51 protein-coding genes, 1 tRNA gene and 1 pseudogene (2 of these 53 cut by a window edge) are annotated in these 57671 nt (G+C 74.8%); 18 read left to right on the top strand and 35 right to left on the bottom strand.

Annotated elements, in window-relative coordinates:
• From ACYQBY_RS00505 to ACYQBY_RS00475, 7 genes are all read right to left on the bottom strand, one after another.
• A protein-coding gene (locus ACYQBY_RS00505) for a flagellar basal body rod protein FlgC (RefSeq protein ID WP_459641854.1) crosses the window boundary here: on the bottom strand, positions 1-129 show its 5' end (the start). Its footprint begins 267 nt before the window's first position; the window shows 129 of its 396 coding nt (coding positions 1-129); the start codon lies at positions 127-129; its stop codon lies off the left edge, out of view.
• 62 nt (positions 130-191) lie between these two features.
• A complete protein-coding gene (gene flgB, locus ACYQBY_RS00500; RefSeq protein ID WP_459641853.1) occupies positions 192-536 on the bottom strand; it encodes a flagellar basal body rod protein FlgB in 345 nt (114 codons plus the stop codon).
• A gap of 593 nt (positions 537-1129) precedes the next feature.
• A complete protein-coding gene (locus ACYQBY_RS00495; protein WP_459641852.1) occupies positions 1130-1384 on the bottom strand; it encodes a hypothetical protein in 255 nt (84 codons plus the stop codon).
• Between the two features lie 138 nt (positions 1385-1522).
• Positions 1523-2056: a hypothetical protein gene (locus ACYQBY_RS00490; RefSeq protein ID WP_459641851.1), complete on the bottom strand. Its 534-nt coding sequence runs from the start codon at positions 2054-2056 to the stop codon at positions 1523-1525.
• 68 nt (positions 2057-2124) lie between these two features.
• Positions 2125-3186 carry a hypothetical protein gene (locus tag ACYQBY_RS00485; protein ID WP_459641850.1) on the bottom strand — a complete coding sequence of 354 codons (1062 nt, stop codon included), beginning with the start codon at positions 3184-3186 and terminating at the stop codon, positions 2125-2127.
• Positions 3149-3436, bottom strand: coding sequence for a hypothetical protein (locus ACYQBY_RS00480; protein ID WP_459641849.1), 288 nt, complete (start codon positions 3434-3436; stop codon positions 3149-3151). Before ACYQBY_RS00480 ends, ACYQBY_RS00485 begins: the two co-directional genes overlap by 38 nt.
• Positions 3437-3737: 301 nt before the next feature.
• The gene (locus tag ACYQBY_RS00475) at positions 3738-4130 is read right to left on the bottom strand and encodes a hypothetical protein (protein ID WP_459641848.1); all 393 of its coding nucleotides are present in this window, start codon (positions 4128-4130) and stop codon (positions 3738-3740) included.
• Positions 4131-4409: 279 nt separating this feature from the next.
• Here ACYQBY_RS00475 and ACYQBY_RS00470 point away from each other — a divergent pair, with 279 nt between their 5' ends.
• Both ACYQBY_RS00470 and ACYQBY_RS00465 read left to right on the top strand, forming a co-directional pair.
• Positions 4410-4643, top strand: coding sequence for a hypothetical protein (locus ACYQBY_RS00470; RefSeq protein WP_459641847.1), 234 nt, complete (start codon positions 4410-4412; stop codon positions 4641-4643).
• A gap of 339 nt (positions 4644-4982) precedes the next feature.
• Positions 4983-6158 carry a CatB-related O-acetyltransferase gene (locus ACYQBY_RS00465; protein WP_459641846.1) on the top strand — a complete coding sequence of 392 codons (1176 nt, stop codon included), beginning with the start codon at positions 4983-4985 and terminating at the stop codon, positions 6156-6158.
• Between the two features lie 66 nt (positions 6159-6224).
• Here the strand turns inward: ACYQBY_RS00465 and ACYQBY_RS00460 are convergent, their stop codons facing one another.
• The 8 genes from ACYQBY_RS00460 to ACYQBY_RS00425 form a co-directional block, all read right to left on the bottom strand.
• A complete protein-coding gene (locus tag ACYQBY_RS00460) occupies positions 6225-6563 on the bottom strand; it encodes a hypothetical protein (RefSeq protein ID WP_459641845.1) in 339 nt (112 codons plus the stop codon).
• A gap of 41 nt (positions 6564-6604) precedes the next feature.
• Positions 6605-7033, bottom strand: coding sequence for a flagellar export chaperone FliS (gene fliS, locus ACYQBY_RS00455; protein WP_459641844.1), 429 nt, complete (start codon positions 7031-7033; stop codon positions 6605-6607).
• 89 nt (positions 7034-7122) lie between these two features.
• On the bottom strand, positions 7123-8556 hold the full coding sequence (ispD, locus tag ACYQBY_RS00450) for a 2-C-methyl-D-erythritol 4-phosphate cytidylyltransferase (protein WP_459641843.1): 1434 nt from the start codon (positions 8554-8556) through the stop codon (positions 7123-7125).
• On the bottom strand, positions 8553-10085 hold the full coding sequence (locus ACYQBY_RS00445; protein WP_459641842.1) for a hypothetical protein: 1533 nt from the start codon (positions 10083-10085) through the stop codon (positions 8553-8555). Before ACYQBY_RS00445 ends, ispD begins: the two co-directional genes overlap by 4 nt.
• Before the next feature lie 100 nt (positions 10086-10185).
• Entirely contained in the window at positions 10186-12024 is a 1839-nt protein-coding gene (locus ACYQBY_RS00440) for a tetratricopeptide repeat-containing glycosyltransferase family 2 protein (RefSeq protein ID WP_459642423.1), read from the bottom strand.
• Between the two features lie 252 nt (positions 12025-12276).
• Entirely contained in the window at positions 12277-13680 is a 1404-nt protein-coding gene (fliD, locus tag ACYQBY_RS00435) for a flagellar filament capping protein FliD (protein WP_459641841.1), read from the bottom strand.
• 91 nt (positions 13681-13771) lie between these two features.
• Complete coding sequence (locus ACYQBY_RS00430; protein WP_459641840.1) at positions 13772-14653, bottom strand: flagellin N-terminal helical domain-containing protein; 882 nt, start codon at positions 14651-14653, stop codon at positions 13772-13774.
• 303 nt (positions 14654-14956) lie between these two features.
• Positions 14957-15841, bottom strand: coding sequence for a sigma-70 family RNA polymerase sigma factor (locus tag ACYQBY_RS00425; RefSeq protein WP_459641839.1), 885 nt, complete (start codon positions 15839-15841; stop codon positions 14957-14959).
• 303 nt (positions 15842-16144) lie between these two features.
• Here ACYQBY_RS00425 and flgN point away from each other — a divergent pair, with 303 nt between their 5' ends.
• The 6 genes from flgN to ACYQBY_RS00395 all read left to right on the top strand — a co-directional run bounded on the left by flgN (position 16145) and on the right by ACYQBY_RS00395 (position 20691).
• Positions 16145-16636 carry a flagellar export chaperone FlgN gene (gene flgN / locus ACYQBY_RS00420; protein ID WP_459641838.1) on the top strand — a complete coding sequence of 164 codons (492 nt, stop codon included), beginning with the start codon at positions 16145-16147 and terminating at the stop codon, positions 16634-16636.
• A gap of 28 nt (positions 16637-16664) precedes the next feature.
• Entirely contained in the window at positions 16665-18062 is a 1398-nt protein-coding gene (gene flgK / locus ACYQBY_RS00415; RefSeq protein ID WP_459641837.1) for a flagellar hook-associated protein FlgK, read from the top strand.
• A 37-nt stretch (positions 18063-18099) separates the two neighbouring features.
• Entirely contained in the window at positions 18100-19008 is a 909-nt protein-coding gene (gene flgL, locus ACYQBY_RS00410; protein WP_459641836.1) for a flagellar hook-associated protein FlgL, read from the top strand.
• Between the two features lie 23 nt (positions 19009-19031).
• Positions 19032-19439, top strand: coding sequence for a flagellar assembly protein FliW (locus tag ACYQBY_RS00405; RefSeq protein ID WP_459641835.1), 408 nt, complete (start codon positions 19032-19034; stop codon positions 19437-19439).
• A 158-nt stretch (positions 19440-19597) separates the two neighbouring features.
• Positions 19598-20128, top strand: a complete 531-nt coding sequence (locus ACYQBY_RS00400; protein ID WP_459641834.1) for a YbhB/YbcL family Raf kinase inhibitor-like protein — start codon at positions 19598-19600, stop codon at positions 20126-20128.
• Entirely contained in the window at positions 20125-20691 is a 567-nt protein-coding gene (locus ACYQBY_RS00395; protein ID WP_459641833.1) for a YbaK/EbsC family protein, read from the top strand. Before ACYQBY_RS00400 ends, ACYQBY_RS00395 begins: the two co-directional genes overlap by 4 nt.
• Positions 20692-20705: 14 nt before the next feature.
• Here the strand turns inward: ACYQBY_RS00395 and ACYQBY_RS00390 are convergent, their stop codons facing one another.
• Positions 20706-21500 (bottom strand): TrmH family RNA methyltransferase, encoded by a 795-nt coding sequence (locus ACYQBY_RS00390; RefSeq protein ID WP_459642422.1) that lies wholly within the window; start codon positions 21498-21500, stop codon positions 20706-20708.
• Positions 21501-21593: 93 nt separating this feature from the next.
• Between ACYQBY_RS00390 and ACYQBY_RS00385 the strand changes: the two genes are divergently transcribed.
• Positions 21594-22817, top strand: a complete 1224-nt coding sequence (locus ACYQBY_RS00385; RefSeq protein WP_459641832.1) for an MFS transporter — start codon at positions 21594-21596, stop codon at positions 22815-22817.
• 177 nt (positions 22818-22994) lie between these two features.
• Here ACYQBY_RS00385 and ACYQBY_RS00380 read toward each other — a convergent pair whose 3' ends face one another.
• Positions 22995-23927: an AraC family transcriptional regulator gene (locus ACYQBY_RS00380; RefSeq protein ID WP_459641831.1), complete on the bottom strand. Its 933-nt coding sequence runs from the start codon at positions 23925-23927 to the stop codon at positions 22995-22997.
• 80 nt (positions 23928-24007) lie between these two features.
• Here ACYQBY_RS00380 and ACYQBY_RS00375 point away from each other — a divergent pair, with 80 nt between their 5' ends.
• Positions 24008-24907: a Rossmann-fold NAD(P)-binding domain-containing protein gene (locus ACYQBY_RS00375; RefSeq protein ID WP_459641830.1), complete on the top strand. Its 900-nt coding sequence runs from the start codon at positions 24008-24010 to the stop codon at positions 24905-24907.
• A gap of 264 nt (positions 24908-25171) precedes the next feature.
• Here ACYQBY_RS00375 and ACYQBY_RS00370 read toward each other — a convergent pair whose 3' ends face one another.
• The 4 genes from ACYQBY_RS00370 to ACYQBY_RS00355 all read right to left on the bottom strand — a co-directional run bounded on the left by ACYQBY_RS00370 (position 25172) and on the right by ACYQBY_RS00355 (position 30452).
• Complete coding sequence (locus ACYQBY_RS00370; RefSeq protein WP_459641829.1) at positions 25172-26836, bottom strand: putative bifunctional diguanylate cyclase/phosphodiesterase; 1665 nt, start codon at positions 26834-26836, stop codon at positions 25172-25174.
• A gap of 26 nt (positions 26837-26862) precedes the next feature.
• Positions 26863-28779 (bottom strand): selenocysteine-specific translation elongation factor, encoded by a 1917-nt coding sequence (selB, locus tag ACYQBY_RS00365; RefSeq protein ID WP_459641828.1) that lies wholly within the window; start codon positions 28777-28779, stop codon positions 26863-26865.
• Between the two features lie 3 nt (positions 28780-28782).
• The gene (gene selA, locus ACYQBY_RS00360) at positions 28783-30231 is read right to left on the bottom strand and encodes an L-seryl-tRNA(Sec) selenium transferase (protein ID WP_459641827.1); all 1449 of its coding nucleotides are present in this window, start codon (positions 30229-30231) and stop codon (positions 28783-28785) included.
• A gap of 128 nt (positions 30232-30359) precedes the next feature.
• Positions 30360-30452: transfer RNA gene (locus ACYQBY_RS00355), tRNA-Sec, on the bottom strand.
• A gap of 149 nt (positions 30453-30601) precedes the next feature.
• Here ACYQBY_RS00355 and selD point away from each other — a divergent pair.
• The 3 genes from selD (at position 30602) to ACYQBY_RS00340 (ending at position 34694) form a co-directional block, all read left to right on the top strand.
• On the top strand, positions 30602-31624 hold the full coding sequence (gene selD, locus ACYQBY_RS00350; protein WP_459641826.1) for a selenide, water dikinase SelD: 1023 nt from the start codon (positions 30602-30604) through the stop codon (positions 31622-31624).
• 104 nt (positions 31625-31728) lie between these two features.
• On the top strand, positions 31729-34005 hold the full coding sequence (locus ACYQBY_RS00345; protein ID WP_459641825.1) for an ATP-binding SpoIIE family protein phosphatase: 2277 nt from the start codon (positions 31729-31731) through the stop codon (positions 34003-34005).
• 20 nt (positions 34006-34025) lie between these two features.
• Positions 34026-34694: a histidine phosphatase family protein gene (locus tag ACYQBY_RS00340; RefSeq protein ID WP_459641824.1), complete on the top strand. Its 669-nt coding sequence runs from the start codon at positions 34026-34028 to the stop codon at positions 34692-34694.
• On the opposite strand, the gene ACYQBY_RS00335 is transcribed toward ACYQBY_RS00340, so the two are convergent.
• The gene (locus ACYQBY_RS00335) at positions 34606-35853 is read right to left on the bottom strand and encodes an ATP-grasp domain-containing protein (RefSeq protein WP_459641823.1); all 1248 of its coding nucleotides are present in this window, start codon (positions 35851-35853) and stop codon (positions 34606-34608) included. The two genes, ACYQBY_RS00340 and ACYQBY_RS00335, sit on opposite strands and share 89 nt — an antisense overlap.
• Positions 35854-36084: 231 nt before the next feature.
• Between ACYQBY_RS00335 and ACYQBY_RS00330 the strand changes: the two genes are divergently transcribed.
• Entirely contained in the window at positions 36085-36930 is an 846-nt protein-coding gene (locus ACYQBY_RS00330) for a hypothetical protein (RefSeq protein ID WP_459641822.1), read from the top strand.
• 235 nt (positions 36931-37165) lie between these two features.
• Here the strand turns inward: ACYQBY_RS00330 and ACYQBY_RS00325 are convergent, their stop codons facing one another.
• From ACYQBY_RS00325 to fdh, 4 genes and pseudogenes are all read right to left on the bottom strand, one after another.
• Complete coding sequence (locus ACYQBY_RS00325) at positions 37166-38071, bottom strand: formate/nitrite transporter family protein (RefSeq protein WP_459641821.1); 906 nt, start codon at positions 38069-38071, stop codon at positions 37166-37168.
• A 52-nt stretch (positions 38072-38123) separates the two neighbouring features.
• On the bottom strand, positions 38124-39284 hold the full coding sequence (gene nrfD / locus ACYQBY_RS00320; RefSeq protein ID WP_459641820.1) for an NrfD/PsrC family molybdoenzyme membrane anchor subunit: 1161 nt from the start codon (positions 39282-39284) through the stop codon (positions 38124-38126).
• The gene (locus ACYQBY_RS00315) at positions 39281-40489 is read right to left on the bottom strand and encodes a 4Fe-4S dicluster domain-containing protein (RefSeq protein ID WP_459641819.1); all 1209 of its coding nucleotides are present in this window, start codon (positions 40487-40489) and stop codon (positions 39281-39283) included. The genes nrfD and ACYQBY_RS00315 overlap by 4 nt, the downstream gene beginning before the upstream one ends.
• Before the next feature lie 171 nt (positions 40490-40660).
• Positions 40661-43894: pseudogene (gene fdh, locus ACYQBY_RS00310) on the bottom strand (formate dehydrogenase); the annotation flags it as partial.
• 157 nt (positions 43895-44051) lie between these two features.
• On the opposite strand from fdh, the gene ACYQBY_RS00305 reads away from it, so the two are divergent.
• Both ACYQBY_RS00305 and ACYQBY_RS00300 read left to right on the top strand, forming a co-directional pair.
• Complete coding sequence (locus ACYQBY_RS00305) at positions 44052-45158, top strand: permease (protein WP_459641818.1); 1107 nt, start codon at positions 44052-44054, stop codon at positions 45156-45158.
• Between the two features lie 40 nt (positions 45159-45198).
• Positions 45199-46305 carry a DNA glycosylase AlkZ-like family protein gene (locus ACYQBY_RS00300; protein ID WP_459641817.1) on the top strand — a complete coding sequence of 369 codons (1107 nt, stop codon included), beginning with the start codon at positions 45199-45201 and terminating at the stop codon, positions 46303-46305.
• 6 nt (positions 46306-46311) lie between these two features.
• On the opposite strand, the gene ACYQBY_RS00295 is transcribed toward ACYQBY_RS00300, so the two are convergent.
• From ACYQBY_RS00295 to gcvP, 6 genes are all read right to left on the bottom strand, one after another.
• Positions 46312-47790, bottom strand: a complete 1479-nt coding sequence (locus ACYQBY_RS00295; protein ID WP_459642421.1) for a cryptochrome/photolyase family protein — start codon at positions 47788-47790, stop codon at positions 46312-46314.
• A gap of 71 nt (positions 47791-47861) precedes the next feature.
• Positions 47862-48098 carry a DUF6458 family protein gene (locus tag ACYQBY_RS00290; protein ID WP_459641816.1) on the bottom strand — a complete coding sequence of 79 codons (237 nt, stop codon included), beginning with the start codon at positions 48096-48098 and terminating at the stop codon, positions 47862-47864.
• Between the two features lie 102 nt (positions 48099-48200).
• Positions 48201-48614 carry a hypothetical protein gene (locus ACYQBY_RS00285; RefSeq protein ID WP_459641815.1) on the bottom strand — a complete coding sequence of 138 codons (414 nt, stop codon included), beginning with the start codon at positions 48612-48614 and terminating at the stop codon, positions 48201-48203.
• A gap of 292 nt (positions 48615-48906) precedes the next feature.
• Positions 48907-50019 (bottom strand): SPFH domain-containing protein, encoded by a 1113-nt coding sequence (locus ACYQBY_RS00280; RefSeq protein WP_459641814.1) that lies wholly within the window; start codon positions 50017-50019, stop codon positions 48907-48909.
• Positions 50019-50537: an NfeD family protein gene (locus tag ACYQBY_RS00275; protein WP_459641813.1), complete on the bottom strand. Its 519-nt coding sequence runs from the start codon at positions 50535-50537 to the stop codon at positions 50019-50021. Before ACYQBY_RS00275 ends, ACYQBY_RS00280 begins: the two co-directional genes overlap by 1 nt.
• A 93-nt stretch (positions 50538-50630) precedes the next feature.
• Complete coding sequence (gene gcvP, locus ACYQBY_RS00270; RefSeq protein ID WP_459641812.1) at positions 50631-53633, bottom strand: aminomethyl-transferring glycine dehydrogenase; 3003 nt, start codon at positions 53631-53633, stop codon at positions 50631-50633.
• Between the two features lie 312 nt (positions 53634-53945).
• On the opposite strand from gcvP, the gene ACYQBY_RS00265 reads away from it, so the two are divergent.
• Both ACYQBY_RS00265 and ACYQBY_RS00260 read left to right on the top strand, forming a co-directional pair.
• A complete protein-coding gene (locus ACYQBY_RS00265) occupies positions 53946-54710 on the top strand; it encodes a ParA family protein (RefSeq protein WP_459641811.1) in 765 nt (254 codons plus the stop codon).
• A gap of 129 nt (positions 54711-54839) precedes the next feature.
• Positions 54840-55502 carry a hypothetical protein gene (locus tag ACYQBY_RS00260; protein WP_459641810.1) on the top strand — a complete coding sequence of 221 codons (663 nt, stop codon included), beginning with the start codon at positions 54840-54842 and terminating at the stop codon, positions 55500-55502.
• A 55-nt stretch (positions 55503-55557) separates the two neighbouring features.
• Here the strand turns inward: ACYQBY_RS00260 and ACYQBY_RS00255 are convergent, their stop codons facing one another.
• The 3 genes from ACYQBY_RS00255 to ftsR form a co-directional block, all read right to left on the bottom strand.
• Complete coding sequence (locus ACYQBY_RS00255; RefSeq protein ID WP_459641809.1) at positions 55558-56181, bottom strand: MerR family transcriptional regulator; 624 nt, start codon at positions 56179-56181, stop codon at positions 55558-55560.
• Positions 56182-56475: 294 nt separating this feature from the next.
• Complete coding sequence (locus tag ACYQBY_RS00250) at positions 56476-56979, bottom strand: bifunctional nuclease family protein (protein WP_459641808.1); 504 nt, start codon at positions 56977-56979, stop codon at positions 56476-56478.
• Positions 56980-57035: 56 nt separating this feature from the next.
• On the bottom strand, positions 57036-57671 hold the 3' portion of the coding sequence (ftsR, locus tag ACYQBY_RS00245) for a transcriptional regulator FtsR (protein WP_459642420.1). Its footprint extends 66 nt past the window's final position; the window shows 636 of its 702 coding nt (coding positions 67-702); the start codon falls outside the window, past its right edge; it ends in the stop codon at positions 57036-57038.

Raw genomic sequence — 57671 nt, 5'->3', positions numbered from 1 at the left:
GCGGAAGCCGGCCTGGTCGGTGCGGGAGGCGGTGTTCATGTTGGCGAGGTTGTCGCTCACCACGTCCATCCACTTGCGGTTCACCGTCACTCCCGTGCCGGCGATGCCGATGGCGTCGAAGATGCTCACGATTCAGGCTCCGTGTTGCTGGGTCACGCTGCGGACAGGGGAGGGTCTCGGGTCGGTGCGCGTCACTGCATGGACGTGCGCAGGACCGAGTACTTCGAGTTCAGCGCCGCCAGGACCGTCTGGTAGCTCAGACCGGTGGAGATGTTCGACAACGTCTCCTGCTCGAGGTTGACGTTGTTGCCGTCCTCACGGGTCGGCTCGAGCGACTTGCGCGTCGCGATGCCGGAGGTGGCGGCGGCGGCCGCGCTCCCGGTCTTCACGGCCTGGGCCAGGGAGTCCTCGAAGGAGACCTTGTTCGCCAGGTACCCGGGGGTGTTGATGTTGGCGATGTTGTCCGCGATGGCCCGCTGCCGTGCCTGCAGACCATTGAGCGCTGTGTGGAGCGCGACGCTGGTGATGTCGGACACGGGGTGCCACCTTCCGGACGGTCGGCGCGGAGCGCCTGCTGCTGACTGCTGTCGTTCGGCCTGTCCGTGGCCTGTGGAGCGTGGCGCTTCATGCGCACACCACCTCATTCGGCGCAACGCGCGGATTCCTTGAGCGACTGGAGCCCTGAGCGGGGGTCGAACCCGCTCGCGCGCCCCGGTTCACCCGGATGGAGCAGTCGGGCGGCCGATCGGCTCGCGCCAGCGGGCGGTCGCGCCCTCGCTCCGGCCCGGGGTGGGCACGGGCCGGAGGGGATGCGCCGGGCCGGTCAGCACGGGCGGCGCAGGGGCGGGGGGTGCGGGTGCTGGGACGCGGGAGACGCCGGGAGGGGGTGTGGTCAGCGACCCAGGAGGTCGGGAGGCCCGGCACAGGCGGGGCCTGCGAGCCCTCCGCAGCACCTGTGTGCTGCGTGCTCCGACGTGTCAGCCCCTGCACGCCCTGCATGCAACGAGAGTAAGGGCTTACTCACGGTCAGTGACTATCCAGCGGCTGCCGGTCACCCACCCGGGGGATCGGGAGGGCGCCCCACCTGGACCGGCGGCAGGGACCGGGGCAGGAGCGGACCCGCGCCGCCTCAGCGGGCGGTGGCGGGGCGCAGGCGCTGGCGGGCCGGGGCGGCCGGAGCGGGCTGCAGGTGGCGGGGGCGGCGCGCGGGCAGCAGGCTCGCCAGCGCGGACAGGGCGGCGATCGCCACGGGCAGCACGGCGCCCTCGACGGCGCTCGCGACGACCCAGGCGAGACCGCCGAGGAGGGCGAGCAGCCAGAGCACGGCCGCGCCGCTCTCGCAGGCGGCCTGCAGTCGGGTGCGCTGCCTCACGTGTCGTCCCACGGCGTGAGCATGGCAGCGTGACGGGCGGTGCCGGAAGCATCACGCCCCGGCGTGTCGCGGGCGGATCGGCCCCGCCCGCGGCGCGGCCGGGCGACGTGCCGTGCGGGAGCGCTCACCCCGCAGGGTGTGCGGAGCTGCTCAGACGCGGTCGAAGACCCCGCGCTGACGCGGCACGCACGCCGTCGTCGCCGGCGGCTGGCAGATGCGCAGGACGCTGCTGGGCACCTCGGGCAGCCCCGCCGCACCGACCGGGCCGGAGGCGTCGCGGTGCAGCAGCCGCGCGGAGCGGTGCGTGCCGCGCACGACGTCGTCCACCCGCACCGACAGCGCCGCCTGCCCGCCCGCGCCGGCCAGGACGTCGCGCAGCGCGTCGCCGCAGGCCTGCACCCGCTCCCCCGCCAGCACGCACAGCGCCCAGTCGGCCGCCACGTGCGCCAGCGCCGCCTCCTGGGCGCGCTCGCGGTCCTCGGCCCAGAAGCCGCGCACGACGGTCACGGCCGGGTGCAGGGTGGCCTCGAAGGCGGCGGAGCCGGGTGCGACGTGGTCGCCGGTGTCGTAGACGACGACCTCGTCGGCGAGGGCGACGAGCCCGCGCACGTCGGCGGCCAGGGCCGGCGGGGTGGTGCCCTGCAGGACGAGGCAGGCGGCGAGGCGAGGACGGCTGCTCGGCATGGTCGGCTCCAGGCGTGGTGGGTTGCGGTGCTGTCTCCCCCCGGACATCGGTCCGCAGGGCCCGGGGGTTACGGGTTCCAGGGGTTCTGCCCCTGGATGGCCCCGCGCGGCGGCTCCTGCGCCGCGGCCTGGGAGCCGGCGTCGCCCCGCACGGGGAAGCGCGCGAGGGTCGCGCCGCTCAGCAGGGCGGGGTCCTGGACCGCCAGCGGCGTCGCGGCGCTCCACGTGGTGCCGTCGTTGCTGACCTGCACTCCCCAGGTGCCGTGGCCGTCCACCTCGACGCGGTACGTGCCGGCGCCGAGGTCGGCGGGCAGCAGCACCGAGCCGGAGGCGGTGGAGCCCGTGGCGAGGGGCATCGCGGTACCGGGGTCGATGGAGGTGGCGGCCGCGGAGTACACCCGCACCCTCGTGGCGGCGCCGAGGTTCGCGCCGGTCACGGTGACCCTGGCCCGGGTGACGGTGGCACCCGCGGTGGTGGACCTCGCGTACGTCGCCGCGCTGATCGCGGCGTGCACGACGTCGAAGCCGGCCGGCGCGCTCCACGTCCTGCCGTCCAGGGAGACCTGGGCGGTGTACGCGCCGGCGGGCAGGTTCGGGCCGACGGTCGCAGTGGCGGCGATCGGGCTGCTCGGGACGAGCGGCGAGGCGCCGCCGGTGGGGGTGCCTCGGCCGTGGCGGACGAGGGTTCCCCTCGTGAACGCGGTGCCCGTGAGGGTGAGCCGTGCGGTGGGGGCGGCGCCGGCCGCCGCGGTGGACTCGCGCAGACGGCCCGGGTGAGCGCCGGGGCGGTGAGGGTGAGGGTCGTGGCGGGGGTCGCGGTGGTCCAGGTGGTGCCGCCGTCGTGGGTGACCTCGACCCGGTGGGCGCCGCCCGGGCAGGTTCCCGGGCAGGGCCACGCTCGCCGCGCCGGGGGCCGAGGCGGTCACGAGCAGCGCCCCGGCCACGGCCGGGTCCCCGGTGTGGACGCGGGCCCTCAGCAGGCCGCTGAGGTTCGTGCCGTGAGCCGCACCGTGGCGGACACCGCGGTCGTGGTCGTCGTGCCGGTGGTCGTGGTCGTGGTCGTGGTCGTGGACTCGGCGCAGGTCGCGGCGCTCAGCGTGGGCGCCGGGCCCGGGGCGTCGAACGCGCACCGCCGAGGGCATGGGCGGCGGTCGTGACGACGGAGACGTCCCAGGTGCCCGCGGCGAGCTGCGGGAGGTCCAGCCCGATCCCGGTGTCGGCGACCTGTGCGCCGGCGGTCACGGGGACTCCGCGGCGGATGCCGAACGCGCCGGCGACATTCCTCCCGCCCACCTGGCGCGGGGCGAGGACGACCTTCGTGGCGCCGGTGAGGTGCTCGCCGGTGAGGGTGTCGCGGCGGTTCGCGGCAGAACTGCCCACGCTCTCGCCGACCGCGGCGACGGTGGCCGGCGCGGCACTCGCCAGGAGAAGGCACCGGATCCCGTTGCGGCGGTATAGATATACCCCTTCTCCAGCGCGACGTGGCCGGGCACGTCCGCGTCGGTCGATCTGACCGTCGCCGTGGGCGCGAACCTCGCCAGGGTGACCTCTGGCCGGGTCCTCTCGGAACCGGGGACCTTGATGAGCGCCAGGTACTGCACCGGCGCCCTCGTGGGATCGGCCGGCACGAAGGACGCCCTGGTCACCGGGTCCAGGTTCTGCCCGGCGAGGGTGAGGGTGGTCAGGAGGGTCGTGAGGCCGGAGGTGGTGTCCGGGTGAAGGTGGGGACGACGGCGCTGTAGGTGATCGCACCCGCGTGGACGGACCCGCCCCGGGTGGTGACGACGACGTCCTGCACCCCGGTGAGGTCCGCGGGGGCGGTGAACACCAGCCTGTCGTCGCCGTCCTCGTACGCGTCGACGCCCACGCCCGTCACGAGCGCCGGCCTGCCGCCGACCGCGACCCTCGTGCCCTGCACGGTGCCGGTCGGGGCCTCGAAGAACTCACCGCGCACGACGTTGCCCGCTCCCCCGGCGTCCGGGGAGAGCGCCGCGGCGGGCGTGAGCTCCTCGGCCCGCGGGGCGGCCTGCACGCAGGTGTAGGCGGCGCCCCTCGTGACCTCGCCGACGAACACCGCCACCCCAGGGCGCCCGGGGACATCCCCTCGGCGGCCGGGACGACGACCTCCAGCGCCGTGGACGACAGGGGCCGCACGTCGGCGGCGGGAACGCTCACGCCGGTCACGGTGGTGCGGGTCAGGGCCGACGCGGTCGCCGGGGTGGTCGTGGCCACGCCGAACAGGACGGACTTGGCGACGGCGCGGTCGCCGTCGAGGCGCAGGAGGTTCGCGCCCTGCACGAGCAGCCGGTCGCCGCCGGCCTGCGGGCCCGAGACGACGGACAGGCGCGTCATCGTGGCGCCGCCCGGGGTGTGCGCGGAGGCCGGCAGGCCCGGGACGGCGGGAGCGGGCGCCGGGCTCTCGGAGGGGATCGGGGCGGCGGTGGTGGCGACCGCGGCCGGCAGGGCGGTGGACAGCGAGGCGGACAGCGAGGTGGGGGCCGCCGCGAGCGCCGACGCCGCCAGGCCCGCACCGAGCGAGGAGCCCGCGAACACGGCGGCCATCCGCAGCGTGGTCTTCGTGGTGTGAGGCACGAGGTGCTCCCGCGTCGTCCGGCCGGCGGGGACACCCCCGTGGGAGGAGTTGTCGGTGCGGACGCGGGGAGCTGGAGGGGCGGGGGTGGGGGATCACCCGTCCGGGTTCGCGGGTGTCCGAGCGCTCGCCGGGCCCGTAAGGAGAGAGTTCCTCCCGGAGGGATGCATGGGGCGCGGGCAGAGCTGAGGCGGGAGTGCGGCGGTGCGGGGATCGCAGTAACCTCAACGGGATGAACACGGGCCTGGAGCCGTCGGCCAGCCACGAGATGGCAGCACCAGCGCCGCGGTGGACGACGCCGCTCGTCCTCCTCCGGCCCGGCCGAAGGAGTGATCGGTGAAGCTGACGGTCCTCATGCACGCTGACCAGACCGCTCCGGCGGTGGGCGCGTCGCTCCAAGCGCTCGTCGTCGCCGCGAACGCGGTGGAGGACATGCTCGGCGTGGGAGTCGACGCAAGGTGCATGACGTGGTCGACGGACCCGGAGGTGCTGGAGCTGCTCGGGAGTGTCGAAGGTGCTGAGGTACAGCGCATGGCGCCCGCTCGAGGCCCCACCCAGGCATGGGACAGCGCGCTTCAGTCGTGCAGCTCGGAGCTGGTGTACCTCTGCACGGCAGCATCCGCTCCCGCACCTGACGCCCTCGTGCGCCTAGCTAGGGCGCTCTTCTCCGCGCCCTCCAGCCTCCTGGCCCTCCCCGGATCGAGGACGGCTCCGGCTGCACTGGTCCGCTTGACGCTGCTGGAACAGATCCGCGGTTTCGCCGGAGCCGGTCTCGGCTGGGTAGAGACGCCCTCGCAGGCCTGGGACCACCTTACCCATGCCCTCGGCCGGCGTAGCACTGACCTTTACACCGTCGTGCGGGATGCAGTGGTACTCGGGGTCCCCGTCGTCCAGCCCCCCCGCCCCCTCAGCCCGGGGTCGCGCGTGACGGTCGGCGCCCACACCTTCCTCAACGGCGACGCCCGCGCTGTGACGCTCAGTCCGACGCAGCAGGTCCAGATCGGGGCGTTCTGCTCGATCGCCGACGAAGTACGCCTGCTCCATCCACATCCACGTGAGGGTGAGGTTTTCGACGCGACCGGCCGCAGCGCAATGCTCAACTTGCACGGGCTGCACCGGCCCAGCCGGGCGACGACGTACCCGATGTCCAGGCTCGGGTACGTCGAGTGCGACCGCCCCCGCGATGAACAGCAGGACAGACCACAGGTGATCGGCAACGACGTGTGGATCGGACACGGCGCGATCGTGCTGGGCGCCGTCACGGTGGGGCACGGTGCCATCGTCGGCGCTGGTGCGGTCGTGACCCGGGACGTTCCCCCCTATGCGGTCGTGGTCGGCAATCCAGCCCGCGTGGCGCGACACCGCTTCGCACCGGAAATCGTCGATGCACTGCTGCGTATCGCGTGGTGGAATTGGACCGAGGAGCGGATCACACGGAACGCCTTCTGGTTCCAGCGCCCTATCGAGGAGTTCGTCGAGAGGTTCGACGTACCGAGCCGAACGGCCGGTTAGCGGGACCGAACGCAGCCAGCGCGACGACACCCGACGTCACGGCGCTCGCCGCAACGCCGGGTTCCATCACAACGATCTGTCGACGAAGCGGGGAGCCGCCTCGGGGTCTTCGAACTTCTTGAGCGTCCGCAGGTGACTCCGAGCCTCGACTACAGCCCTGGCGAGCTCCTCGGCCACCCTGATCTGCGCAGCCGCGAGCGTACGTGCCCGTCCCACCAGGTCCGAGGGCACAGGACCGACGAGAGGGGGAGTCCTCCACTCGAGGTCCGGGTCGGAGACGGCGGACTCCGGCAAGTCCTCCTGGGCGTGCAGTGCTCGCAGGAGGTCCTCCGCGGCGGCGACGTCGAGTTCGAGGTCGTCAAGCGCCGCCACCCAGGCGACGTGCCAGGCGGCCGACTCTGCCATCGCTCCCGCCGGAACCTCCGCAGGACGCGCGGAGGACGCCATCAGGATCCCTCGGCCACCGTCGCGCCGGCGCCCTCGTTCAGCTGCTGCAGGGCAGCCTGTCGCCAGGCGTCGGCCAGCGGCTCGACAATCGTCTCACGAACCCCACGCGTGCGATCGGCGTCCCCCTGAACGTTGCACTGGGTGAGCTCGGTGATGAGCCAGACGTACAACGCACGCAGCCCCGCACCTCCCTCCCAGACGGTGACGTCGAGCGTCGCGTTCAGTTCGTGGACGATGTCTTGAGCGTGCATGAGGTTGATGTGTGCGACCTCGCGGTTCTCGGACGTCAGAGCCTCCTCCGCACGCTTCAGATCCAGCACAAGCCGGTCCCACAGCATGATAAGTAGCGTCGCAGGACCGGCGGTCCCGAGACTGTCCTCGACATAGCCGCTCGCCTGGAGGCGTCGACGGTGCACAACTCGGGTCATGTCGTCTCCTAGTGGACTGATGTGGTTATCAGGTTGTCGAGCCTCACACCGACGCTGGGTGTGAGGTGTTCACAGGGCCGGCATCCGGCTCACACGCCCGCCAGCACGGTGACGGGGCCGTCAGTGGACATGAGGTCGAGAGGCGGTACGTCGACGATGCTCCCCGACGTCTCCGACGCGAGGAGCTGTGCGGTCGCGTGTGCCACCACGCCGGGGCACTGAAGGCCGTCACTGTCACCGAAGCCGGCCTGGCGCATGTCGGTCGCGGTCCTTCCAGGGCTGATGCAGTTGACGCGGATTCCGTCGTGCCCCCACTCCTCGGCGAGTCCCTGGGTGAGGTTCGAGATCGCCGCCTTGGTGGCGCTGTAGAGCGCCTGCCCGGCCCGGCCGCGAGTGTAGGAACTCGACGAGAAGAAGAGCAGGTGGCCGTGCGAGAGGGCGAGGTACGGATGCGCGGCCCTGGCGACGTTCGCCGAGCCCAGCACGTTCACCTCGAGCATCTCAGCGAGACCGGCGGCCGGAGCCGTGACCAGCGCCCCGGGCAACAGCACACCGGCGGTCACTACTACACCGTCGATCTGACCCCGCGTGCGCGCCACGTCGGCGAGGGCTCGCTCGACACCGGCCTGATCGCGCACGTCCACACCGGCGCTTCGGCCGACCGCAACGACATCGGCGCCGCGGTTCCGCAGCTCGTTCGTGACGGCCGAACCGATGCCGCGTGTTCCGCCGATCACCACGTAGCGCCGGCCGCGGAGCGTCGCACCGCCGCTGGGAACCGGGGGCGAGGTGCGCAGGCGGAACAGTTGGTCCGCAACGAGGAAGTCCTGGGGGTAGGTGATCTTGATGTTGTTCTCGGACCCCAGGACCGTGGAGATGGCCACCTCCGGGCAGAAAGCCCGGACCACGGCGCAGTCGTCGGTCGCTGTGAAAGACGGCTCGGCGGATGCAGCGGCATAGGCGCGCCGCAGGACCGAGAGTAGGAACGCCTGCGGTGTCTGGCCTCGGCGCAGAGTGGACCGGTCGGGGACGTCGACCACCGTACCCTCGGCATCGACACGGACGATCGTGTCCGCGGTAGGGATCACGACGTCGAGCGCGTCACAGGCGTCGAGCCCGTCGGCGCAGTCGGCGATAATGCGTTCGTCGACCAACGGACGGACCCCGTCGTGCACGAGGACCTTCGCCTCCTCGACGAAGATGGCCGACAGCGCGTTCTGCGTGCTCCTGCCGCGGGTGTCGCCGGGAGCGACGACGGCGATGACCTTGCGGGCGCCGCTGTCCCGCTGGATCCGGGCCAACTCGTCGCCGTGTTCGGGGTCGGCCACGATGACGATAGCGTCAACCGACGGTGAGGCGTCGAACACCTCGAGAGTGTGCTGGAGAACAGGCTTCCCCGCGATGCGCACGAACTGTTTGGGCCGACGAGCGCCTGCCCGGGTACCCGTACCACCTGCCAGAAGGACCGCGATCACCGGAAGCTCACGCCTCAGCACCTTTTCGCTGCGGACCATCTCGCTCATCGACCCCACACCTCCTGAACGAAGTCACCGACGAGGACGTCCACCACTCTTTGCCCCGCGCCCCGGGCAGTGGAGCCGACGGTTGTCTCGGCGTCACGGGTCGTGGACTCGAGCGCCGCCCGCAACTCGGCGGCGCTGCGCACCGTCGTGACCTTCGAGCGCCAGGTACCGTCTGAAACCGTCGGCGCCGCGTCGGGGCGCTCGAGGTAGTAGACCGGCCGGCCCAGCTCCAGGAACTCGGGGATCAGGGAGCTGAGATCGCTGACGAGGACGTCGGCGGACAGCATCGCGGCGCGGTAGTCGCGCGATTCGTCGAGGTGCACGTTGGCCAACCGGCCGCACGCCCGTCGGAAGTCATCGGCGAGGCGGCGCGCCTGGTCCCCGGACCGGTCCAGATCGGCGAGGAGTCTGAAGTGGGGACGCGCGATGAGGAAGTGATCCGCATGTTGACCGAAGTGACCGAGGAACTCGTGTGCGTACGTCAGGAAGGTGGACAGCCCACCCGGCCCGTGCGTGAAGTGCGGGTTCCACAGGACGGTCGGCCTGTCGCCGATGGCCGCACGGAGGGTTGTCATGGCGCCTTGGTCAGGCGCCGTCCCCAGTAGCCAGTCCGCCTTCACGGGTCCGAGGCAACGCGTGGCAGCGCCGCCCGCGGTGCAGTGCTCCGCGTAGAGGGTCACCTGCTCGCGGCTCGGCAGGAAGGACCGCCAGGCGAGGTTGTGGAGCGGCGCGTCGTACTGGCGTGCGAGGCTGTCACGACCTCCGCCGATGTTCTCCGCATATGCGGAGTACACCAGCCTGATGCCCCGGGCAGCGAGCGCGTCGACGTGAAAGGTGGCGGGGCGGAACTCATCGTACGGGTCGGCCAGAACCACGACGTCCACGGTGTCGAGGTTGTTCTGGAACCACGTCTCGTCCCGCGGTTCGTACCCTTCCGCACGGACGAAGTGCGAAACCTCTTGGTCATTGCGACTGAGGGCGCTCTCCAAGGCCACCACGTTCACCTCGACGCGGTGGTGCGCGGCGGCCGCCGCGGCGATGGGCGCCAGTGCTCCCCAGGTGTTGGGGTGCTGGACGACAACGACGGCGTGGAGCGGGCGGCCACCGTCCTCACGACGCCGCCGGTCACGGGCACGGCGAACCTTGTCGTGCGCGAGGGTCGCCTTCGGGGCGCCAGTAGCAGCGGGCTCGTCCCAGAGAGCGCCGGCGAAGCTCGTCAGCAGGGCGACGGAACGGGCGCTTTCGGCCACGTCCGCAGTAGCGCGGAACCGGACGGCGCAATGGGTGGCGAGTGCGCGTGCATGACCGCTCAGGCGGACGGGGGGCAGCGCGCCGCTGACCGGGATGCCGCTGAGGATGGCCGTCTCGAGACGCTGCGCCTGCTCCTCGGTGGGCTCGTCGACCCCGGAGAGGTGGTACAGGACCTCAACAGGGTCCGCGGAGCCGAACATCTGGGCCGCGGCGCTGATGACGACATCCGCAGCAGCGCTGCCGAGGTCAGTGATCTCGATCGCCACGATGATGTCCACCGCAGCGCCACCTTCAGTCATGTTCACTCCTTCGGCTCAGCAGAGCGGGTACTTGAGGACGTCACCCGGACCCATTCATTCGCGTGCGACCGGTGCGGCCTCAGAAGGTCGCCAGTTCCACCGCTGCTCCCACATTCGGCGCTTGCCGTCGCAGGTCGTCGATGACCGCCGCGGCGCAGTCGTCGGTCACCTCGGACAGCAACTGCTCCAGGAGCGGCAGAACCGTCACGTCCTCGAACTCCTCGACCGCCACCGCCGCCGCCACGATCCGCCGCCGGAGCGGGAGCGCCTGGTCCCGGGCGACCTCGCGGAGCGGGCACTCCTCCGCCAGGCCGGCGGCGCGCAGCCGCCGGGACCACGCGGCAGCCCGCTCGACGGGGAAATCCGTGGCACGGGCGGCTGCTGCTACGAGCGTGCGGGGGTGATCATGCCCCGCTTCCCACATCGCTTCGAGGAAGTCGTCGGCGACAGTGGGCGGCAGATTGAGGCTCTGCCCGAGGTAGTTGACGTGCATGGACAGTGGCAGTTCCTGCACGAGACTCCGTACGGGCCTGTCGGCCGCCGTGAAGTGCGCGATGCACTGGTGCAGCGTCAGACCGACTGCATCCTGACGGAGAGCGGCGACGAGCGCGTCAGCCGCTTCCTCGGTCCTGCCGAGCGCCACGAGGCACGCCAGTTCCAGCTGGAGATTGTCGACTCTGCGGTGCTGGCGACCCATCCGGTCCACGGCGTCGACGATCGTGTTCAGCAAAGCCAAAGCTTCCTCGAAGCGTCCCTGGGAGTGCAACAGCAGGGCCGCGTGGCGCTTCAAGCGCTCACCTGGTTCGCCGCGGCGCTCCAGCACGTTGAGCCAATGTTCCGCCCGCTGGCGGTCGCCGACGATCACGGCCGCCTGGAAGGCGCTGTTGGCCGTCTCCAGCACCATCTCCCGACGATCATCCTCGGGATCGAAGCGGTCGAACGCCTCCAGCGCCTTCGCGTGCTCGCCCGTCAGAGCGCGAGAACGACCCAGGTTCGCCCAGACACGGTTGGGATCACTCCCTGCGGTGATCGTGCCCGCCGCTGCCGCTTCGGCGATCGCGAGATTCCGAGCGCCCTTGTCCCTTTCGCGCAAGCGCACGGTGGTGTATCCGGAGTGCAGGAGCTTGATGTCGTCATTGGCGGCACCGGACAGCTTGGGGCGAGCCGGGTCACGGGAGGCCAACTGCTCGTGCAGGGCATCGGTCCACCGACAACGGGCACGGCGGAAGAGGCGCCCGACCAGGCCGTCGAAGGTCGCGCCCCCTGCCTGGCCGATCGTTGAGGACACGACGATGCCGAAGTAGTCGAGCGCTGTCGCGCGAAGAGTACGGCGCAGTGCGACGGGGTCCCCGGCGACGACCTCGTCAGCGTCGATGGAGAGGACCCACTCGGCGGTGCTGTGGTCGAGGGCCCGGTTCCGCGCATTGCCGAAGTGGTCGTCCCAGTAGCCGGCGATGACGATGGCACCAGCGGAGCGAGCGATCTCCATGGTGCGGTCGGCACTACCGGTGTCGTAGACGACGACCTCCTCGACGAAGCCGTGCAGCGACTCCAGGCAGCCGGCGAGCGTCTCCTCCTCGTCCTTGACGATGAGCACGGCACCGAGCAGCGGGCGTCGCGCCCCGATATGCGGGATTCTCGCGGCGCCAGCGCGCACCCGGACGCCGCCGGACCTCACCGTGGTCTCCGCCTGGGAAACGAGCGGGGCGTCAGCGGGCCCCGGACGCGCCACGAGGAACTCACGCGGGACGCCGTGCACCACGACCTGTCCGGCACCCTCGCTGAGTGCCCCGCAGATGTCATCGAGCCAGGCGCCTTCGAGTAGCACGGTGGATGCGACGAAGATCGTCGCTTCGGTACCGCCCCGGTCGGCCCGCACTGTGCGGGCGATGCGGTCGAGCGTGGGCCGCTCGATCATCCGCACCTTCCCACGGTGGGCCGCTGGCACGCTTCTCCTGTCCTCGCTGACCGCGACGACGTGAGCCCCTGTGGCACGGGCTGCTCTTAGCACAGCATCTAGCTCTTCCGGGCCGGCGACGTCCGCGACGACGACGGTGCAGTCCAGCATGGCGATGACCTTTCAGCAGGGTGGCCACAGTGCCACTCGGTGAGAAAGCTGACGGCGGGGCCCCGAACAGGGACACCGCCGTCAGCTCATGTGGACATCCCCTCAGAGGCCGCCGAGCTGGCCCGCGAGCCAGGTCGACTGGGACTTCAGCTTCCCGAGCGCCGTCTCCAGGCCACCGTAGTACCTCTGAAGCCGCTCCTGCCGCTGCTCCAGCCGGGCGTCCCAGTCGTCGATCCTGTTGCGCAACGACGTGGCTTCGTTGTTGCGGCTCTTGATCGCCAGGGTGATGGAGCCGTCCACGGAGTCCGTCGCCCGGTCGGAAAGCTTGACGAACCGCTCCGCAATCCCCGGCGTCCCGGAGACCGGGTTCCAGCCTGCCGTGCTGCTCGGTGCGACGAGCTTGCGGACGGTCTCCGGATCCTCCTTGAAGTTCTTGAGGAACTTGTCCTGGTCGAACTTCAGGTCGCCGTTGCGGGTGACCTCGATGCCGGCGAATGCCATCGACTGCAGTGCGCTGGTGTTGCCGACCTGCGCCGTGCCGCTCACTGTGGAGATGATCTGAGCGGTGAGCTGACGCAAACCAGCATCGCCCTTGAGGGGGCCAGCACCGGTGATCTTGCCGTCGGCGCCGAGGGTGCCACCGCGGGTCTGCGCCTGGATGGTGCCGAGCGCCGAGTTCGCGGCGTCGACGAAGGCCTTGACCGACTCGGCGACCTTGGCCGGGTCAGAGGCGACGTTGACGGTGACGGTCCCCCCGGGAGCGGTCTTCTCCATGACCGTGATGCTCGTGCCCGGCATGAGCCCGTCGAACGTGTTGGTCGACGACGTCGCCAGGACGTCTCCACCGAGGTCGAGCTCGGCGTCCTTCGCTGCGGACAGCACAGCCAACGCGGCGGGAGGCTGAGGGTTGCCGCTCCCGTCCGTGAGGTTGAACTCGCCGGCCTTCCCCGCCACGGTGGAGGTGAGCTGGAGGCTGTACTGGTTCTCGCCGGTTTTGATCGCGACGGCCTTGACGCCGATGTTGGCGGCCTGGTTGATCTCGTCGATGATGTTGCGCAGGCTCGTCGGCGTGGGGTTCACGGTGCCGAGGACGGTCCCGTTCTTGTCCCTGACCTGGAGCGGCATCACCAGCGGCGGGTTGTCCTGGGTGGTGTCGTCCAGCGACGAGAAGGTGCCCTTGGCCAGCACGACGTGGTTCTGCGCGAGTTCCTTGACGCTGAAGGACAGCGAGCCCGCGCTCGCGCCCGACGTGGTGGACACCGCAACCTTGTCCGTCGAGGACGTGGCCGTGGCCGGCGACCAGGCGGTGGCCTTCTGGAGCGCCTCGGCGGCCGTCTTCAGCGCCGCCATCTTCGAGTTGACCGACTGCAGGGCTGTGACTCCGCCCTGCGTCGAGGTGAGGGTGTTCTTCAGGCGGGCCTGAGGCTGCGCCTCAATCCTCATGAGCTGGGTGATGATGCTGGTCGTGTCCATGCCACTGACCAGGCCGTCGACACTCGGTGCCATGTCTCCTCCTTCCTAGGACCAGGAACGGGGCGGGGAGCCGTGGTGCAGCTCCCCGCCCCGTCGCGGTTCAGCGGGACGTCGTACCCGTTGCTCAGCGGAGCAGCGAGAGGACGTTCTGCTGAGCCTGGTTGGCCTGGGACAGCATGCTCGTGCCGGCCTGGGACAGGATCTGGTTCCTCGTGAAGGAGGCCATCTCCTGTGCCATGTCGGTGTCGCGGATCGCGGACTCGGACGCCGAGAGGTTCTCGACCGTCACGTTGAGGTTGGCGATCGCGTACTCGAAGCGGTTCTGCTGCGCACCGATGGAGGCGCGGGCAGAGTTCACACCGGCGAGGGCGTCGTCGATGAGGGACAGTGCCTCACGGGCGCTGGTGGCGTTCGCCGCGGCGTCCGCACCGCCCGCGAGGACGGCAGTGTTCAGGCCGAGACCGGAAGCGTCGAAGCCGCTGATGTCGCCACTCAGCGCACCGGTCGCGCTGGACAGGTCGACCGAGATCTGGTTGACATCCGTAGCGTGGTTCGCGCCCACCTGGAAGTCACCCTTGTAGCTACCGTCGAGCAGCTTCTGGCCGCCGAACTCGGTGCCGTTGGCGATGCGGGTCAGCTCCTGCTTCAGCTGGCCGAACTCGGTGTTGGCGGCCTCCTGGGCGGCGGTGCCCTGGGCGCCGGAGCTGGAGGCCTGGACGGCGAGGTCACGCATGCGCTGCAGGATGTTGGTGGTCTGGCCGAGGGCGCCGTCAGCGGTCTGGGCGACGTTGACGCCGTCCTGGGCGTTGCGGGCGGCGACCTTCATGCCGGAGATCTGCGAGCGCAGGCCCTCGGAGATGGCCAGGCCGGCAGCGTCGTCGGCGGCCTTGTTGATCCGCAGGCCGCTGGACAGGCGCTCCAGCGAGGTGGACTGCGCCTTGTCCGTCTGGGAGAGGTTGCGGTACGCGTTCATCGCAGCGACGTTGGTGTTGATGCGGAGACCCATGGTTGATCTTCCTCCGTGATGTGGGGTCGTCAGTTGTTCCAGCTGTCCATCCGTGGCCAGCCAATGTGTTCATCGGCCCGGAGCACGCGGACCTGAGCCTTTTTGCTCGCAGCAATCGGGTGACTCAGGCCACACATCATGTTACGCACAGTCACTCCATGATGCGCCAGCCGGCGGCGGCCGTCCAGCCGGGCGCTCCCCCGCCCTCCCCGGGGTCGCGCGTGCAGGACCCGCCACGCGCAGGAGCGCCCTCCCCGGCGTGACCGGCCGGGGAGGGCGCTCCTGTGCGTGGGGTTCGGTGGATCAGGCGCTGCGCCTGCTCCCGAAGGAGCCGGTGGCGCCGGCGGTGGACATCACCAGGCGGGCGCGGAAGTCGGCCTGCGTGCCCACCGCGGCGAAGTAGGCCTCCTTGCGCTTGACGGCCGTCGGCGAGCCCGTGACCGGGGCGACCATCTCCGGGGCCAGGTGCGTGTTCATGCCGTCCCGCAGCAGGACCAGGGCCTCGGCGCGCATCTGGGACACCCGGGACTCGGTGACCCCGAGCTCCTCGGCGAGGACGGCCATCGGCCGCTCCTGCAGGAAGTAGCCCTCCACGACCGCCTTGAGGCGCTCGGGCAGCGCCGCCACGGCCGAGCGCAGGTAGCCGAGCTGCTCGCGGTGCAGCAGCTCCGCCTCCGGGCCGGGGCTGTGCGCGGGCAGGTGGTCGTCCAGGGACGCGCCCTCGGCGGTGAAGCCCTGCATGCTCAGCACGACCGAGCGCTGCGCCTCGTCGCGCACCTCGTGGACGTCGGCGGTGGTGACGCCGAGCGCCGCGGCGGTCTCCTCCGTGGTGGGGCGACGGCCCAGCTGCACGGTGAGGGCGTCCTCGGTCTCGTGCAGGCGGCGGGAGCGGCTGCGCGCACCGCGGGAGGCCCAGTCGCGCCCGCGCAGCTCGTCCAGCAGCGCCCCGCGGACGCGGGTGTTGGCGTAGCGGTTGAACGGCACGCCCGTGGTGGGGTCGTAGCTGCGGGAGGCCTGCACCAGTGCCATCAGCCCGGCGGAGGTGAGGTCGTCGCGGCTCACGTGGGAGGGGAGCCGGCCGATGAACTCGGAGGTGATGTAGCCGACGATCGGGAGGGTCTCCCCGACGAGCGCCTCACGGTCAGCGTCGGTGAGCTCACGGGGGGCGAGAGCGGCGTCTGCGGTCACACCCTGTTCCTCGGCACGACCCCCACCCGGACTTGAGCGTCATCCGTACGGACCTCTCAAGTCGACGGAGCAGTGCCGCAGGGCGCACGGTGTCCACCCCCGCCGCGCCCGACTCCCCGACACCCCTCCCGGCCCTCCCACCAGCGGCGTTCCCCCCACACCGTGCTGACCGGCGCGGCTCAGGTTCTGCGCACGGATGCCGATGTGTACGGCAGAGCGGCACGCGGTGCGGCGTCCACGGATGCCGCACCGGACGACACGCAGGGACACGCCACAGGGCGCCACGGAGCAGGAAGGACGCGCATGGGACTCGCCGAGGTCTCCGGGATCCTCTGGAAGGAGCGGGAGCTGCTCGAGCTGCTCCTGTTCAAGCTCGAGGAGGAGCAGCTCGTGCTGGCCAGCGGCCGCACGCGCTGGCTGGCGCACGCCACCCGTGAGGTGGAGTTCGTGCTCGACCAGATCCGCGCCACGGAGCTCCTGCGGGCCGTGCAGGTCGACGCCATCGCCGGGGAGCTGGGGCTGGACCCCAACCCCAGCCTCAACACCCTGGCTGCGGCCTCCCCCGCCCCCTGGGGCGACCTGCTGCGCGGTCACCGCGACGCGTTCCTCACCGTGACCGCGGAGATCCAGAACCTCGCGGAAGCCAACCGGGACCTGCTGGAGGCGGGCGCCCGAGCCGTGCGGGAGACCCTCATGGGCCTCGACCGCAACCTCGACACGTACACCGCCCTGGGTCGCAACCGGACCGCCACGGCGGGCCGCGTGCGGGCCCACTTCGTCGACGAAGCCCTCTGAGCAGACCCCGAGACAGGACCCAGGACACATGAGCACCTTCTCCGGCATCAACTCCGCCTCGCGTGCGCTGCAGGCCGCCCAGCGCCAGATGGAGGTCGCGGGCCAGAACCTGGCCAACGCCGACACCGAGGGCTACAGCCGCCAGCGCGTCGAGCTGACCCCGCTGGCCAACGGCGCGGGCTCCACCTACGGCCGCAAGGACGGCGTCGGCAACGGCGTGGAGATCCGCGGCATCACCCGCATCGCCGACGCCCTGGCGGACTCCGCGCAGCGCCACGACGCGGCCGTGCTCGCCGAGCACCAGCTCACCTCCAGCGTGTACGGGGAGATCGAGGACAGCCTCGGCGAGCCCTCCGCCGCCGGCCTGACCGCCCAGCTCAACACGATGTACAAGGCGTTCAACGACCTCACCAACGCCTCCGGCCCCGACGGCGTCGCCGCCGCGCGGACCAACGTCCTGCGCACCGCCGACGTGGTCGCCGACACCCTCAACGCCACCGAGCGGCGCCTCAAGGGCCAGTTCGAGTCCCTGCGCGACCAGACCGGGGAGATGGCCGCCGGCGCCAACGAGCAGGCCCAGCGCATCGCCACGCTGAACGAGGAGATCCGCAAGATCGTCAGCACCGGCGCCAACGCCAACGAGCTGATGGACCAGCGCGACACCCACATCCGCCAGCTCGCCGAGATCACCGGCGCGCGGGTCGTGCAGCGCGAGAACGGCATGTCCGACGTCTACGTGGGCAACTCCCCCATCGTCGCCGGCACCACCGCCTACAAGCTCGAGGTCGTCAACCCCCGACTGGACTTCTCCCAGGCCCAGGGCGGCATGCAGCTCGCCCTGCGCATCGGCGGCAACGCCACCATCCCCGAGGGCGGCCGCCTCAAGGGCGCCGTCGACGCCGTCAGCAAGGTCATCCCCGGCGTCGCCAACCAGCTCGACGCCACCGCCGCCACCCTGGCCAAGCAGGTCAACGACATCTACAACCCCGGCGGCACCGGCCAGGACTTCTTCACCACCACCACCATCGCCGCCGGGTCGAACATCGGCGCGGCCGGCACGATCCGCGTGGCCGTGCCCGACGCCGCGTCCCTCAGGGACAGCTCCGGAGGCACGGTCGACCGCGCCCGCGCCAAGGCGCTGGCCCAGCTGGGCACCGCCCCGGGCGGGCCCTCGCAGGTGTGGCAGGCGAACGTCACGAGCATCGGCACCGCCGCCCAGGCCTCCGGCCAGCGTGCCGTGCTCGCCGAGCAGGTCTCGCTGAAGTCGACCGCCGCCCGCGAGGCCGTCTCCGGTGTGAACATCGACGAGGAGATGACCAACCTCGTCGCCTTCCAGCACGCCTACGGCGCCGCCGCCCGTGTCCTGACCACGATCGACCAGGCCCTGGACACCCTCATCAACCGCACCGGCCTCGTCGGCCGCTGACGCTCGAGCTCCCGAGACCTGAGAGGAAGGACACGCCATGATCGGTCGCGTCTCCAGCCGCACCACCGCCATGTCCTCGCTGCAGAACCTGCAGCAGAGCTCGGCCCGCCACAACAAGCTGCAGGAGCAGCTCACGAGCGGCAAGGCCATCAGCAAGCCGTCCGACAACCCCATCGCGGCCAGCAACGCGCTGCGGTACCGTACTGAGATCGGGGCGAACGAGCAGTACGCCCGGAACAACGCCAACGGGCAGGCCCTCCTGGACACCCAGGAGGAGTCGCTCAAGAGCGGCCTGGGTCTCCTCCAGCGCGTCCGCGACCTCACCGTGCAGGCCGCCAGCACCGGTGGCAGCAGCCCCGCCGCCCGCAAGGCTGCCGCGATCGAGGTCCGCTCGCTGCAGGCCTCGATGCTCGGCGCGGCCAACGCGACGCACCTGGGCCGGCCGGTGTTCGCCGGAACGGCCGATTCCTCGACCGCGTTCACCGCGAACTCTGACGGCACCTTCACCTACAATGGCAATGCCGGCGAGGTCACCCGCCGAGTCGGCCCGGATCTCGACGTGCAGGTGAACGTCCTCGGTACCGAGGCGTTCGGTGGCGGCACCACCGCCGCAACCAGTACGTTCGTTGCTCTGGAGGAGCTGGCGGCCAAGCTGGAGGGCACCAATCCCGGTGCCATCGCGGCGAGCCTGGCAGACATGGACGTCGCCATCGGTCGTGTGACCGCCGCTCTCACCACCGTCGGGGCCCGCGGCAACCAGCTGTCGGCGCTCGCGGACGCCAACGAGGTCCGGGGTGACGCCCTGAACCACGCGCTGGACGAGGTCGAGGGCATCGACTTCGGCAAGGCGATGATCGAATACAACCTGCAGCAGACCGCCTACCAGGCCGCGCTGAGCGCGACCGCCAAAGTGATCCAGCCGACCCTCCTGGACTTCCTGCGCTGAATGGAGTTCCTCCGATGAGTGCCATGACCGACACCGATGTCGCGGCTCCCCAGATCGAGTTCATCGCGCCTATCACGGGGCTCAACTCGCACACGCGGTTCGAGCTCCACCCGCTCGACGAGGAGGGCAACCTGTTCTCCCTGCGCTCCATGGACGACCCGAACCTCAGGCTCGTCGTGATGGCGCCGGACAGGTTCTTCCCCGGCTACTCCCCGGAGATCGACGACGAGACCGCCGACGCCCTCGAGCTCACCAAGGGCGAGGACGCCGCGGTGCTCCTGGTCGTCAACCCCGGTGAGAGCCTGGAGGACGCCACGGCGAACCTGCTGGCACCCGTCGTGATCAACCACCGCTCGCACAAGGCGGCACAGGCGATCCTGACGGAGCGGGACCTCCCCCTGCGGGCGATGCTCATCCGCGACCGCGACTGACACGACCTGGCACCACACGGGCCGGCCTCCCCCACGCGGGGAGGCCGGCCCGTCGTGCGTCCGGGCCCCGTGGTGCCTACGGTGCGAGGCGGTGGGCGGGCGCCCACCCGTCCGCGCTCCCGCAGCGCGGGCGCTCCCCGACCCGGAGGCCTGACCCGATGTCCCTCGAACGCCCCGTCGCCCCCGACCCCTACGAGCAGCTCCCCCGCGTCGGCGCGTTCCAGCTGACCAGCACGGACGTCGCCGACGGCGAGCCGATGGCGCACGAGCACTCCGCCGACGGTGGCGGGATCTCCCCGCAGCTGTCCTGGTCGGGCTTCCCGGAGGGCACCAGGTCCTTCGCGGTGAGCTGCTTCGACCCCGACGCGCCCACCCCGGCCGGGTACTGGCACTGGACCGTCCTCGACATCCCCGTCTCCGTCACCTCCCTGGAGCGCGGCGCCGGCACCGCGGGCTCCCCTGCGCTGCCGCCCGGAGCGGTGCAGCTGCGCAACGACGCCGGGACCGCCGACTTCACCGGCGCCGCCCCGCCGCCCGGGGACCGCGCGCACCGCTACGTGTTCGCGGTGCACGCCCTCGACGTGGACTCCCTCGCCCTCGGCCCGGACACCACGCCCACCACCGCGGCGTTCACGATGCTGTTCTCCACGCTGGCCCGCGGGGTGCTGCGCCCGACGTTCCAGCGGTGAGCGCGGTCGAGCCCGGCGCCCTGGCCGTCGCGGGGAACCTGGAGCTGGAGCCGGCGCTCGCGCGCCCGGAACTGCTGGCCGCCCCGGTGGCCGCTGCCCTGCCGGGCTGGCCGGGCTCGGCCGCGGCGGCGGTCGCGTCGATCGACCCGTCGGTGGCCGACACCGCCGCCCTCGTCGAGGCGCACGGCGTCCCCGCGGCGGCCTCGGCGAACTGCGTCGTCGTCGCCGGCCGCCGGGGCGGTCAGGAGCGGGTGGCGGCGTGCGTGGTGCTGGCCACCACCCACGCCGACGTCAACAACGCCGTCAAGCGTGCGCTCGACGTGCGCAAGGCCTCCTTCCTGCCCGTGGAGCGCGCCGTCGCCGAGACGGGCATGGAGTTCGGCGGCATCACCCCGGTGGGGCTGCCGCCGGGGTGGCGCGTCCTCGTGGACACCGCCGTGGTGGAGGCGGGTTTCGTGGTGGTCGGCAGCGGCCTGCGCCGCTCGAAACTCGTCGTGCGCGGCGCGGACCTGCTGTCGCTCCCGGGGGCGGAGGTGCTGGAGGGGCTGGCGGCACCCCTGTGACGCACGGGGTCTCCTCAGCCCTGCAACGCCCACATCGCCACCGCACCGGCGGCGGCCACGTTGAGGCTGTCCACCCCGGCCGCCATCGGGATGCGCACCACCACGTCGGCCGCCGCCACCGCCCGCCGGCTCAGGCCGTCGCCCTCGGTGCCGAGCAGCAGCGCCACCTTCCCCGGCGCGCGGAACTCCCCCAGCGGCACCGCGTCCTCCGTCAGCGCCAGGGCCACGACCGCGAACCCCGCCCCGCGCAGCACGTCGAGGTCCCCCGGCCAGGACACCGCCCGCGCCCACGGCAGGGACAGCACCGTGCCCATGCTCACCCGCACGCTGCGCCGGTACAGCGGGTCCGCGCAGCGCGGGCTGACCAGCACGCCGTCGGCGCCCAGCGCCGCGGCCGAGCGGAACACCGCGCCCACGTTCGTGTGGTCCACGACGTCCTCCAGCACCACGAGGCGCCGCGCCCCCGGCAGCAGGTCCGCCGCGCCGAGCGGAGCGGGCCGGTGCATCGAGGCCAGCGCCCCGCGGTGCAGGTCCACGCCCGTCAGCCGCTCGAACGCCTCCACCGGGGCCACGAACACCGGCACCGCCGGATCCAGCGCGGCCAGCGCCGCGGCGAGGTCCACGGCGCGCTGCTCGCTCAGCAGGAACGAGCGCGGCCGGTGCCCCGCGGCCAAGGCGCGGCGGATCACCTCCACGCCCTCGGCGAGGAACAGCCCCTCCGCCGGCTCCCGGACTGCGCGCAGCTGCACGTCCTTCAGCGACAGGTAGTCCCGCAGCAGCGGGCGCACGTCCTCCGGCAGCGCCCGCAGGGAACGGTCGGCGGGGTCGAGCCCGGCGAGCTCGGGCAGGAGCAGCAGCACCCCGGAACGCTAGCGCGCCACCGGGGGCGCCAGGATGCGGCCGTGAACAGGAGCGAGCAGCGGACCACCGCGTCACCGTGGCGGCTGGTGGTGGGTTTCGGCGTCGTCAGCCTCGCCGCGGACATGGTCTACGAGGGCGCGCGCTCGGTGTACGGGCCGCTGCTCGCCTCCCTCGGCGCCTCCGCGCTGCTCGTCGGCCTGGTCACCGGCGCCGGGGAGGCCGCGGCCCTGCTGGTCCGGCTGGTCTCCGGTCCGCTGGCCGACCGCAGCCGGCGCTACTGGTCGCTGACGATCACCGGGTACGCGCTGACGGCGGTGTGCGTACCGCTGCTGGCGCTCACCCCGCTGCTGGGCGCCGCGGGCCTCGCGGTCGCCGCGGCCCTCATCCTCGCCGAGCGCCTCGGCAAGGCGGTGCGCAGCCCCGCGAAGTCCGCGCTGCTCGCCGACGCCGCCGCGAAGGTCGGGATAGGCCGCGGGATGGGCGTGCACAAGGCCCTCGACCAGATCGGGGCGTTCGCCGGCCCGCTGCTCGTGGCGGCGGTGGTCGCCGCCTCCGCCGGGGCGCTCCCGCCCGCGCTGGCGCTGCTGGCCGTCCCGGGGGCGCTGTCGCTGGTCCTCCTCGGGGTGCTGCGCGCGCGGGTGCCCGGGAACCCGGCGTCCCCCGCGGCCGCGGGCGGGCCGGTCCCGCAGCCCACGCGGAAACCCGTCGCCGGGGCCGGGGGCCTGCCCGCGCGGTTCTGGCGTCTCGCGGCCGGCTGCGCCCTGTGCACCGCAGGGCTCGTGACGTTCGGGCTGCTGGGTTTCCACCTCGTCGACGCCGAACTCCTCCCCACGGCCGGGGTTCCGCTGCTGTACGCCGGGGCGATGGCCGCGGCCGCGGTCTCGGCGCTCGGTACCGGTGCCGTCTACGACCGGCTGGGCGCGCGGGTGCTGCTGCTGCTGCCGCTGCTGGTGGCGGCGGTCCCGCCGCTGGCGCTGGGTCCGGGGCTGACCGCGGCGGTCGCCGGGGTGCTGCTGTGGGGCGCCGCCGGTGGGGTGCAGGACTCCACCGTGAAGGCGCTCGTGGCGGACCTCGTGCCGCGCGAGCGCCGCGCCACCGCGTACGGCTGGTTCGCCGGGGTGCAGGGAGCCGGCGCCCTCGTCGGCGGTGTCGCGCTGGGTGCGCTGTACGAGGTGTCGCTGCCGGCGCTGGTCGCCGTCGTCGCCGCGGCCCAGGTCCTCGCGCTGGTCCTGCTGGTTCCGGTGGTGCGCCGGGCGCCGGCCTGAGCGGGGGTTGCGGCGGGGACGGGGCGGGCACCGGGTGGGGACGTTGTGCACCGACACACCCGGCGCGTCGCAGCCGAACGTCCCCGCCAGGTCCGGGCGGGCACCGGGTGGGGACGTTGTGCACCGACACACCCGACGCGCCGCAGCCGAACGTCCCCGCCGCGGCCGACCAGGCCCTCAGGCGCCGACGCGGGCGCGGTGTTCCGTCGGGGTGAGGCCCCGCACCCGCCGGAAGGCGCTGGAGAGGGCGAACCCGCTGCCGTAGCCGACGCGGCGCGCCACCGAGTCCACCGTGCTGCCGTCCTCCAGCAGCAGGTCCGCGGCCAGCGCCAGGCGCCAGTCGGTGAGGAACGCCATCGGCGCCTGCCCCACCACGTCGCTGAACCGGCGGGCCAGCGCCGCCCGGGACACGCCCACCTCCGCGGCCAGACCCGCGATCGTCCAGGGCCGGGCGGGGTCCTGCTGCAGCAACCGCACGGCCGGGCCCACGACGGCGTCGGCGTGCGCGGCGTACCAGCCCGGCGCGCGGCCGGGCTCGGCGAACCAGGCGCGCAGCACCTGCACCAGCAGCACGTCCAGCAGCCGGTCGAGCACAGCGGCCTGACCGGGCTGGTCGTGCCGCACCTCCTCGGCGAGCAGTTCCAGGAACGCGCGGCACGTCTCGCTGCCGCCGACGGTCAGCCGGTCGGGCAGCGCCCGCAGGACCCGGCGGCCGATCTCCCCGTCGAGCTGGTAGGTACCGGTGAGCAGCACGGTGGCGCCCTCGCCGCTGTTCCCCCAGGTGCGCGGGGCGAGCACGGACATCGGGTTCTCCCGGCCGTCGGCGCCCCGGCACACCTGCCCCGGGTCGACGACCACCTGCGGGGTGGTGCCGGGCGGGTCGGCGAGGGTGTAGGGCTCCGGCCCCCGCAGCACCGCGGTGTCCCCCGTACCGAGGAGCACCGGCGGCCCGTCCCCGGCGTGCAACCACGCCCGGCCCCGCACCACGGCCACCACCGTCAGCGGGGCGCGGTCCTGCACGCGCAGCGCCCACGGCGGGTCGAACTGCGAGCGCAGCACGAACGCACCGCGGGCACGAGGGCCGTCGAGCAACCCCGTCAGGCCGTCCACGGCGGCAGCGTAGACGCTCGCGCACAGGATCGGGAGTTCCGGCCATGGATCGTCCGGCCCGGGGAGGGTTGCATCGGACCATGACCACCACGAGCAACTCCCCCACGACCGCCGGCGCCTCCGCGGACCCGGCGAGCCCCGGCCTCGTCGCCGTCGTCGGCGGCGCCGGCAAGACCGGACGGCGGGTCCTGCAGAGCCTGCGCGCGCACGGCGTCGCGGCCCGCACCGCCTCCCGCAGCGGTGAGGTCCGCTTCGACTGGGACGACCCCGCGAGCTGGCCCGCCGCCCTGCAGGGCGCCGGGGCCGCGTACGTCGCGTACTCCCCCGACCTCACCGTCCCCGGTGCGGCCGAGCGCGTCGCCGCCCTCGCGGCGCTCGCCCAGCGGTCCGGCCTGACCCGCTTCGTGTTGCTGTCGGGCCGCGGCGAGGACGGCGCCCGCGTGGCCGAGGACGCGGTGCTGGCCGAGTTCCCCACCGCCACCGTGGTGCGCGCCGCGTGGTTCGCCCAGAACTTCTCCGAGGAGTTCCTGCTGCCCGGTGTGCTCTCCGGGCTGGTGGAACTGCCCGTCGGTGCGGTCCCCGAGCCCTTCGTCGATGTGCGCGACATCGCGGACGTCGCCGTGGCGGCGCTGACCGACCCGGACCCGGCGCGCGGGATCCACGCCGGCCGGGTGCACGAGGTGACCGGCCCGGAGTCGCTGACGTTCGCCGAGGCCGTCGCGGTCATCGCCTCCACCACCGGCCGGGACGTGCGGTTCCGGACCGTCCCGGCGGCGGGGTACGGGGCGACCCTGCGGGAGGTGGGCGTCCCCGCAGAAGCGGTGGACCTCCTGCTGTACCTGTTCTCCGAGGTTCTCGACGGGCGCGGCTCCGAGCCCACCGGTGACGTGGAACGGGTTCTCGGGCGCCCGGCCCGGCGGTTCGCGGACTACGTGCGGGAGACCGCCGCGAGCGGGGTGTGGAACGCGGGCGGACGCTGATCCGGCACGGGCCGCGGGGACGTCCGGGCGCGGGGACGTCCGGGCGGGGACGTCCGGGCGGGGACGTCCGGGCGCGGGGACGTCCGGGCGCGACACGCCCGGCGTGGCGCGACGGAACGTCCCCGCCCAGGGGGCTGCGTTCGTGCGCGGGGACGTTCGGCCGGGCGACACCGGCGTGTCGCGCGCACAACGTCCCCGCCCCCGGAGCACCCGCCCCTGGAGCACCTGACCCCGGAGCACCACCCGCCCCGGGTGGGGGTGGCGTTACACCCGGGCGCGGCCGGCAGGCTCGCCCTCCGGGACGGCGATGACGGCCGCGGCGGGGGTGCGCAGGTCCACGACCCGCGGCGGCGTCTCGGGGTAGCCGAGGAGGAAACCCTGGGCGCCGTCGCAGTCGAGCCGGCGCAGCGCCTCCAGCTGCGCGGGCAGTTCCACGCCCTCGGCGATGACACCGATCCCGAGGGTCCGGGCCATCCCGATGATGCTGGAGAACAGCCGGTCGGCCTGCTGCCGCCTGCCCAGGTGCGCGGTGAACTGCCGGTCCACCTTGATGTGGTCGATGGGCAGCATCTGCAGGTGCGCCGGGGAGGAGCGGCCGCTGCCGAAGTCGTCGACGGCGATCCGCACGCCCATGGTGCGCAGCGCGTGCAGGGTGCTGATGTTGGAGTCGGCGTCCTGGGCGAGGAGGTCCTCGGTGACCTCCAGGCACAGCGCCTCGGAGGCGCGGCCGCGCGGCAGGGAGGACTCCACGACGTCGATGAGGTTCTGCTGCACGAGCTGGCGGCGGGAGACGTTGACCGAGACGTACAGGTCGAAGTCGTCGTCCCCGACCTCGTACCACTCCCCGAGCTGCCGGCACGCCTCGCGCAGCGCCCAGTTGCCGATGTCCACGATGAGCCCGGTGCGCTCGGCGACGGGCACGAAGTCGGCGGGCTCCAGCAGTCCGCGCACGGGGTGCTGCCAGCGCAGCAGCGCCTCCAGGCCGGTGATGCGGTTGGCGTGCAGGTCGAGGATCGGCTGGTAGTGCAGCCGCAGCTCGCCGCGCTCCACGGCGCCGGCGAGGTCGTCCTCCACCGCCCGCTTGGCGAGGGCCTGGGCGTGCATGCCCTCGTCGAACAGCTCGAACCGGGCCTTGCCGCGTTCCTTGGCCCGGTACAGGGCGGCGTCGGCGCGGCGCAGCAGGCCCGCGGTGTCGGCGTCCTCGGTGGCCAGGGCGATGCCCACGCTGGGGGTCATGCGCAGGCTGCGCCCGGCCAGCTCGAAGGGTCTCTCGGCGATGGAGGCGATGATGCGCTCGGCGATGCGGGTGGCGACCACGACGTCGCCGACGTCCTCGCAGAGCACCGCGAACTCGTCGCCGCCGAAGCGGGCCACGGTGTCCTCGGGCCGCACCGCGGCGGTGATGCGCCGGCCGACCTCGACGAGCATGGCGTCGCCCACGAGGTGGCCGTAGACGTCGTTGACGGCCTTGAAGCCGTCGAGGTCCATGTAGAGGACGGCCGTGCCCCGCTCGGCGCGGCGGGCGAGGGCGTGCTCGAGGCGGTCGGTGAAGAGCTGCCGGTTGCCGAGGTCGGTGAGGGGGTCGTGCAGGGCCTGCCTGCGGGCGGCGTCGAGGCTGACCTGACGGTCGAAGCCCTGCTTGTCGACGCGCTCGGCGGTCTGGCGGGCGACGAGCGCGAGGAGCAGGGCGCTGACGACGCCGCCGACGAGGGCGGCCACGAGGCCGCCGGCGCGGTTCCCCGGGGGCAGGGCCGACTGGAGGATGGCGTAGACGCCCACGACGAGCAGCGGCGAGCCGAGCGCCCAGGGCACCATCATCGTGCGGACCTCGTCGCCCGCCCCGTCGCGCTGGGCCCAGGGCCGGAACCAGGGCCTCCCGGCGCGCTGGCGCTCCCGCGGGGCCTGTCTGGCGCCGGTCGTGCCGTCCATGTCGTGACCCACTCCTCGAGCCCCTCTCAGCCTGGGGCGACCTCACAGCCACCACGTTGAGTAGAGCCATCGTCACCTGCCGTTGATCGCGTGTCCACCGATACACGCCGTGCCTCGGCCACACGGGGGACATCGCCCGGAACCGCTTGCTGCGGCGGCACCACCCGGCGGGCGTCGCCCTCCCGCACCGTCAGCCCCGCCCGGTCCAGCCTCTCCAGCAGCGGCACCACCACCCGCCGGCTGGACCCCAGGGCGCCGCGGGCCTCGGACACGGTGAACGGCTGCGCCAGCCGCGCCAGCTCCCGCGCCGCCGCCCGCTCCACCCCCGCGGCCAGCACCACCCCCGCCTCCAGGCGCAGCAGCAGCCCCAGCCGCTCCGCCGCCGCGAGCTCCCTCGGCCCCAGCCCGAGCTCCACCAGCCGCTCCGCCGGTGGAGCACTGAACGGCGCGCCCGCGAGGTCGGCCCGCAGCCGCTCCACCGCCGCCGCCACCTCCGGCGGCAACCCCGCCGGGCCCACCGGCCCTGCCGGGACGACCCGGCCCCCCGACACCTCCAGCCGCCCGCCCGAGCCGGCGACGAGGGCGTCGACGAGGGAGCGCTCCGGCAGCTCCAGGCGCCGGCGCAGCACCTCCAGCGGCGGGCCGGCCTCCAGCGGGTGCGCCACCGTGAACGCCGCCACCTCCTCCGCCAGCCGCCGCGCCAGCTCCCGGCGGGCGGCCGGGTCCACGAGCCAGTCCCCCGCCAGCGGGGCGGCCGTGACCGGCACGCCCATCGCGCGCAGCTCCGCCGCCGCCACCACCCGGCGCCGCGCCAGCTCCGAGGTCTCGTCCGGGCGCCCGTCCAGCCCCGCCAGCACCCGCGCCCGCTGCGCGGCAGCCCCCCGGCGGGCCAGCGCGGGCGGGCGCACGTCCAGCACGGTCACCCCGCCGCAGACCCGGTGCGCGCCGGGGTCGCGCAGCAGCGCCCGGTCCCCCACCCGCAGGGGCAGGGGCTCCTCGGCGCGCAGCCGCACCGTCGTGCCCGCCGCGTCACGCCCCAGCACCCGCACCCGCACCGGCACCGCCGCGGAGCCGAGGTGCAGCACCGCCCGGGCGGGCACCTGTGCGGGGTCCTCCCCGCGTGCGGGCGTCACCCGCGCGTCGAGCAGGTCCACCGCCAGGTGCGTGCCCGGGGTCAGCAGCGCCTCCCCGCGCCGCACGTCCTGCCGGTCCAGCCCGCGCAGGTTCAGCGCCACCCGCGCCACCCCGCGGGCCGACCCCGCCGCCCGGCCCAGGCACTGCAGCCCCCGCACCCGCACCCGCGCACCGTCCGGGCCGAGCGCCAGCTCGTCGCCCACCCGCACCGTCCCGGCGGGCAGGGTGCCCGTGACGACGGTGCCGCTGCCGCGCACCGTGAAGCTGCGGTCCACCCACAGCCGCACGGGCGCCGCCGGGTCGGGCGCCGGCAGGGCCGCCAGCAGCCGCCCCAGCTCCTCGCGCAGCCGCGGCAGGCCCTCGCCGCTCACGGCGCTCACCGCGACCGCGCCGCAGCCCTCCAGCGTGCTGCCCGCCAGCTCGGCGCGCGCCTCCTCCAGCGCCAGCTCCGGGTCCTCCAGGTCGCTGCGGGTGACGACGAGCAGGCCCGAGCGCACCCCGAGGGCGTCCAGGGCCGCCAGGTGCTCCGCCGTCTGCGGCATCCACCCGGAGTCGGCGGCCACCACCAGCAGCGCCACCGGCACCGGACCCACCCCGGCCAGCATGGTCGGCACGAACCGCTCGTGACCGGGCACGTCCACGAACGCCACCTGCCCCGCCGGCGGCAGCTCCGTCCACGCGTACCCGAGCTCGATGGTCAGGCCGCGGCGGCGCTCCTCGGCCAGGCGGTCCGGCTCCATGCCGGTCAGGGCCCGCACGAGGGTGGACTTGCCGTGGTCGACGTGCCCGGCGGTGGCGACGACGTGCACGGCTCAGCCCTGCGCCGGGCGCAGCAGGCCGTCGGGCTCCGCCGGGCGCAGCAGGCCCTCGTGCTCCGCCGGGCGCAGCGGGCCGTCGGGCTCCGCCGGGCGCAGCAGGCCCTCGTGCTCCGCCGCGCGCAGCACCGCCGCCGCCACGTCGCCGTCCCGCGTCTCCTCGAGGCAGCGCAGGTCCAGCAGCAGCGCCCCGCGCTCCACGCGGCCCACCACCGGGACGGTCCCCGTCCGCAGCGGCGCCGCCAGCCGCTCCGGCAGCGACACCGCCCACGAGGCGAGCTCGACGCCGGGCGCCCCGCCACCGCCGACGACCGCCGCGTGCGGCACCACCTGCGCGGGCAGCCCCGCCGCGGCGAGAGCGGCCGCGAGCCGGTCGCAGCGCTCCCGCAGGGCGCCCGGGTCGGCGTGCAGGGCCAGCGCCGTGGGGGTGGCCGGGCCCCGCAGGGTCGCCTCCAGCGCCGCGAGCGTCAGCTTGTCCACCCGCAGCGCCCGCGCCAGGGGGTGCCGGCGCAGCCGCTCCACGAGCTCCGCCTCCCCCAGCAGCAGCCCCGCCTGCGGCCCGCCGAGCAGCTTGTCGCCGCTGGCCGTCACCAGCGAGGCGCCCTGCCGCAGGGTGGTGGCGGCGTCGGGCTCGGCGGGCAGCAGCGCGTCCGGCGCCAGCAGGCCCGAGCCGATGTCCGCGACCAGCGGCACCCCGGCCTGCCGGCACGCGGCGGACAGCTCCGCGACCTCCACGGCGGAGGTGAACCCCGTGACGAGGAAGTTCGAGGGGTGCACCTTGAGGACCATGCCGGTGTCCGGGCCGAGCACGCCGGTGTAGTCGCGCAGGGCGGTGCGGTTGGTGGTGCCGACCTCCCGCAGCCGCGCGCCGGTGGAGACCAGCAGGTCGGGCAGGCGGAAGCCGTCGCCGATCTCGACCATCTCCCCGCGGGAGACGACGACCTCGCGGCCCGCGGCCAGCGCCGTGGCGGCCAGCACGAGCGCCGCGGCGCCGTTGTTGACGACGTGCACCCCGCCTGCGCCGGGCACCGCGGCGGCCAGCGCCTCCAGCGCGCCGCGGCCCCGGCGCGCCCGCCGGCCCGTGGCGAGGTCCAGCTCCACGTCGGTGGCGCCCGCGGCGGTGCGCAGCGCCCCGACCGCCGCCGGGGACAGCACGGCCCGGCCGAGGTTGGTGTGCAGGACGACGCCGGTGGCGTTGAGCACCTCCCGGGGCCCGCCGGGCAGGGCGCGCAGGACGGCCGCGACGAGGTCGCCGGGGTCCAGCCGGCCGGTGCGGACCTCCTGCTGGGCCCGCTGGACCACGTCCTTCACCGCGGCGCGCCCGAGCCCGCCGAGCGCCCCGGCGAGGCGGGGGTCGGCCAGGACGGTGTCGGTGCGGGGCACGGCACGGCGCGGGTCGCCGCCCCCGGGGGCGGCGGGGTGCGGCTGGCGCGCGCGGGCACTCACGCGGGCACTGTAGGCGGGCGGTGGCGGCCGGGCCCGGTGGTGCCGGGCCCGCGGAGACCTGTGCGCGGGAACCGGTGCGGGAGAACCGGTGCGGGAGAACCGGTGCGCGAGGACCGGTCGGCGCGGAGCGGAGGCGGACGGGAATCGAACCCGCCTGGCCGGGATACCCGGCCACGTCGGTGTTGAAGACCGCGGGGGCCACCAGGCACCCTGACGCCTCCGGGACGCACCGCACCGGCACCACGGGGGTGCCGGTGCGAGCATGCCACGCACCGCCCGGCCCCACCCTCCGGCTTCTGCCCGCCCCCGCCCGGGCCCGCCGCCCGACCCTGGCGCGCGGGTTCGCCCGCGGGGTGCTTGGCTGCGCGGCGTGACGACGCACGCAGCGGCCCCCGTCCGCCTCACCCAGTTCGCCGCGGGCGGCGGCTGCGCCTGCAAGATCCCGCCCGGTGAGCTGGAGGACGTCGTCGCGGGCCTCACCGGCGCGCTGCCGCCGGGCGGCGCACCCGGGGAACTGCTCGTCGGCCTGGACACCGGCGACGACGCCGCCGTCGTGCGGCTCTCGGCGGACGGGCGCACCGCCGTCGTCGCCACCGCCGACTTCTTCCCCCCCGTCGTGGACGACCCCTACGACGCCGGCCGCATCGCCGCCGCCAACGCCCTGTCCGACGTCTACGCCATGGGCGGGCGCCCCCTGGTGGCGGTGAACCTGCTGACCTGGCCGCGCGCCGTGCTGCCCTTCGAGCTGGCGCGGGAGGTGCTGCGCGGCGGGCTGGACGTGGCGCGGGCGGCGGGCTGCCACGTCGGCGGCGGGCACAGCGTCGACGGGCCCGAACCGCTGTACGGCATGGCCGTCACCGGCGTCGCGGACCCGGAGCGGCTGCTGCGCAACGACACCGGCCGCGCGGGGCTGCCGCTGACGCTGACGAAGCCGCTGGGGATCGGGGTGCTCAACAACCGGCACAAGGCCACCGGTGAGGTGTTCCCCCAGGCGGTGGCGGCGATGACGACGCTCAACGCGCAGGCCTCGGCGGCGGCCCTGGCCGCGGGCGCGGTCTGCGCCACCGACGTCACCGGGTTCGGCCTGCTGGGGCACCTGCACAAGCTGGCCCGCGCCAGCGGGGTGACGGCGGTGGTGGACGCGGCGGCCGTGCCGTACCTGGAGGGCGCCCGCGAGGCGCTGCGCGCGGGGTTCGTGCCGGGCGGCTCGCGGCGCAACCTCGACTGGGTCCGCCCGCACGCCGACCTGTCCGCGGTCGCGGAGGAGGAGGCGCTGCTGCTGGCGGACGCGCAGACCTCCGGCGGCCTGCTCGTGGTGGGCGAGGTGCCCGGCCACCCCGTCGTCGGGGAGCTGGTGCCCGCCCGGGCCGGGGTCACGGTCGTGGTGCGCTGAGCGCGGGGTCCCCGCTCGCGCCGCGGGCCGCGTGCCAGACTGGGCGCGCCGACGGGCCCGGTGCGGGGCCGTCGCGGCTGCCGAGCGAGGGCCCGAGGAGCACCGTGGCGCGACCTGCCCGACCCGTGGACCACTCCGCGGTCTTCGCCGCCATCCCCACGCCGTACATGGTCATGGACCGCGACCTGGTGATCGTGGACGCCAACGCCGCCTACCTCGCCACGACCGGCCGGACGCTGGAGGAGATCGTCGGGCGGCCGGTGTTCGAGGTCTTCCCCGGCAACCCCAGCGAGGCGGAACCCGACGGCGGCGTGGCGAAGGTGCGGGCCTCCTTCGAGCGGGCCCGGGACACCTGCCGGCCCGACACGATGCCGGTGCACAAGTACGACATCGTCGACGCCGCGACGGGCGCGTACACCGAGCGGTTCTGGAGCCTCATCAGCGTGCCCGTCCTCGACGCGGACGGCCGCACCGCCCTCGTCGTGCAGCGCGCGGAGGACATCACCGACTACGTCCGCGAGCGCGACCGGGCGCAGCAGGCCCGCGCCGACGACGCGGTGTGGCGCCGGCGCATCGAGGAGGTCGAGGCGGACCTGTTCGCCCGCGGTGAGGAGCTGCGCGCCGCCCTCGCCGCCGAGGCCGCCACCGCCCGTCGGCTGCAGGGCCTGGCGGAGCTGGCGCTGCAGCTCAGCGACGCCGAGACCGTGCGGGACCTCACCACCGCCCTCGTGCAGCGGGCGCAGGCGGCGCTCGGCTGTTTCGGCGGCGCCCTGGGGGTGGCCGACGAGCGCGCCGGCACCGTGCGCGCCACCGTGGCGGGCGCCCTCGGCCCGCGCACCGAGCCGCTCTTCGGCAGCCTCCCGCTGCACGGGCCGCTGCCGCTGTCCGTGGCCAGCGCCACCGGCCGGCGCGTGCTGCTGGGCAACCTCTCCGAGGCGCTGGCGTGGGCGCCGGAGATGGCGCTGGTCGCGGAGGCCAGCGGCGCGCAGGCCTGGGCGGCGCTGCCGCTGACCGTCGGGGAACGCCGCCTCGGCGGGGTGGTGCTGCACTGGCGGACCCCGCGCGTGTTCCCCGCGGAGGACGTGGAGATCCTCGAGGCGTTCGCCGCGCAGTGCGCCCAGGCCCTGGAACGGCTGCGGGGCAGGCAGGCCGAGCGGGAGGCGGTCGCCGCCTCACAGCGGCTGTCGGAGACGCTGCAGCGCAGCCTGCTCACCGAGCCGCCCGAGCTGGAGCACCTGCAGATCGAGGTGCGCTACCAGCCCGCGGCGCAGGAGGCGCAGGTCGGCGGGGACTGGTACGACGCGTTCGTCGTGCCGGGCGGGGACGTGGTGGTCGTCGTCGGCGACGTGGCCGGGCACGACCGGGACGCCGCCGCGGCGATGGCGCAGGTGCGCAACGTGCTGCGCGGCGTGGCGCACGCGGTGCCGCAGTCCCCCGCCCACGTGCTCAGCGCCCTGGACCGGGCCATGGCGGACCTGGGCGTGGAGGCGCTGGCGACGGCGGTGCTGGCGAAGCTGGAGCAGCCGCGCACCGGGCCCGCCGGGGGCGCGCGCTGGGGCACCCGGGTGCTGCGCTGGTCCACCGCCGGGCACCCGCCGGCCCTGCTGCTGCTGCCCGGCGGCGGCTCGGAACTGCTCGACGGCGGCCCGGACCTGCTGCTGGGCCTGGACCCGCACACCGAGCGCACCGAGCACGAGCGGGTCCTGGCGCCCGGCACGACCGTGCTGCTCTACACCGACGGGCTGGTGGAACGCCGCGGCACGGACCTCACCGAGGGCATCGGCTGGTTGCGGCACACCGCGTCCCGGCTGGCGCACCTGCCGCTGCCGGAGTTCTGCGAGGCGCTGCTGTCGGAGCTGCCCGGGGAGGTGGAGGACGACATCGCGCTGCTGGCCCTGCGCACCCGCCACCCCGCGGCGCCGGAGCCGCAGGCGCCGCCCGCCGCGCCGCCGCGGCCCCTGTTCGCCGCCGTGACGCCGGAGAACAGCACGCTGCTCGTGCTGGAGCCGGCCCTCACGGCGGTGCGCGCCGCGCGGGCGCACGTCCGCAACCGCTGCCACGCCGCGGGCGTGGACGAGGACACCGTCGACAACGCGGTGCTGCTGGTGTCGGAGACGGTGACGAACGCCCTCATCCACGGCCGCAGCGAGGCGCGCCTGCTGGTGGTGGCGACACCCGCGCTGGTGCACGTGGAGGTGGGCGACGACAACGCGCGGCACCCGGTGCGCGCGGAGCGCAACGACGCCGCGCTGGACGGCCGCGGCCTGGACATCCTGGAGATGCTCGCCAGCGCGTGGGGGGTCCGGGACGACGCGGCGGGCAAGGTGGTCTGGTTCGAGGTGACCCCGCAGGGCGGGGCGGACGGGGAGGTGGCGCCGTGAGCGCGGGAGAAGGTGGCGCGGTGGCTGACGGCGCGGTGGCGGGTACGACGTTCCTCCTGGCCCGGCACGGGGCCACCGCGCACACCGCGGAGCTGCGGCTGTCCGGGTGCACGGGCGCGAACCCGCCGCTGTCACCCGTGGGGCAGGCGCAGGCGGACCGGCTGGCGGCGGCCCTGGCGCGGGTCGGCGGGGTGGACGTCCTGGCGTGCAGCCCCGTGCGGCGCGCGCGGCAGACCGCCGAGACGCTCGCCGCAGCCCTGGGGCTGCCCCTGGCCGTGGAGGAGGACCTGCGCGAGATCGACTTCGGGGACTGGGAGGGGCTGACGCCCGCCGAGGTCGATCGCGGCTGGCCGGGGGTGCAGGCCGCGTGGCGCCGGCAGAGCGCCGAACCGGCCCCGGGCGGGGAGTCCGTGGACGAGGTGGCCGCGCGGGTCGCCGCGGTGCGCCGGCGGCTGGTGCGGGCGCACCCCGGCGCGACGGTGCTGCTCGTCAGCCACATGTACCCGGTGAAGCTGACCGTCACCGACGCGCTCGGGGTGCCGCCGGTCGTGATGCACCGGATGCACGTGGAGCCGACGGGGGTCAGCGAGGTGCGGGCGCTCAGCCCGGACGACCCGCGCGGGCCGTGGCTGGTGGTGCGGCACAACGACTCCGCGCACCTGCGGGAGATCGGTCCCCTGCCCGGCTGAGGACCACCCGGCCCAGCGCGGCCCGCAGCGGGGAGCGCTCCAGCGCGGCGCGCAGCGGCTCGACGCCCCGGGCCAGCGCCGGGCCGGGGTCGCGCAGGGCCGCGACGCTGTGCCGCGCGCCCACCGCGTACGCCAGGGTGCCGCCGAGGTCCGGCAGCAGGCCCCCGTCGCGCTCGGTGACGGCGCGGCGCAGGTCGGCGCTGCCCCACTGGTAGCGCACCCCCGGCCGGGCGCGCACGGGCGCGGGCCGGCGCCCGACGGCGAGGTCGGCCCACACCGCGGGCAGGTTCGCTCCGGCCGCCACGGCCAGGGACAGCGAGCCGTAGAAGCGGCCGTTGAGGTCGATGAGGCGGCGGGTGCCGTCGGCGTCCTCGACGTACTGCAGCTCCGCGAGGCCGAACCAGCCGAGGGAGGCCAGCAGCGCACCGGCCCGGGCCGCGAGGTCCTCGTCGACGTCGGTGGTCTCCGCGCGGCTGCTGGCCCCCGCGCCCGGCGGCCAGATGCGCCCCGCGCGCTGCATGCACTCGGCGACCACCCCGTCGGGGCCGCGCACCGCGGAGTACGCCACGAGGGTGCCCGGGTGCAGCACCTGCACCTCCGCCTCCCCGCCGAGGGCGGCGATCTCCGCCGCGCGCCGGGCGATGGCGGTGCGGCCGGTGACGACGAGGGTGTCGATGCGCGGCGGTGAGCCGGCGACGTCGGGGCGGGCGTGGCGGTGGGCCTTGACGATGCAGGCGGTGCGCTCGTCGGGGACCTCCTCCACGGTGAGCACGTCGGGCACGGCGATGCCGGCGGCGGTGGCGGCGCGGGAGAGCTCCGCCTTGTCCATCGCGCGCAGCACCCCGGCGTGCTCCCCGTGCGGGACGACGGCGCCGACGGCGTCCCGGGCCGCGGACAGCGCCAGGACCTCCGCCTCCCCCGCGCCGAAGACGACGTCGTAGCCCCCGGAGCGCACGGTGTCCGCCACCGACTCCACGAACGCCTGCGGGGAGTCCTGCAGGGACGCGACACGGTGGCGGGCGGCGCAGTCCCGCGAGGACGACGCCGTGCCGCGTGCCCGCGGAGAGGCCACCCCCACGGTCCAGCCGCCCGCGGCCAGCGCCCGCACCGCGGCCAGCGCCCCACGGCTCCAGCCCTGCTCGACGATCAACGCGCGCACCCGCGCCCCTCCCTGTCCCGGCGGCCCGGACGGCGTGCCCGGCCGGTGCCGCGGGTCAGCATGTCGGCGCCGCACCGGGCACGCGATCCGGCGGGCCTGCAGCCGTGCCCGGACGGTGTCCCGCAGCGGGTCCGGGCGGGGCCCGACCGGGTGCACGGCCGGCGGCACGGCGCGCGCGGCGCGCCGGTGTGGGACACCCTGGGCCGGTACGCACCCGAGGGAGGGACCGTCATGGGACTGCTCGACCGGCTGCTGGGCCGCAGGCACGAGTCGCACCACGTGCCGCCGCCGCCCCCACCCCCGCCCGCGTGGGCCGCGCAGGGCCGCCCACCGGCGTCGAAGGACGAGTCGGCCGTCGCCCGCTACCGCTACCTGCTGCGCACCGCGCCGCCGGAGCAGCTGGAGCGCGCCCACGAGGAGGCGTTCGCGGCGCTGACGCCAGAGCAGCGGCGGCAGGTGCTGCAGCAGCTCGCCACGGAGGTCCCGCGGGAGGAGCTGCGCGGCGACGACGCGCACTCCCTCGCGCGGACGGCGACCCGCGCGGAGATCCGCCGGCCCGGCACGCTGGAGCGGCTCCTCGGCTCCGGTGGCGGGCACGGGCCGGGGCACGGCGGCTACGGGCCCGGGCCCGGCTACGGCGGTGGGTACGGCCCCGGTCACGGCGGCGGCTACGGGCCGGGCCACGGCGGGTACGCCTACGGTGGCCCGGGCCTCGGCGTCGGCGGGATGGGGATGGGCGGGATGCTCGCGGGCAGCCTGCTCTCCAGCGTCGCGGGAGCCTTCATCGGTACCGCCATCGCCGACGCGCTGATCCCCGACGACTTCGGCAACGACCACTGGGGTGACGACTCCGCCGCCGGGCAGGAGGCGTCCGAGGAGGCGTACCAGGAGGGGTATCAGGAGGGCTACCAGGACGGCGACGTCGCCGACGCCGGGTACGACACCCAGGACCCCGGCTACGACGGCGGCGGCGACTACGCCGGCGGGGACTTCGGCGGGGGGGACTTCGGCGGGGGGGACTTCGGCGGCGGGGACTTCGGCGGCGGGGACTTCGGCGGGGACGACCTGCAGGCCTGAAGCCCCTCTCGCCTGCCCGCCCTTCTCCGGGTTCGGGCGCACCCGCGCATGCTCGGACGCGCCCGAACCCGGAGATGGGCGCGCACGAACGCACCCCGGCCCGCCGAGATCCGGAGAAGGGCGGGCACAGGCCCACCCCGGCCCGCCGAGATCCGGAGAAGCGCGCGCACAGGCCCAGCCCGAGGCGCCCGAACCCGGGGATGGGCGGGTGCCGGGCCACCGGGAGGCGCGGGGCTCAGCGGCCGGTCTGCGCCCCCGTGGTCCCGCCGCCGGTGGTCCCGCCGCCCGTGGTCCCGCTCGCGTCGGAGCCGGCCGCCGGGTGGTCGGCGGCGGGGGCACCGCGCAGGTACAGGAACCAGTAACCACCGCCCACGAACAGCGCGCCGCCGACGAGGTTGCCCAGCCCGGCGAACAGCCAGTTCAGCAGGATGCGGTCCCAGGTGACGCCCGGGACCCCGGCCCAGTTCGCGGCGGGCAGGAAGAACATGTTCGCGACGACGTGGTCGAACCCCAGGGCCACGAACGCCATGATGGGGAAGAAGATCGCCAGGATCTTCCCCGCGATGTCGTCGGCGGCCATGGCGATCCACACCGCCAGGCACACGAGCCAGTTGCAGCCCAGCGCCCGCAGGAAGACCTCCAGGTGGGTCTCGCGCACCGCCTTGCCGGTGGCGATGGTGGCCAGGCGCTCGTACGCCGCGGCACCGCTGGTGCCCTCGGCCGCCCCGACGTGGCCGATGACGCCGGTGGCGATGGCCAGGACGTAGGCGACGAACAGCGCGCCGAGCAGGTTCGCGAACAGCACGACGACGAGGTTCCGGGCCAGGCGGCCCACCCCGACGCGGCGGTTCAGCGCGGCGAGGGAGACCAGGCCCATGTTGCCCGTGACGAGCTCGCCCCCGGCGATGATGACGAGGATCAGACCGGTGCTGAACACGGCACCGTTGAAGAACGTGATGAGCCCGCCCCACACCTGCGGGTCCATCCCGGCGGTCACGTCCACGGCGACGAGCCCGCCGAGGGCGATGTAGGCGCCGGCGAGGAAGCCGCCGACGAGCATGTTCGGCACGGGCATCCGCGCCTTCTTCTCCCCGGCCGCGGAGGCGGCGACGGCGATCTGGTCGGGCGTCCTGTACGGCACGGAGCCTCCCGGTGTCCGGCTGTCCCGTGGCCGGCGCGGCGCCGGTCCGGTCTCAGGTGTCGCTGCGGGCGGGCCGGCCCTGCGCGAGGCGCTCGCGCTGCGGCACGACCACGTACTTGGGGTCCTCGGTGGAGTGCACGCCCGCCTCGAACACGGCCAGGCGGGTCAGCAGGGAACCGGCCATCAGCGCGGTCCCCGAGATGGCGCAGGCCACGCGGGAGCGGCGCCCGAGCCAGGCTCCGGCGACCCCCGCGACGGTGAGCGCCCGCGCGGTGCGCAGGAGGCGGCCGGGGCGGCCCTGCCGGTACGGCTCGCTGAGCAGGCCGTGGTCGTGCTCGACGCGGTGCGCCGCGGTGAGCTCCAGGCAGGCCCCGATGAGGGCCGCGCGGCGGGCGGGACCCACCTCGGCGGTGCGGCCGAGCACGAGCCCGGCGCCGGCACCGGCCGCGAGGGCGCTGCCCGCGAACACGAACGGCAGCTCGCGGTGGACCTCGTGCCAGGACGGCACCGCGGTGTCGGCGAACAGCACGGCGGTGTACGTGGCCAGCAGGGGCGCCACGACGGCGGCCCCGGCGCCGGCCGCGGAGGCCGCGGGCGGGGCGAGCCGGCGGACCAGGCCGAGGACGCCCCGCTCGGGCAGCAGGGGCGCGGCCTCCAGGACGGCGGCGGCCCCGGCGAGCGGGCCGAAGGCGGTGAGGATCCAGGTGCCCACCGACATCGGCGAGGTGGGTTTCGCCACCCGGAGCATGTTGTAGAACCGCTCGGGGCGGCCGAGGTCGATGATGAGGAAGTACGCGCTGGCCCCCAGGGCGCCGAGCGACGTCAGCCGCAACCCGCGGCGCACGGAGACCTCCCCGCGGGCGTCGGCCACCGCGGCGAGCATCGACGAGCTCGCCGCGAGGCCGCCGGTGAAGAGGTAGTAGGCGATGTCGTGCGTCCAGATCGGCGGTTTGAGGATGGCCCGGCCGTAGTAGGAGCGGAACTCCGCGTCGGGCACCACGGCGTTGACGTCACCGCGCCCACGCCGCCTGGAGCGTCCGCCACGTGCGCCGTCCCGGCGTCCCATGCCCGCCTCCCACATGCGGGCCGCCTGCCCGCCGAGGGGGTCGGGGCTGGTGGGGACGCCGCCCGCGGGCTCGCCGCCGGGTTCCTGCGCCACGGCACCCGCCGGGCCGTCCGGGCGGGTGGCGCTGTTCGGGCCCTCGCCGCTCACCGGCGCCCCACCGCCGAGACCAGCACGCCGAGGGCCATCGCGCCGGCCGCCACGGCCATCGTCCGGTACATCGCCGGCAGGTCGCGCGTGGTGACGACCGGGTCCGGGGGCAGGCCGTACACCTCCGGCTCGTCGAGGAGCAGGAAGAACGCCCCGTCGCCGCCGACGCCGTCGTGCGGGTCCTCCCCGTACAGCCGCGCCTCGGTGACCCCGACGTCGTGCAGCTGCTGCCGGCGGCGCTCGGCGCGCTCGCGCAGCTCGTCGAGGTCGCCGAACTGGATGGACTGCGTGGGGCACGCCTTGGCGCACGCGGGGGTCTCGTCCGCCTTGAGCCGGTCGTAGCACAGGGTGCACTTCCAGGCCCGGCCGTCGCCCTCGCGGCGGTCGATGACGCCGTAGGGGCAGGCCGAGACGCAGTAACCGCAGCCGTTGCAGATGTCCTGCTGGACGACGACGGTGCCGAACTCGGTGCGGAACAGGGAGCCGGTGGGGCACACGTCGAGGCAGGCGGCGTGCGTGCAGTGCTTGCAGACGTTGGACATCATCAGCCAGCGCACGTCCGAGCGGCCCTCTCGGTCGGGGATCGCCCCGGGGGCGTGCGTGCCGGGCATGCCGAGCAGCTTCGGGCCGGCCCCGGCCCCCGCGGCGGCGCTGGTCGCGGCGCTCCCCCGCGAACCGCAGCCCCCGCCGCCCGAACCGCAGCCGCAACCGCCCGAGACGGCCTCCGCGGCCTCGGCGACCGGCTGGGAGCGCCCACCCGCGTCGGGCTCGGCCTTGGGGGCACTCCCCCGCGAGCGGGAGGGACCCCCACCCGCTCGCGGGGGAACGTCGCTGCCGAGGCGCGCGGCCTCCGCGAGGGCGTCGACGCCCTCCGCCGCGACCGCCGCGGCGTACCCGGTGCCGGTGGGCCCCGTCGGCAGCTCCGCGAACGGCGCGGACTTGTTCCCGATAGGCCGCGACTGCTCGATGAAGGCCACCGCCCGCCAGGAGTCCGCGCCCAGGCCGCCGGTGTTGTCGTACGACATCCCCAGCAGGTCGATGCCGTCCTCCGGCACCGCGTTCCACTCCTTGCAGGCCACCTCGCACGCCTTGCACCCGATGCAGACGGAGGTGTCGGTGAAGAACCCCTTGCGCGGTGGGGCGTCCTCGTAGCCGGCGTCGGCGGCGGGGTCCACCGGCCCGTACAGGCTGTTGGCCGAGACCATCTAGCGCTCCTCTCCCCCGGAGCCGGCGTGCCGGCCGCTCTCGTGCCGCACCGACGTGAACTCCTCGAGCCGCTCGCCGTCCTGCCCGCTGGCGATGCCGGTCTCACCGGCCGTCGCCTGCTCGGCGCGGCTGTCGCCGTGCGGGTGGAGGAACGCCTCCGTGGTCGCCACCGTCCCCGTCGTCAGCGTGACGTGCCCCTGGCGCCGGTAGGTGTCCACGAGGTCCAGCGCGGCCCGGCCACGGGGCCGCCGGCCCGGGCGCACGTCGCAGGTGCCGGCCTTGAACTCCTGGATGTGCACGTTCGGGTCCAGCGTCAGGTGCGCGAGGTCGTTGACGACGTCACCGGTGGTCAGGCCGCCGGAACCCCAGTGGTAGGGCAGCCAGATCTGGTGGACCACCCGCCCGGAGATGCGCAGCGGCGCGAGGCGGTCGGTGACCATCACGCGGGCCTCGATGACGGCGCGCGCGGTGATGACCTGCGCCCAGCCCATGTGCTCCAGGCCCCGCTCGGCGGCCAGCTCCGGGGAGACCTCCACGATGAGCGCCGGCTGCAGCTCCGCCAGGTAGGGCAGGTAGCGGCTCATGGCGCCCGCGGTGTGGTGCTCCGTCATCCGCGACGTCGTCCACACGTACGGGAACACCTCCGAGCCCGCCTCGGGCGGGGAGGGGTGCATCTCGTTGAGCGGGTGCGTGTAGATCTGCCGGGCGGGGTTCTGCTGCTGGCCGTAGAGGCCGTTGCGGAACGGCGACTCCCCCGGCTCGTAGTGCGCGGGCAGCGGGCCGTCGATCACGCCCTTGGGCGCGTAGAGCCACGCCTTGCCGTCGGCCTGCATGATGAACGGGTCGTCCCCGGCCAGGGCGTCCGGGCCGCTGGCACCCGGCTCGGGGCGGAAGGACGGCGGTTTGGTGACCTGGAAGTCGGGCACGTCGTCGCCCACCCAGCGCCCCTGCGCCTCGTCCCACCACACCAGCGCCTTGCGCTCGCTCCACGGCCTGCCCTCGGGGTCGGCCGAGGCGCGGTTGTAGAGGACGCGGCGGTTCATCGGCCAGGCCCAGCCCCACTCGGGGGCGTGCAGGCCCTGCTCGCGGCCGGGCTTGCGGCGCGCGGACTGGTTGACGCCGTCGGCGAAGACGCCGGCGTAGATCCAGCAGCCGCCCGAGGTGGTGCCGTCGGCGCGCATCGCGGTGAACCCCGGCAGCAGCTCCCCCGTCGTCAGGTCGTAGCCGTTGATCTCGCGGAGCACGGTTTCGGCGTCGGGGTCGGCGGTCTCCCCGTGCACCGGGTAGTCCCAGGTGAGGTCCAGCAGGGGCCGGTCGCGCGGATCGGTGGAGCCGGCCAGGCGCTCCCGCATCCTGCGGCCGAGGTGGTAGAAGAACCACAGCTCGGAGCGGCAGTCGCCGCGGGGCTCCACGGCCTTCTCGCGCCACTGCAGCAGCCGCTGCGTCTGGGTGAAGGTGCCCTCCTTCTCCGTGTGGGAGGCGGCGGGCAGGAAGAAGACCTCGGTGCGGCACTCCTCGGGCACGATCTCGCCCGTCTCGACCTCGGGGGCGTCCTTCCAGAAGGTGGCGCTCTCGATCATCATGAGGTCGCGCACGACGAGCCAGTCGAGGTTGGCCAGGCCCAGGCGCTGGGCGCGGCCGTTGGCGGAGCCCACGGCGGGGTTCTGGCCCAGCAGGAAGTACCCGAAGATCTTCCCGCCCTCGATCATGTCGAGGACCTGGCCGTAGGTGCCGTGGTCGCCGTCGATGCGCGGCAGCAGGTCGAAGCCGTAGTCGTTCTCCGCGGTGGCGGCATCGCCGAAGTAGGCCTTGAGCAGGCTGACGGTGTAGGCGTCGGCGTTGGCCCAGAAGCCCTTCTGCCCCGCGCCCTTGATCTCGTCGACGTACTGCCGCAGCGAGTCGTGCTTCTGCGCGTGCGGCATCGGCAGGTAGCCGGGCAGCAGGTTGTACAGGGTGGGGATGTCCGTGGAGCCCTGGATGCTGGCGTGCCCGCGCAGGGCCATGATCCCGCCGCCCGGGCGGCCCATGTTGCCCAGCAGCAGCTGCAGGATCGCGCCGGTGCGGATGTACTGCACACCCGTGCCGCGCTGGGTCCACCCGACGCTGTAGACGAGGCAGGTGGTGCGCTCCCGGCCGGAGTTGGCGGTCCAGGCGTCGGCGATCTCGTCGAAGAGGTCGCGCGGCACGCCGCACAGCTCCTCGACCATCTCGGGGGTGTACCGGGCGAAGTGGCGCTTGAGGATCTGGAAGACGCAGCGCGGGTGCTGCAGCGTGGGGTCCCTGCGGACCTCGTGGTGGTCGAGGGCGGCGCCGCCGGCCCCGAGCTGCTGACCGGTCTCGCTCTCGCGGGCGAGGTCGGTCTCCTCGTCGTCGTCACCGGAGCCCTCGTGGCCCTCGTACTGCCAGGAGGTGGTGTCGTAGGAGCGGGTGTCCTCGTCGAAGCCGGAGAACAGCCCGTCGAGGTCCTCGGTGTCGCGGAAGTCCGCCGAGACGATCCAGGACGCGTTGGTGTACGCCTCGACGTACTCGCGGAACTCCAGGCCCTGCGTCAGGACGCGGTTGATGACCGCGCCGAGCAGCACGATGTCGGTGCCCGAGCGGATCGGCACGTACGCGTCCGCGAGCGCGCTGGTGCGCGTGAAGCGGGGGTCGATGTGGATGACCTTGGCCCCGCGCGCCTTCGCCTCCATCACCCACTGGAACCCGACCGGGTGGCACTCGGCCATGTTCGAGCCCTGGATGACGATGCAGTCGGCGTTCTGCAGGTCCTGGAGGTCACCGGTGGCGCCGCCGCGACCGAACGAGGCTCCCAGACCGGGAACCGTGGCGGAGTGTCAAATGCGGGCCTGGTTCTCCACCTGGATCGCGCCCATGGCGGTGAACAGCTTCTTGATGAGGTAGTTCTCCTCGTTGTCCAGCGTCGCCCCGCCGAGGCTGGCGATGCCGCGGGTGCGCCGCAGGTAGCGGCCCTCGGCGTCCTTGTCCTCCCAGCCGCGCCGGCGGGCCTCGAGCACCCGGTCGACGATCATGTCCATCGCCGTGTCGAGCTCGAGGTCCTCCCACTCCGTGGCGTAGGGGCGGCGGTAGCGCACGGTGGTGACGCGCTGGTCGCCGTTGACGAGCTGCTCGCTGGCCGAGCCCTTGGGGCACAGCCTGCCGCGGGAGATCGGGGAGTCGGGGTCGCCCTCGATCTGCACGACCTTCTCGTCCTTGACGAACACCCGCTGCCCGCAGCCGACGGCGCAGTAGGGGCAGACGGAGCGGGCGACGCGGTCGGCGCTCACCGTGCGGGGGGTGAGGTCCTTCGAGCGGCCCGACTGCGCCGCGGCGCCGCGGCCGAGCGGGTCGGAACCCGTGAGCTGCCGGTACACCGGCCAGCCCTCGATCCAGGTGCGCACACCCATGAGGAGCCTCCCGCCGTCGCCGCGCCCCGGGTCGGGCACCGTCGCCGCGCGCACAGTCTCCACCACGGCGCGCGATCGCGCAGCCCGGCGCGCCGCCGGTTAGCGTGACCGCGCCCGCCGCGCACCGCGGAGGCCGCCGAGCACCGGGAGCGCCGGGATGAGCACCGCAGCACCCTCGCCCACCACGACCGCCAGCCGCCGCCCCGCCCTGGCGGGGCTGCTCGTCTTCGCGGTGCTGGCCGCGGCGCTGCTGCTGTGGTCCAAGTGGGACCCCTACGCCCGGCGCACCCTCGAACTGGGCGGCACCCACACCTGGGCCGGGTCCTCCGTGCTGGACGCCGCAGGGGTGCGGCCCGGCGCGGCCCCGAGCCTGGGCGCGGGGTGGGCGTTCACCCTCGCCTACTCCACCGCCGTGTGGAAGGCCGTCCTCACCGGCCTGGTGATCTCCGCGGCGGTGCAGACGCTGGTGCCGAGACGCTGGCTGCTGTCGGTGATGGCGCGGCGAACCCCGACCGGCTCGGCCGTGGCCGGCGGGCTGCTGTCCACGCCGTCGATGATGTGCACCTGCTGCACCGCGCCCGTGGCCAACGCCCTGCGCCGCAGCGGCGTGCCGACCGCCGGGGTGGTGGCGTACTGGCTGGGCAACCCGCTGCTGAACCCCGCGGTGCTGGTGTTCCTGCTCCTGGTGGCGCCGTGGCAGTGGGCCGCCACCCGCCTCCTCGTCGGCGCGCTCGTCGTCGTCGGCGGCGCGGTGCTCGTCGCCCGGCTCACCACCGCGCGCCTGGCACCGGAGGCGGCCGCCGCGGTGGGCGCGGCGACGCCCGCCGTGGACGCCGCCGCGCCCGGCGACGAGGAACTGCGCACGGCACCGTCGCGCTTCGCGCGCACCCTGGCCCGCACCGCCCTCGTCGTGGTGCCGGAGTACCTGCTCGTCGTCTTCGCGGTGGGCTGCCTGGCGGGCTGGCTGTTCCCGCTCGGGGAGTCCGCGCGCTCCTTCGGCGCGCTGGCGCTGCTGGCGGCCCTCGTCCTGGGCACCCTGCTCGTCATCCCCACCGCCGGGGAGATCCCGCTGGCGCAGGGCCTGGCCGCGGCCGGGGCCGGCGGGGCCGTCGTCGGGGCGCTGCTCATCGTGCTGCCCGCCCTCAGCCTGCCCTCCATGGTGATGGTGGGGCGGGCCCTGACGTGGCGGGTGACGCTGCTGTCCGCGGCGGTCGTCGTGGCCGGCGGGGCGCTCGCCGCAGGCGTCCTCGTGCTGCTGAGCTGATCCTCGACGCGCCGGGCGTGGCTCGGGCACCCTGCCTCCCGTGAGCGCACCACCGGCCGTGGACCGCGCACGGGTCCTGGCGCACCGCCTGCACGTGCAGGAACTGCACCGCCCCGCGCCCGTCGCCGCGCGGGGCCTCGCCGTGACCGGCCTCGGCGTGCCGGACGTGCCGCACGGCTCCGCGCGCCTCGCCCTGGCGGTGCGCGGCGCCGCACCCGGCGACGAGGAGGGGCTGACGCTGGTGTGGGCGGCGCGGGGCGCCCCGCACCTGCACCGCACCGAGGAACTGCCCGCCGCGGCTGCGGCCCTCTGGCCGCTGTCGGACGCCGACGCGGGGGTGCGGATCCGCAGCGGGCAGACCCCGGACGCACCCGCCCTCGGGCTGGAGGGGTTCCGCGCCACCGCCGAGGCCTTCCGGGAGGTGGTGACCCGGCGGATGCCCAAGGGCGAGGTCAGCGCCGCCGTCACCGCCCGGGTGCCCGCGGAGCTCAGCTACGACTGCCGCTCCTGCGCGGCGCACCACGTCTCCGGCACCGTGTTCCAGTCAGCCGCCCTCGCCGGTCGGGTGGGCCTGCACCGCGAGGGGCAGGGCACGGAACTCCAGCCGCTGGACGGGGTCCCCGCCGTGCCGCAGGCGGCGGAGGGCACCGCGGAGCTGGTGCGCGCGTACCTGCACCTGCACGGCCCCGCCACCGCGAAGGAGGCCGCCTCCTGGCTCGGCACCACCCAGGCGCACCTGCGCGCGGTCTGGCCGCGGGACCTGGCGACGGTGCTCGTCGACGGGCGGCGGGCGCAGCTGCCCGCGGAGCACCTCGACGCCCTGCTCTGCGCGCCGTCGCCGCGCGGGGTGGTGCGGCTGCTGCCCCCCGGCGACCCGTGGCTCCAGAGCCGGGACCGCGAGCTCGTCCTGCCCGACGCCGCCGCCCGCAAGGAGGTTTGGCGGGTCATCGGCAACCCCGGGGTGCTGCTGGTGGACGGGGAGGTCGCCGGCACGTGGCGGCCCAGGGCGTCGGGGCGGCGCGTGGAGCTGACCTTGACCCCGCTGGCCCCCCTACCGCGGCGGGTGCTCCGGGCCGTCGAGGCGGAACTGCCGCTCGTGGCCGCCGCCCGGGGTGCGCAGGAGGGCCGCCTCGTCCTGGCGGGCTGATCCGGCTCAGGGTGGCTCCGCGCCGCGCTCGGCCTCCTGCCGCAGCAGCGGCCCGAGGTCCGGCAGCCGCTCCAGCCCGCGCACCGCCTGCCGCGTGCGCGGGTTCTCCGCCAGCCGCTCCCGGTGGCGGTGCAGGAACGCCCAGTACCCCGCCGTGTACGGGCACGCGTCGGGCCCCACCCGCACCGAGGGGTCGTAGCGGCAGCCCCCGCAGAAGTCGCTCATCCGGTCGATGTACGCCCCGCCGGTGGTGTACGGCTTCGTCGCCGTGGTGCCGCCGTCGGCGTGCTGGGAGATCCCCACGACGTTCGTCGTCATCACCCACTCGTAGCCGTCCACGAAGCAGCGGCGGAACCAGTCCGACACCGCCGCCGGGTCGTAGCCGCGCTGCAGCGCCCACCCGCCCAGCACCATCAGGCGCGGGATGTGGTGCACCCAGCCCTGCTCGCGGACCTGCCGCAGCACCGAGCCCAGGCAGTTCGCCTCCACCTGCCCGTGCGGGTCCAGCTCCGCGAACCACGCGGGCAGCGGCTCGTGCGCGCCCAGCTCGTTGGCGTCGCGGAACCCCTCCCCCAGGTGCCAGTACAGGTGCCACACGTAGGAGCGCCACCCCACCACCTGCCGCACGAAACCCTCCAGCGACGGCAGACGGCTGACGTGGGCGCGGCCGAACTCCTCCGCGCGCCGCGCCACCTCCAGCGGGTCCAGCAGGCCCAGGTTCAGCGGCGCCGACAGCAGCGAGTGCGCCATCCACGGGTCCCCCGAGAGCATGGCGTCCTCGTGCGCGCCGAACGCCTCCAGCCGGTGCTCCAGGAAGTGCTCCAGCGCCGCCAGCGCCTCGGCGCGGGTCACGGCAAAACGGCGCGGGCCGTCCTCGCCGGGGAACACCGCGCCGTGGTCGCGCTCCAGGCGGTCCAGGTCCTCGCGCACCTGCGCGTCGACGTCGTCCTCCTGCGGCCACCACGGCTCGGGCACGCCCAGGCGCTCCCGCCGCGGGGGCGGCTCGCGGTTGTCCTCGTCGTAGTTCCAGCGCCCGCCGACCGGTCCGCCCCGGCCGTCCAGCAGCAGCCCGTGCAGGCGGCGCACGTCGCGGGCGAAGTCCTCCAGCAGCAGCCGCCGCCCCCCGCGCCCGGCGGCCCAGCGCGCGAACTGCGCCTCGGAGACGACGAAACCCCGCGAGGCCAGGACCTCCACGCCCGGCAGCTCCCGCACCAGGCGGCGGGCGCCCCAGGACGTCGGGTCGCACACGCTCACCGGTGCGTCCGGGCCGACGCCGGCCTCGGCGAGCGCCCCGGTGTAGGTGCCCGCCCGCACGAGCTGCACCTCGCCGCCCGGCTCCGCCGCCCGGTGCCGCAGCGCCGACAGCACCAGGTGCGCCTTGCGCCGGTGGACCCGCGTGCGGCGCAGCGCCGCGAGCGACTCCACCAGCAGCACCGGCTGGTCGGGCCGGTCCAGGAAGTGCGGGCCGAGCTGGTCGGCGAACAGCCAGCGGCGCGTGCCGGGCGAGCGGTCCGGGAGGTCGTGCGCGGGCCCGGCCGGGCCCGCCGTCTCCTCGCTCAGACGTCGTCGACGGTCGTGCGGCGCACCCCGTGGGGGGTGGGCTCGGTGTAGGAGCTGCTGACGCGCCGGCGGCGCGGGGCGAAGAACGCGATCTCCAGCACCAGGCCGAGCACCCCCACGATCATGAGGATCCAGCCGACCGTGGACAGGTCGATGCCGCTGATGTCGAGCGTCACCGCGAACGCGAGGATCGCGCCGATGGCGATGAGGACGATGGCCGAACCGAGCCGCACGGGTGCCTCCTGGTGTCGTCGGGCGTGATCACGTCGTCTCCAGCGTGGCGCAGCGCGGGCGCCCGCGCGCGCCGGGACGCGCCGGACGGGTGAGCGGGGGCGTCAGCGGGTGGCGGCGGTGATCCTGCGCTCGAGGTCGGCCGCCAGCGCCCGCGAGGCCTCCGCCACGTCGCCGTGCCCCTCCAGCGAGGTCGCCGTCGGGGTGGCGCGGGCGCGGCGGGCGACGTCCTCGTTGAGGGCGGCCAGCAGGCGCCAGTCGTCCGCCTGCGCCAGGGGGCTGCCGGCCAGGCGCGCCAGCATGTGCACCGCCACCAGCGGGTCCAGGCGCGTCTCCTGCTCGGCCGCGGCCCGCTCCGCGACCCACGTCACGCGGTCCCACCACTGGTCGCGGGCCGTCTCGCGCGCCCGCTGCCGCCCCGCCGAGCGCGCCACGAGCGCGGCGATGACCGCGGCCAGGACGGCACCCGCGCCACCGAAACCGGAGGAGAGGACGAACTGCGACAGCCAGGAGCCCATTCGCCCACCCTGCCGTGCCCGTGCGACAGCACGGGGCGCACCCCCGCTCCCGCCCGTCTCCGGGTTCCGGCGGGCACGAGGGGCGTCACTCCCGCCCGTCTCCGGATTTCGGCGGGCCGAGGGGCCCGCTCCCGCCGATCTCCGGGTTCCGGCGGGCACAAGGGGGCCCGCTCCCGCCGATCTCCGGGTTCCGGCGGGGACAAGGGGGCCCGCTCCCGCCCGTCTCCGGATTTCGGCGGGCACGGGCGGCCCCGGCGGCGCCGGAACCCGGGGACGGGCGGGCCTCAAGGCGTCAGCGGATCGCCTGCGTCTGCGGGCCCTCCTCCGGCCGGGGCGCCGGCGCGCCGCCCGAGGCGGTGCGCTGGGCGCGGTCGGCGGCGCGGGTGGCACCCGCGGCCTCCGCCTTGGCCCGCTGGAGGGCCGCGGCGGGGTCCTCCAGCACGGGGACCTCGAAGCCCGGCGCGGTCTCGGCCGCGGCGGCGCGCACCGGCGGGCGCGAGGCCCCGTCCTGCTCGCCGCCCGCAGCGGCGCCGTGGGCGGCGAACATGGAGCCGAAACCCTTCAGCGCGTCGTTCAGCTCGCTCGGCACGATCCACAGCTTGTTCGCGTCGCCCTTGGCGATCTGCGGCAGCATCTGCAGGTACTGGTACGCCAGGAGCTTGGGGTCGGGGTCGCCGCGGTGGATCGCGTCGAACACCTGCCCGATGGCGCGGGCCTCACCCTGCGCCCGCAGGATCGCCGCCTGCGCCTGGCCCTCCGCCCGCAGGATCGAGGACTGCTTCTCGCCCTCGGCGGTGAGGATCTGCGACTGCTTCAGGCCCTCGGCGTTGAGGATCGCGGCGCGCCGGTCCCGCTCGGCGCGCATCTGCTTCTCCATCGAGTCCTGCACGCTGTGCGGCGGGTCGATCGCCTTCAGCTCCACCCGGTTGACGCGGATGCCCCAGCGGCCGGTGGCGTCGTCGAGCACCCCGCGAAGCTGCGCGTTGATGTTGTCGCGGCTGGTGAGGGTCTGCTCCAGGTCCAGGGAGCCGATGACGTTGCGCAGGGTCGTGACGGTGAGCTGCTCGATGCCCTGGATGTAGTTGGCGATCTCGTACGTCGCGGCCTTGGGGTCGGTCGGCTGGTAGTAGATGACCGTGTCGATGCTCACGACGAGGTTGTCGGAGGTGATGACGGGCTGCGGGGGGAAGGAGACGACCTGCTCGCGCAGGTCCACCACCGCGCGCGGCTTGTCGATGAACGGCACCAGGATGTTCAGCCCCGCGTCCAGCGTGCGGGAGTAGCGGCCCAGGCGCTCCACGATGACCGCGGAGGCCTGCGGCACGATCCGGATCGTCTTGGCGATGGCGGCCACCACCAGGACGACCAGCAGGATCAGGATGACCAGGCCGGCGACGTCGGGCATCAGTTCTCCTCCGGCTTTCTCGGTGGTGCCGGACGGACGTCCGGCACCGCGGGGGGTGGCACGGGGGGTGCCGGGCCGACGACGGCCGTGGCGCCGTCGATGGCGGTGACCACGAGGTCCCGCCCGGCGGGGAACACCGCGCCCGTCGCCGAGCGCGCCGACCACGTCTCCCCGGCGAGCTTCACCAGCCCGCCGCCCGGGCCGACCTCCGCCACGACGACGGCGGTGCGGCCGACCAGGGCGGCGGTCCCGGTGGTGCCCACCTGCGGCATCCGCAGCCGCCGCAGCAGCATCGGGCGCGCCGTCGCGGCCAGCAGGACCGCCGCGGCCAGCGCCACGGCCACCTGCCCGGCCACGGGCGCACCCAGGCCCGCCGCGGCCGCACCCGCCAGCGCGCCCCCGGCCAGCATGAGGAACACCAGGTCCAGGCTGACGAGCTCGAGGATCCCCAGCACGAGGGCGAGGGCGACCCACACCAGCCACGGCTGCTCCCGCAGCGCATCCAGCCAGTTCCCCACCTCGGCCCCTCCTCCCGCGTGCGTGAGGCGATCCTAGGCACAGCCGATCACGGTGGGTGCGGTACACGGCACGAAAGGGCGCCGGCCCGCGGCTCACCCCTCCGCGAGGTCCTCCAGCGGCGGGCAGGAGCACACGAGCTGCCGGTCCCCGGCCGCCCCGTCGATGCGCCGCACCGGCGGCCAGTACTTGCGGCGCGGGTCCGCCCCCGCCGGGTAGACCGCCTCGGCGCGGGAGTAGGGGTGGTCCCACTCCCCCACCAGCGACGCCGCCGTGTGCGGGGCGTGGCGCAGCGGGCTGTCCGCCACCGCCCAGCGGCCCCGCTCCACGTCGCGGATCTCCTCGCGGATGGCGAGCATGGCGTCGCAGAAGCGGTCCAGCTCGGCGAGGTCCTCGCTCTCGGTGGGCTCGACCATGAGGGTGCCCGCGACGGGGAACGACATGGTCGGGGCGTGGAAGCCGTGGTCGACGAGGCGCTTGGCGACGTCCTCGACGCCCACGCCCGTCTCCTTCGTGATGGCCCGCAGGTCGAGGATGCACTCGTGGGCGACGAGCCCGCCCGGACCGGCGTAGAGCACGGGGTAGGCCTCGCGCAGGCGCGCGGCGACGTGGTTGGCGGAGAGGATCGCCTGCTCGGTGGCCTCCCGCAGCCCGTCGGCGCCCATGAGGCGGATGTACGCCCAGGAGATGGGCAGGATGCCCGCCGAGCCCCACGGCGCGGCGGAGACGGGACCGACACCGGCGCGGGCGCTCTCCTCGTCGAGGGTGGTGGCGGGCAGGTAGGGGGCGAGGTGGGCGCGCACCGCCACCGGCCCCACGCCCGGGCCGCCGCCGCCGTGCGGGATGCAGAACGTCTTGTGCAGGTTCAGGTGCGAGACGTCCGCGCCGAAGCGGCCCGGCCGGGCCACGCCGACCAGGGCGTTGAGGTTGGCCCCGTCGACGTACACCTGCCCGCCCGCCTCGTGCACGATGCCGCACAGCTCGGCGACGGACTCCTCGAACACCCCGTGCGTCGACGGGTAGGTGATCATGATGGCGGCGAGGGTGTCCCGGTGGGCGTCCACCTTGGCGCGCAGGTCCGCCATGTCCACGTTGCCGTTCTCGTCGCAGGCCACCACCACGACCCGCAGTCCCGCCATGACGGCGCTGGCGGCGTTCGTGCCGTGCGCGGAGGACGGGATGAGGCACACCGTGCGGGCCTCGTCGCCCCTGGCGCGGTGGTGCGCGCGGATCGCCAGCAGCCCCGCGAACTCCCCCTGCGAGCCCGCGTTGGGCTGCAGCGACACCGCGTCGTAGCCGGTGACCTGCGCCAGCCAGCGCTCCAGGTCCGCCACGACCTGCGCGGTCCCGGCGAGCTGGTCGGCGGGGGCGTAGGGGTGCAGGTCCGCGAACTCCGGCCAGGACACCGGCTCCAGGGCCGTCGTCGGGTTCAGCTTCATCGTGCAGGAGCCCAGCGGGATCGCGCCCCGGTCGAGGGCGTAGTCGGCGTCGGACAGCCGCCGCAGGTAGCGCAGCATCGCCGTCTCCGAGCGGTGCCGGGAGAACACCGGGTGCGTCAGGAACCCCGACGTGCGCCGCAGCGCGCCGGGCAGGGCGTCGGGCCCGTCGAGGACGGCCGGCACCTCGATGCCGAAGCCGGCCAGGGCCGCCGCCGCGTGCTCCGGCTCCGTCGCCTCGTCGCAGGTGATGCCGACGGTGTCGGCGTCCACCCGGCGCAGGTTGACGCCCGCGGCGAGCGCCCGGGCCACCACCTCGTCCGCGCGGCCGGGCACCCGGGCGGTGACGGTGTCGAAGAACTCCGCGTGCACCACCTCCACGCCGTGCGCGCGCAGCGCCGCGGCCAGGCCGGCGGCGGTCGAGGCCACGCGGGCGGCGATGGCCCGCAGCCCCTCCGGTCCGTGCCAGACGGCGTACATCCCCGCCATCACGGCCAGCAGCACCTGCGCGGTGCAGATGTTGCTGGTCGCCTTCTCCCGGCGGATGTGCTGCTCGCGGGTCTGCAGGGCCAGGCGGTAGGCGGGTGCGCCGTCGGCGTCCCTGGAGACCCCGACGAGGCGGCCGGGCAGGGAGCGGGCCAGGCCGGAGCGCACCGCCATGTAGGCGGCGTGCGGGCCGCCGGCGTACATGGGCACGCCGAAGCGCTGGCTGGAGCCGACCGCCACGTCCACGCCGATCTCCCCCGGCGGGCGCAGCAGGGTCAGGGCGAGCAGGTCGGCGGCGGCGGTGACGAGCGCGCCGCGCTCGTGGGCCGCCCGCACGAGGGCGGCGTGGTCGCGGACGGCGCCGCTGGTGCCGGGGTACTGCACGAGCAGGCCGAACAGCCCGCGCCCGCCCACCGCGGCGAGGGGGTCGGGGGCGTCGGGGTCCACGACGACGAGGTCGATGCCGAGGGGCACGGCGCGGGTGCGCAGCACCGCGAGTGTCTGCGGCAGGACGTCGGCGTCCACGGCGAACACCGCGCCCGCGGGGGCCCTGGAGACCCGGCGCGCCAGGGTCATGGCCTCCGCCGCGGCGGTGGCCTCGTCCAGCAGCGAGGCGCCCGCGACGTCGAGGCCGGTGAGGTCGGCCACGGCCGTCTGGAAGTTCAGCAGCGCCTCCAGCCGGCCCTGGGAGATCTCCGGCTGGTACGGGGTGTACGCGGTGTACCAGGCGGGGTTCTCCAGCACGTTGCGCCGGATGACCGGCGGGGTGCGGGTGCCGTGGTACCCGGCGCCGATGAGGGAGGGCACGACGCGGTTGCGCGCGGCGATCCGCCGCAGCTCGCGGGTGACGGCGTGCTCCTCGGCGGCGGGGGGCAGGTCCGGGCCGGCCCCGGCGCGCACGTCGTCGCGGATGCCCGCGGGCACGGCCCGCTCGACGAGGTCGGCGAGGGAGGAGACGCCGACGGCGGCGAGCATCCGGTTCCGCTCGGCGGGGCGGGGCCCGAGGTGGCGGTCGGCGAAGCGGGTCGCGGCGGGCGGCAGGTGCGGGACCGCGTAGCCGGGGTCCGCCCCCGCGCCGGGAGCGCTCGCGCCGGGAGCGCTCGCGCCGGGAGCGCTCGTACCGGGAGCGCTCGTGCCAGGAGTGCTCGTGTCGGGGGTCGCGTCGGTGGTCGTCATGGAGGTCTCCGTCGTCCGGGCGGCCCGGCGCGGCGCGCCGGGAGGACCTCCCCGTCTGTCACGGCCGGCACGGCACCGGGCGCTCCAGAGCGGCCTGCCCGCGCGGTCCGGGCGCCTGAGAGGTTCCGGGGAGGGTTGCCCCTTCGGCGCCCCGCTCGACCCGCCGCCGGTCCGTGCTGCGCCGCGCGCAGCCCGCGATCCGGGGCGGAGGACGTCGGCGGGGACTCTCCCGCGCGGGGTGGACGGCCGCCGAAAGGGTAACCGACGCCCGCTCTGCGCTCCCGGTGGCGCGGGGGCCACTACGGTGTGCCGGTGATCGTCCTCAGCGTCTGCAGCCTCAAGGGGGGCGTCGGCAAGACCACCGTCACCCTCGGTCTGGCGGCCGCTGCTCTCCGCCGCGGGGTGCCCACGCTGGTGGCCGACCTGGACCCGCAGGCGGACGCCACGAGCGGGCTGGACGTCACCGCACGGCGCAAGGGTGACCTCGCCACCGTGCTCGCCAGCCCCAAGCGCAAGGTCGTGGACGACGCGGTCGCGCCCAGCGGGTGGGCACAGGACCACCCCGGTCAGCTCGACGTCCTCATCGGCTCCGCCGGCTCGGCCCTGCGCGACGATCCCACGGCGGCCGGGCGGGAGCTGACGGTGCTGGCCAAGGCCCTGCGCAAGACACCCGAGCACGAGCTGGTCCTGCTGGACTGCCCGCCGTCGCTGGGCGCCCTGACCCGTTCGGCGTGGGCCGGCAGCGACGCCGTGCTCGTGGTCTCCGACGCCGGGCGCTTCGCCGTGGCCGCGGTGGAGCGCACCCTGCGCGAGCTCGCCGCCCAGGACGACGCGGGCGCCCCGCTGGGCGTGCTCGTCAACCGCTACCTCCCGCGCTCGCCCGAGCAGCGGTTCCGCTACGAGGAGCTGCGTGCCCTGGTCGGGGACCTGCTGCTGGAGCCGGTGCCCGAGCGCGCCGCGGTGCAGCAGGCGCAGGGCGCCGGGGTCCCGCTGCACGCGGTGCGCACCGCCGGCGCACGGGAGCTGTGCGCCACGTTCGACGCCCTGCTGGAGCGGGTGCTGACCACGCGGGCCTGAGGTCCGGCCAGGGGACGGTGCGGCACGTGGCGGCGCCGGTGCGCCGTGGCCTACCGTGGACGAAGCTGCTTACACAGAGTGATGACATTTCGGATCGGAGGGTCGCTGAGCGACATCGAAGGAGGCCGCATGAGCAGCCGGAGCACCACCGGGAGCACCCGGGACACCGGGCAGCTGTCACAGACCGTGCAGGAGGTCGGGCACGAGGAGGCGCAGCGGGCCGGGCACGACGAGGCCGCGGAGGTCCTGCGGCACGTCGCCGACCTGTACGCCCAGTGGGCCCGCGTCGGCGCGGACATCGCCACCCGGCTGCGGCCGGGCGCCGACGACGCCCAGCTGGCCGCGGCGCAGGCCACCCTCGGTGCGCCGCTGCCCCCCGGGGCGCGCGCGTGGTTCCGCGCCCTCGACGGCGTCGAGCCCGTGCGCACGCGCTACCGCAGCTGGACCCCGAGCATCGGCCCCGGCGGGTGGGTGCCCCTCTCCCTCGACGCCGCGGTGCGCCGCGTGCGTGAGCGCGAGCCCGCGGACCACGGGCGCCGCCTGCCCCTCTTCGGCCGCGACGAGCAGGTCCTCGCGGTCCGGCTGGGAACGGCCGAGAGCATCGTCGACCTGCTCGTCCTCGACGATCCAGGCGCACCCTTCGGCGTCGCCTGGTCCGTGCACCTGACCACGCTGCTGGAGACGTGGGCCAACGCACTGCTCGCGAGCGTCATCTGGCTGCCCGACGCCCGCGACTGGGTCGTGGACCCGTTCTCCGCGCGCACCGTGCGCAACGGCCACCTGCTGGACTAGGACCCCCACCGGGGGGACCTGCCCCGGGAGGACCCGGGGGGCACCGGCGTCCGGCTCAGCCTGCCTCGCGGGCCCGGCGACGGCGGCTCAGCTCGTCGTGGTGGGCGATCGGCACCTCGGGGACCCGGTCGGCGGGACGCTCGGTGGGCAGCGCGGCCAGGGTGCCCTCGATCTCCCGCCACACCCGCCCCACGGCGATCCCGAACACACCCTGCCCGCCCTGGACCAGGTCGATGACCTCGTCCGGGGAGGTGCACTCGTAGACGCTCGCGCCGTCGCTCATCAGGGTGATCCGCGCCAGGTCCTCCACACCCCGCTCGCGCAGGTGCTCCACGGCGGTGCGGATCTGCTGGAGGGAGACGCCGGTGTCGAGCAGCCGCTTGACGACCTTCATCACGAGCACGTCGCGGAAGCTGTAGAGGCGCTGCGAGCCGGACCCGGCGGCGGAGCGCACGCTCGGCGCGACCAGACCCGTCCGCGCCCAGTAGTCGAGCTGGCGGTAGGTGATGCCGGCGACCCGGCAGGCGGTGGGCCCGCGGTAGCCGACCTCGGCGTCGAGGCCCGGCACCGACCCGTGGACGACGGCGTCCGCCTGCCCGGGGCGCGACCCGTCGGGACGCTGGGCCTGACCCGCACCCACCGCCCGCGGTCCCGCTGTCACGTCGCCGCCACTGCTCACGCCGGCCTCCTCGTCATCGCCACCACCGACCGGCTGCCGCCGACGCGGCCAGGTGCCACGCCTCCCGCGCGCATCCCTCCCCGGGACACTCGTGCCAGGACTCCGCTGGTAACGCTTCTGCACAGACGTTAGGGGTGAGTCAAGGGGTCGTCAACGACAACCGCCTGCGACACGCGGGGTGTCGTGGAAAGTTCGGCCCGCCGTCACCAGCGGCCGCCGGCAGCCGTCCGACGGTGCCCGTGCGCGCACCGACCGCGCCGGGCACGGGACCCGTCGCGGCTGCCCGCACCGTGCTCAGCGCCCCGGCGGCCCGGCACCCGGCTCGTCCGGCTCGCCCGCCTCGAAGTCCTCGGGGCTGATGTGGTCGAGGAACTCGCGGAACTTCTCCACCTCGTCCTCGTCCTCGTCCGGCACCGGCACGCCGCCGGCCTCCAGGACCTCCTCGGCACCCACGATCGGGCAGCCCACGCGCAGCGCCAGCGCGATCGCGTCGGAGGAGCGGGAGCTGACCTTCAGGTCCCCGTCGAAGACCAGCTCGGCGTAGTAGACGTTGTCCTGCATGGCCACGATCCGCACCTCCTGCAGGGTGCGGCCCAGGGCCGTGATCACGTCGCGGAGCAGGTCGTGGGTGAGCGGGCGCGGTGGCACCACGCCCTGCTGGGCGAAGGCGATCGCACTCGCCTCCGGCGCCCCGATCCAGATCGGCAGGTAGCGGTCCCCGCCCCGCTCCCGCAACAGCACGATGGGGTTGTTGGAGGGCATCTCCACCCGGACCCCGATGACGTCGAGCTCACGCACCCCGCCACGTTACCCCCGCCGCCCCGTCCCGCGCCGAGCCGGGCGGGCGCGCCGCCTCAGGTGGTCAGCCGCTGCAGGCCCCCGGCGACCAGGGCGGTGTGCAGCCGCACGCACAGGGCGGCGATCTCGCGCGCCACCTCCCCCGCCCGGTCGGGGTCGGCCTGGCGCTGGCGCTGCAGGGGCGCGACGACCTGCTCGACCAGGGCGAGCTCGCGGTCGGCGGCCGTGCGGAAGGGGCGCAGGTGCCGCGCCTCGATCCCGAACGCCGACAGCTGCGCCGCCGCCCGCACGATCTCCAGCGCCTCCCCGTCGAACCAGGGCCCGCCCGGGGCGGCCGTGACCACGCCGTACGTCTCCAGCGCCTCCAGCAGCCCCTCGTCGGCGCCGGAGTCGTGCAGCAGCTCCCGGCGGGTCAGGCGCAGCCGCGCCGCGCGCCCGCCGAACCGCTCGGCCCCGGGTGCCTCCTCCTCCGCGGCGGCCTGGGGGACGGTGGGCGCCGTGCCCGGCAGGCGCGGCGGGTCGAACCCGCGGTCCAGCGCCTCCAGGTGCTCGCGGATCACCTTCAGCGGCAGGTAGTGGTCCCGCTGCGCGCCCAGCACGTAGCGCAGGCGCTCCACGTCCGCCCCGGAGAACTTGCGGTACCCGGCGGGCGTGCGCTCCGGCTCGACGAGACCCTGCTCCTCCAGGAAGCG

It is taken from the genome of Kineococcus anabasis (assembly GCF_054590795.1).
Note: the sequence above shows the minus strand (reverse complement) of the source record. Positions and strands in the feature narration are given on the sequence as shown.

Bases quoted from the DNA above. Each gene is read 5' to 3' on its own strand.
- ACYQBY_RS00490 (WP_459641851.1), bottom strand. From the start codon at position 2,056: ATGCCGAGCAGCCGTCCTCGCCTCGCCGCCTGCCTCGTCCTGCAGGGC.
- ACYQBY_RS00460 (WP_459641845.1), bottom strand. From the start codon at position 6,563: ATGGCAGAGTCGGCCGCCTGGCACGTCGCCTGGGTGGCGGCGCTTGAC.
- fliS (WP_459641844.1), bottom strand. From the start codon at position 7,033: ATGACCCGAGTTGTGCACCGTCGACGCCTCCAGGCGAGCGGCTATGTC.
- ispD (WP_459641843.1), bottom strand. From the start codon at position 8,556: ATGAGCGAGATGGTCCGCAGCGAAAAGGTGCTGAGGCGTGAGCTTCCG.
- ACYQBY_RS00440 (WP_459642423.1), bottom strand. From the start codon at position 12,024: ATGATCGAGCGGCCCACGCTCGACCGCATCGCCCGCACAGTGCGGGCC.
- fliD (WP_459641841.1), bottom strand. From the start codon at position 13,680: ATGGCACCGAGTGTCGACGGCCTGGTCAGTGGCATGGACACGACCAGC.
- ACYQBY_RS00430 (WP_459641840.1), bottom strand. From the start codon at position 14,653: ATGGGTCTCCGCATCAACACCAACGTCGCTGCGATGAACGCGTACCGC.
- flgN (WP_459641838.1), top strand. From the start codon at position 16,145: ATGGGACTCGCCGAGGTCTCCGGGATCCTCTGGAAGGAGCGGGAGCTG.
- flgK (WP_459641837.1), top strand. From the start codon at position 16,665: ATGAGCACCTTCTCCGGCATCAACTCCGCCTCGCGTGCGCTGCAGGCC.
- flgL (WP_459641836.1), top strand. From the start codon at position 18,100: ATGATCGGTCGCGTCTCCAGCCGCACCACCGCCATGTCCTCGCTGCAG.
- ACYQBY_RS00405 (WP_459641835.1), top strand. From the start codon at position 19,032: ATGACCGACACCGATGTCGCGGCTCCCCAGATCGAGTTCATCGCGCCT.
- ACYQBY_RS00400 (WP_459641834.1), top strand. From the start codon at position 19,598: ATGTCCCTCGAACGCCCCGTCGCCCCCGACCCCTACGAGCAGCTCCCC.
- ACYQBY_RS00375 (WP_459641830.1), top strand. From the start codon at position 24,008: ATGACCACCACGAGCAACTCCCCCACGACCGCCGGCGCCTCCGCGGAC.
- ACYQBY_RS00370 (WP_459641829.1), bottom strand. From the start codon at position 26,836: ATGGACGGCACGACCGGCGCCAGACAGGCCCCGCGGGAGCGCCAGCGC.
- ACYQBY_RS00330 (WP_459641822.1), top strand. From the start codon at position 36,085: ATGGGACTGCTCGACCGGCTGCTGGGCCGCAGGCACGAGTCGCACCAC.
- ACYQBY_RS00315 (WP_459641819.1), bottom strand. From the start codon at position 40,489: ATGGTCTCGGCCAACAGCCTGTACGGGCCGGTGGACCCCGCCGCCGAC.
- ACYQBY_RS00305 (WP_459641818.1), top strand. From the start codon at position 44,052: ATGAGCACCGCAGCACCCTCGCCCACCACGACCGCCAGCCGCCGCCCC.
- ACYQBY_RS00285 (WP_459641815.1), bottom strand. From the start codon at position 48,614: ATGGGCTCCTGGCTGTCGCAGTTCGTCCTCTCCTCCGGTTTCGGTGGC.
- ACYQBY_RS00280 (WP_459641814.1), bottom strand. From the start codon at position 50,019: ATGCCCGACGTCGCCGGCCTGGTCATCCTGATCCTGCTGGTCGTCCTG.
- gcvP (WP_459641812.1), bottom strand. From the start codon at position 53,633: ATGACGACCACCGACGCGACCCCCGACACGAGCACTCCTGGCACGAGC.
- ACYQBY_RS00260 (WP_459641810.1), top strand. From the start codon at position 54,840: ATGAGCAGCCGGAGCACCACCGGGAGCACCCGGGACACCGGGCAGCTG.